The sequence below is a fragment of the Quisquiliibacterium sp. genome (assembly GCF_982640115.1).
On the sequence record NZ_CEXFHW010000010.1, the window covers coordinates 1 to 44427 of the forward strand.

Below are 44427 nucleotides of genomic sequence, written 5' to 3' on the forward strand. Positions count from 1 at the left end.
GGATGCGCTCGGGCGTGCGCGAGCGGCCGCGGCCCATGGCGAGCAGGTACAGCCCGTAATAGGCGTCGCCGATGGCTTGTGCGCCCGGCGTGCCCGACATGGGCTCGCTGACCAGCAGCACGCCCTCGGGCGGCAGGGCGGCGCGTGCGGCCCGCAGGATGGTCAGCACGCGCTCGTCGGGGTGATCGAAGAGCACCCGGACCAGGGTGATGATGTCGGCGCCGGTGGGCAGCGGGTCGGTGAAGAAGCTGCCGCCGTGGGTGCGTACCCGGGAGGCGAGGCCGCGCTCGCCGAGCCGCTCGCGGGCGCGCTCGGCCACCGCCGGGAGGTCGAAGAGCATGAGCTCCAGGTGCGGGGCGCGCTCGGCCACCGCGGCCAGGAAGGTGCCCTCGCCGCCGCCGACATCGAGCAGCCGGCGATGCCCGCGCAGCGGGTAGGCGTCGAGCACCTGCTCCGAGACCAGCGGCTGCGAGGCCGACATCAGGGTGGAGTACTCGGCCACCTTGTCGAGGGCCAGCGCCTCGGGGCGTGCGCCCGGGTCGGTGTCGGCATAGGGCCAGTAGCCCGAGAGCGCGGTGGCCGGGCGTTCGCCGCGCAGCAGCGCCACCGGGTCGGCGAGATCCTGGTAGAGCGCGGCATGGTGCTCGACCATGGCTGCCACGGCGGGCAGCGCGACCATCGGCGCGCCCAGTGGGCCAAGGCCCCAGCGGCCGTCATCGTGGCGCTCGAGCAGACGCAGCGAGGCCGCGGCATGCAGCAGGCGCAGGGCGTTGTCCTCGGGCATGGCCAGGCGGTGAGCCAGCGCCGTGGCGGTTTCGGGGCCCCGGGCGAGCAGCTCGAACAGCCGCAGCCGCACGCAGGCGAACAGCACCTGCGAGTAGGTGAAGCCGGCGACGATGTCGAACAGCGCCCGTGACTCGCGGCGGGCCATCGGCCGGGTGAGCGGGAAGGCCGCCGCCCAGCGATGGAAGCGCGGGCTGCTGAACAGGCGGTTGCGCAGGCCGCGCCAGCGATCGCGCAGGCTCAGCGGGCCGGGCGAGGGCAGGCCGGCGCCCATCGGGGCGTGGTCGAGCGGCGGTGAGCCGGACACGGCGTGTTCCGGGCGGGCCGCGGCGTCAGGCGGCGACCCGGCGGGCCACGTCCTCGCACCAGGCGCGGGGCACGAGGCGCTCGGACTCGGCGCGCACCATCGCGCGCAGCAGCGGCGCGCCCGGGCACTCCGGCACCGCGGCGATCGCCCCGGCGACCAGGCCGTCGAAGTGCCGGATGGCGCCGTCGAGCCCGAGCTGGTGGGCGGCGCTGGGCCGGCCGAGGGCGGCGTCCTGGCCGACCGGCTTGCCCAGCACATCGGGTTCGCTGAGCACATCGCGGATGTCGTCGGCCACCTGATAGGCCTCGCCCAGGCGCTCGCCGAGCGGGCGCCAGGCCTGGGCATCGGCCCCGGCGGCGAGCGCGCCTGCGGCGGTGGCGGCGGCGAAGAGCGCCCCGGTCTTGGCGCGCTGGTAATCGGCGAGCGCCACCCGCGGCTCGCACTCCCAGGCCTGGCCGGCCACGATGCCGGCCGGCATGCCGGTGGCCGAGGCGACCGTGGCCAGCAGGGGCGCCAGGCGCTGCGGCGAGCGGCCTGCGGCGTAGCCCAGCGCCTGGAAGGCCATGACGATCAGCGCATCGCCGGCCAGCACCGCCAGCGGCTCGCCGAAGGCGGCCTGCACCGAGGGCCGGCCGCGGCGCACGGCGGCGTCGTCGAAGCAGGGCAGGTCATCATGGACCAGCGAGGCGCAGTGCAGCAGCTCGAGGGCGCTGGCGGCGGCATCGGCCAGCGCCGGGTCATCGTCACCGCAGGCCATGGCCACGGCCAGGCAGAGCTGCGGCCGGATGCGCGCACCGCCCGGGAAGACCGCGTGGCGCACCGCGGCGGCCAGGCGAGGCGGGGCGCCGGGCACATCATGCTGGTTGATGATGGCCGACAGGGACTGCTCGATCCGGTTCAGGATGTCCATGGGTCGTCTCCTCCCCGGATGTCGGCCGGCGCGAGTGTCACGCCGATAGGACGGTCTGGAGTGTAAGGGACGATAGACAGTTCCGTACCGAGCGTCAACCGTCGGCCTGGCAGCCTTCGTGAATTCAGTCCGCCGGCGCGTGGTCGGTCAGTCGGCGGCGTCCAGGAAGGCCAGGATGCGATCGGCGATGGGCTGCGGCTGCTCCTCGTGGGCGAGATGGCCCAGTCCGGCGAGCCGTTCGAGCCGTGCGCCGGGCACCGCGCGGGCCGCCCGCTCGGACTGGGCGCAGGGCACCGTGAGGTCGGCGCTGCCGGCAAGCAGCAGCAGCCGCGGCCGCAGCGCGGGCAGCGCCTCGAGCAGGCCCTCCAGCTGCCAGCGGGCCATCATCGAGAGCGCGGCCGCCACATGGTCCGGACTGCGCAGCAGCCGCGCGTAGGCCTGCTCGCCCAGTTCATCGATGCGCGAGCCGGTGCCCGCGAGCAGCCGCCGGGCAAGCGCCGGATCGCGGGCCAGGCGCGCGAACAGCCAGGGCGCTGCGCCGCTGGACGCGAGCAGGCGCGCCGCTGGCGAGAACAGCCGGCTGGCCGGCCCGCCGAAAGGCAGCCACGCGCCGTTGATGCCGATCAGCGCCTGCGGGCTCACCAGGCCCGACAGGCACATCCGGGCGCCGATCGCCGCGCCGGCGGAGTGGCCGACCACGGCGGTGGGCCGCACCGCGAGGACGCGCAGCAGCGCGCCGATCGCCGCGGCCATGCCGGGCAGCGAGAAGGTCTGGGCCGCCGGCATGCCCGAGAAGCCGTGTCCGGGCAGATCGGGGGCGATCACTTCCGCGTGGCCGGCCAGCCGCGGCGCGAGTTCGCGCCAGGAATGGGTGCTGGCGCCAGTGCCATGCAGCAGCAGCACGCGGTGCCGCGCCGCGGGCGGACCGGGGAATCGCTGCACATGCCAGCGCAGGCCGCCGGCCTCGATGAAGACGCTGCGTTCGGCGTGCGGCCAGGCAGCGCCGTCGCGCGCCCAGCGCATCGGTCCGCTGTCAGGCCAGGCGTCGGCGGCCGGGGCTGCCGCGGGGGTCGCCGGGGAACCCGGTGGCATGGGCTCAGCCCCGGCGGGCGCCGCGGGCCGCGATCGCCTGCACCGCGCCCGAGACGCTGGCCGCGTCGGCCCGCGGCAGCGGCAGGTAGGCCGCGCCCATCTCGGCGGCGAGCTCGCGGGCCGCGGCCTGGGGCTGCGGCGAGGTGTCGATCAGCAGGCTGACCTGGCCGTCGGCGCGCAGGTGGCGGGCGGCGGTTCGGGCATCGGCTGCGGCGCGTTCGCGGCCACCGGCCCCGTCGCGGGCGACATTGGCGCGACCATCGGTGAGCACCACCAGCACCGGCGTGCCGCCACGGCGGCGTACCGCGCCGGCGAGCGCGGCGGCGGTCTCCAGGCCGGCGGCGAGCGGCGTGCCGCCGCCACCGGGCAGGCCGGCGAGCTGGCGGCGTGCCCGCACCAGCGAGCGGGTGGGCTCGAGCAGGACCTCGGCGCCGCGGCCGCGGAAAGCCACCACCGCCACCCGGTCGCGGCGCACATAACAGTCGGCGAGCAGCAGCTCGATCGCGCCCTTGGCCTCGGCCAGCCGGTGCAGCGCCGAGGAGCCGGAGGCATCGACCGCGAAGATGGTGGTGGTCTCGGTGCGCTGCTGCAGCCGGGCGACCCGGAAGTCGCTGGCCCGCACCGCGATCCGCTGCCTGCCCGCGGCGCCCGCGGTGCCGGCGGTCGCGGGCTGGCGCAGCCGCTGCCAGGGCGCGGCGGCACGCAGGGTGTCGATCAGCGCCAGCCGGGCGCCGTCGCGCGGCAGCCCGGGGCGGGCGCCGGTGGGACGACCGCGCAGGCGGTTCTCGCGCTGCGCCCCGGCTCGGCCACCCGCGCCGCCGCGCGCGGCCTGCGCCCGTTCCAGGGCGAGCGTGGCCAGCAGGCCGGCCGGCACTGCGGCGCGCGCGGCTTCGAGGATTCGCTCGGGCAGGCCGTCGTCGGGAACGGGCGGCGGCGGTGTTGCGGGCGTGTCTTCGGCTTGCCGGTCTGCCTGCGGTCCGTCGGCGGGCGGCGGCGACGCGTCGGAGGGTGTCGGGGGTTCCGGCGGCCTGGATGGGTCGGCGGGCGGCGCCGGGCCGTCATCGGCATCATCGGGTGCGGCGTCAGGCTCGGCCGGTGTCGGCAGCCGGGTGGCCCTGGGCGCCAGCACCAGCCGGGCGGCGAGTTCGAGGTCGTCGGTGTCGAGCGCGGTCCGTCCGGCCAGGGCGGCGGCGGCGCGTGCGGCGCGCAGGGCCAGCAGTTCGGCCCGTGGTGAGCCGGCACCGAGCGCGAGTGCGGTGGCCGAGAGCGCCGTCAGCGCCTCGTCGGTGGCCTCGGCGACGGCTTCGGCGGCAGCGGTGACGGCCGCAACGACGGGCGCATCGCCCTTGTCGCCCTCCCCCAGCCCCGGCAGCGCGGCGAGCTCGGCCAGCCCCACCGATCGCAGATCGAGGCGGAAGGCGAGCCGTTCCAGCAGGCGCGCCGGCGGCGGTGTCTCGTCGCCGGCGTGCTCGTCCAGGGCCACCACCGCAAGGCGGGCGGGGCGCCGGTCGCGCAGGCCCTCGCGCTCCAGATGCACCTCGCCGGTGTCCAGCGTGGCGCACAGCCGCGCCGCCCCGGCGTCGGAGAGCCGTTCGGCCATGGCCACCACCAGCACCCCGCCGTCGGTCTCGGCGAGCAGCCCGGGCTGGGCCACCGGGCGGCCGCTGGCCAGGGTGGCGGCCAGATCGAGCCCGCCGAGCAGCCGGTCATCGCCGGCATGCAGCGGCAGCTTGCGCATGGGTGCTGCGGCGGGCAGCGCCTGGCGCAGTGCCGCCAGCCAACGCTCGCGGGCCGGGCCGTGCCCGGCGGTGAGCACGGCCCCGCCCAGCCCGACCGGGTCGGCGGCCAGCAGGGCGGCGGCGCGCAAGGCGTCGGCCCAGACCGCCAGTGCGGCGGGCGAACCGCTCATGGCGGCGACCCCGACGGGCGCTGGCGCACCGGTTCAGGCCCCGAGGATCTCGACCACTGCCCGTGCCACCCGCGCGCCCGACCCGGTGTCGTCGAGCGGGTTGCGCCGCAGGCGATGGCGCAGTGCCGGCGGCGCCACCTGGCGCAGTTCGGCATCGGTCACGAGCTTGCGGCCCTCGAGTGCGGCCAGGGCACGGGCGGCGCGCATCAGGGTGAGCTCGCCGCGCAGCCCGTCGGTGCCCAGTGCAAGGCACAGGCGGGCGGCCTGCTCGAGCACGGCATCGGGCGTCTCGACCTCGGCCAGGCGCTGGCGGGCCCGCACGATGCGACGGCGCAGGCGTTCGTCTTCCTTGCGCCAGCGCTCGGTGAAGCCGGCCGGGTCGCGCTCGAAGGCGTCACGGCGCTTCACGACTTCCACGCGCTGCGGCAGCTCGGTGGGTGTGCTCACCTCCACCGACAGCCCGAAGCGGTCGAGCAGCTGGGGCCGCAGTTCGCCCTCCTCGGGGTTGCCGCTGCCGACCAGCACGAAGCGCGCCGGGTGACGCACGCTCAGGCCCTCGCGCTCGACCAGGTTCTCGCCCGAGGCGGCGACATCGATCAGCAGGTCGACCAGGTGGTCCTCCAGCAGGTTGACCTCGTCGACATAGAGAAAGCCGCGATGCGCCCGCGCGAGCAGGCCCGGCTCGAAGGCCTTGACGCCCTGGCTGAGCGCCTTCTCGAGGTCGAGCGCACCGACCACCCGGTCTTCGGTGGCGCCCAGCGGCAGATCGACCACCGGCACCGGCACCTCGCGCACCCGCGGCCGGCGTGCGGCGCGCAGCGCGGCGCAGTCTTCGCAGGCGCCGGGCGGCGCGGCCGGGTCGCAGCCATAGCGGCACTCGGCCACCGCGCGCATCGGCGGCAGCAGCGCCGCCAGCGCCCGCACCGCGGTGGACTTTCCGGTGCCCCGGTCGCCGAGCACCAGCACCCCGCCCACCGAGGGATCGACCGCGGCGATCAGGATCGCGAGCTTCATCTCGTCCTGGCCGACGATCGCGGAGAACGGAAACGGGATGGCCATGTCAGCTGCCTGTGACGGTTGGGGGTGTCAGACGGATTCTAAGCCGAGGGATGCACCGGCTGCGCGCCGATCGTCCCGCTGCCGCGCCATGCGCACGCGCCACGAGGCCGCCCGGGTGCCCGGCGCGCTGCCCTGCGCCGGCTCAAACGCCTGCGGCCCCGGACGGGTCAATCTGGGCCATGGCCGTTGTCGCGGCCACCCCATCCCACCCGAAAGGAACGCCCATGACCCCCATCCCGGCATCCGCCGATCGGGCCGCCGCCGGTGGCCGCACGCTCGCCCGCCTTGCCACCCGCGCCCCTGCCCGCCATGCCGCCCTCGCGCTGGGCGGCATACTCGCCGGCGCCGCCGCCCAGGCCGGGCCGATCCTGCCCCCGCCGGGCACGGCCTCCGAGCGCCTCGATGATTTCTACCTCTACGCCACCCGGGTGCTCGACCATCTCGAGCCGGCGGTGGGCTGGAGCGCCCAGGCCGGCACGGGGCAGCTGGATGTGATCATCACCACCCGGTCCTCGGGACAGACCAATGCCGGCGCGCCGCTGGCACCCTACGCCATGCCCGATCCGGTCACCAACAGGAATGCCGGCGCGATCGACGATCAGTGGGGCGAGTCGCCGGGCATGCGCGTGGCCGATCTCTATCGCTACCTGCGGCGGAACTTCAGTGCCAATGTGCCCACCTTCGCCTTCGACATGAACGAGACCGGCGGCAACCCCGACCTGCGCCTGGGCCTGAGGGTGGACATCATCGACGGGCCGGGCGGCGCGGTGCTGCGCACCTGGGCGATGGACGGGGTGGAGAACACCGCCTCGCTCAACGACGACGGCGTCTACGATCCCGACGCCCTGGTCCCCATGACCGGCATCGCCTGCGCGCCCGGCGGCAGTCCCTGCTTCGACAACAACGTCGGCTCCGGCAAGTTCGACTTCCTGCTGTTCGCCCCCGAGATGAACCTCGGGCCCTGGGCCGACAGCGACAACCTGCTGCGCGTGGCCTGGCGGCTGCGTGATGTGGACGACGGCGGCGAGGAGATCACCATCGCCGGCCGCTTCTCGCCCGACCCGCCGGGTGTGGACGAGACCCCGGTGCCGCTGCCCGCTACGCTTGCGCTGGGGGTGATGGGGGCGCTGGCGGGCGGCGCAGGCCGAAGAGCGCGAGCGCGCCGCCGATGAGCAGCTGCGGCAGCACCACCCAGCCGGTGTAGATCAGCGACGCGGCCAGCGCCGGCTCAGGCGCGGTGCCGACCAGCCCGAGGCCGATCTGGAAGGCGAGCTGGGTGGTGCCCAGCTGCGCCGGCGCCGAGGGCAGGGTGAGTCCCAGCACCATCAGCGCGAACACCGCCAGTGCCGCGCCCGGGGACACGGGCAGGCCCACTGCCGCGGCGCTGGTGGCCACCGCCACGGCGATCGCCAGCCATTGCAGCAGCGACAGCGCCAGGCTGGCAAGGGCGGTGCGCGGGCTGATCAGGCCGAGCAGTCCGTCGCGCCAGCCGCGGCTCTGGGCGGCCAGCCAGTCGGGCAGCCCGCGCCGCCGCGCAACCGGGCCCTCGCCGTTGCCCGCGCCTGCCCCTGCGCCCATGTCCGCACCCGCGACCGCGCCGCGCCTGCGGGCCAGCCGCCAGACCAGAGCCAGCCCGGTCAGCACCACCGCCAGTCCGACCGCGCCGATGCCGATCAGGCGTGAGGACACCCGCGGATCGAGTGCGATGGCCAGTGCGCTCAGCACGGCGAGCGCCGCGAAGTCGAACACCCGCTCCACCGCGATCGAGGCCAGCGCTGCCCCGCTGCTGGCCGCGCTGCCGCGGCCGACCAGACCGGCGCGCAGCAGCTCGCCGCTGTGGGCCACCACCAGATTGGCCGCGCCGCCCGCCCAGACCGCGCGGTGCACCAGCAGGGCCGGCACCGGCGCGACCGGCCGCAGCAGCAGCGCCCAGCGCCAGGCCTTCAGGGCCATGTAGACCCCGCCCGCTGCCGCGGTGGCCGCCACCCAGACCGGCTCGGCGCGGCCGGCGGCGGCCAGAATCGGTCCGGGCGCGGCATCGCGCAGCGCCAGCCACAGCCAGAGCGCGCCGAGCACCAGGCCGGCGGCCATCCATCTGTATTGCTGCTTCACCGAGGGGGTCCCGAGGGTCGGCCGGGCGGCCGGGCCGGCGGCGCCGGCGGACAGGGGGTTCGTGTCGAACCCTAGCACGCAGCGCAAGGGCGGCGGCTCAGTACTCGTTCATCGTCGAGCCGAGGACATTCACCCCGGCGGTGGCGAAGTCGCCCGACAGGCGTGCCAGCTCCGGCACCCGGGTGTGGTGCTTGCGCGCGAGCAGCAGCGCCGCGCCGGCGCGCACCGCCACCCCGTGGACATCGGAGGCGGTCTGCGCGGCTGGCGTGTCGATCAGGATCACGCCGAAGTGCTGGGAGAGCTCGGTGAGCAGCCGGCGGAAGGCGTTGCCGGCGAGCAGCTCCTGCGGGTTGGGCGGCGTTGCGCCCGCGGGCAGCACCGACAGGCCGGGCAGATCCTGGATCCGCCGCACCTGGCTCAGGCCGGCTCGACCGGCGAGCACGCCCGACAGGCCCATGCGCTCGCGCAACCGGAAGAAGTGATGCTGGCTCGGATCGCGCAGATTGGCGTCGATCAGCAGGGTGCGCTCGCCGAGCTGCGAGAACGCCACCGCGAGATTGGCGCAGACGAAGCTCTTGCCGTCACCGGGGTCGACGCTGGCCAGCGCCATCGCGCGTTCATGCGGCGATCCGGTGAACCAGCGCTGCGCGAGCTGGCCGCGCAGCGCCCGCATCGATTCGGCGAAGGGCGCGCCGGGCTCGCGGGCCGACACCAGCACCTCGGGCAGCCGCTCGCGCTGGTGCGCCAGGCCGGCGTGGTAGCTGAACTGACGGGCGAGCGCGGCATCGATCGCCTGCTGGGAGACGAACTTCAGCTTGACCGCGAGCTCGCCGAAGCGGCCGCGCCGCCGCTTCTGGGCGATCAGCACCTGTTCGAGCTGAGCCTGGGTGAGATGGCCCTCCTGCAGCAGCAGGGCGCCGATCGCCTCCGAGGCGCTTTCCACCTCGTCGACGATTTCCGGTTCGGGCTGGCGGGCGAGTGCGGCTCTCATGCCGTCCCCGCGGAGCGGCCGAGTGCGCGCAGCCCTCCGGGCGCCACCCGGGTGAGCACCGGCAGGTCGGGTGCGACCGGCGCCGCGGCTTCCACCAGCGAGCGGCTGCGCTGCGAGCCGGCCTCGCACAGCGCGCCCAGCACCGGCACGCCGGCCGCCCGGGCAAGATCGAGACTGTCGCGCACCGGCTGCTGGATGCGCTCGGCCAGCACCACCGCCATCAGGCCCACGCCCAGGCCGGCGCCCAGGCCGATCAGGGCCAGCAGCCAGGCTGCGGGCCGCGACGGGCCGTCGGGTGTCTGCGCCGGGCTGAGCAGGCTCAGCCGGGGACGGGCGGGCGCGCCGGCAGGGTTGCCGGCGAGGCGCCCCGGCAGGGTTTCGAGTGCCCGCTGTGCCTGCTCCAGGCTGCGCTGCAGTTCGGCAAGCTGTTCGCGATGGCGCACGGTCTGAGCCGAGGCCTCGGCGCGCTGGCCCTCGACGGCCGTCGTGCGGTTTGTGCCGGCTTCGTTGCCGGCCTCAGGCTCCCGGTGCAGACGGGCGAGCCGCTCCCGGACCTCGGCCAGCCGGCGTCGCGGCTCGGCGATCGCCTCGGCGCTGCCGGTGCCTGGCGCCGCGGCCAGGCTGGCGCCCAGGGCGTTCACCACGGCATTGGCCGCGCGCGCGGCAAGCTCGGGGTCGCCCGCCTCCACGCCCAGGCGCAGCACCGGCGCCTCGCTGATGTCCACCCGCAGGCCGTTGCGCAGCCAGCGCACCCGCGGCGAATCGGTCGCGCCGCGCTCGCCCGTGGCATCGAGCTCGGCGGCGGCTCGCGCCAGCACGGCATCGCTGCCAGCCAGACCGGCCACCAGTCCGGCCTGCGCAGCGGCATCGCCATGGCCGGCGTCGCGGACCGGCGGTTCGACCAGCAGGCTGGCGGTGGCGGTGTAGCGCGCCGGTGCGGCCAGCGGCAGGGCAATCGTGGCGGCGCAGACCAGGGCCGCGGTCAGACCGAGGAGGCGGATGCGGCTGCCCAGCACATTCAACAGGCGTCGAGCGATCATGGGACGGGGATCCAGGCAGCAATCCGGGAAGCGGAGGCCGAAGGGTGGCATGCCGCCCCGGCGCCCGGGAATGAAATAGTGCACGGCTGGCGCCAGTGCCGCGGCCGGTTCCGCCGCGGGACGCTGCGTTATCCTCGCGGCTCGCCAGCGAGGGGAAACATGTCGAGCGTTCAGGCAGTGATCTGGGATTTCGGTGGTGTCATCTCCTCCAGCCCTTTCGAGGCCTTCGCCCGCTTCGAGGCCGAGCGCGGCCTGCCGGCCAACTTCCTGCGCACGGTCAACGCCACCAACCCGCACGACAACGCCTGGGCCAGGCTCGAGCGCAGCGAGTTCGACCACCACGCCTTCGACGCCGCATTCGCGCAGGAGAGCCGCGCGCTCGGCCACGAGGTGCGCGGCCGGGATGTGCTGCCGCTGCTCTCCGGCCAGATCCGCCCCGAGATGGTCGAGGCCCTGCGTCGCATCGGCCAGCGCCTGAAGACCGGCTGCATCACCAACAACTTCACCGCGATGGGCGCCAGCCCCATGGGCAGTCTGTACAAGGGCGAGATCATGGCGCTGTTCCACCATGTCATCGAGAGCGCCAAGACCGGCCTGCGCAAGCCCGATCCGCGCATCTACCTGCTGATGACCGAGGCACTCGGCGTTGCGCCCTCGGACTGCGTGTTCCTCGATGATCTCGGCATCAACCTCAAGCCGGCGCGCGAACTCGGCATGCGCACCATCAAGGTCGGCGAGGCGCGCCCCGCCCTGCTCGAGCTGCAGGCTCTGGTCGGATTCCCCCTCCTGGACTGAGGATTCTGCGGCGGCTCGCGCAGGCCGTGCCACCGGGCCGGACGCCCGTGCGCGAACCGTGTCCTGCGCGAACGACACGCGCGACCTGGTTCGCCGATTGACGAATCCTGACATGACTGTCAGATTGGTTCGCACAACCACAACAGCATCCGCAGGAGACAGGCTTGGGCCCGCAGATCATCCGCCGGCTGATCATCTCGTTGCCCGCGCTCGTCGGCGTGCTGTTCCTGTGCTTCTGCCTGCTGCAGGTGGTGCCCACCGATCCGGCGCGCATCATCGCCGGGCCCGACGCCAAGCCCGAGGAGGTGGCGGCGGTGCGCGAGGAGCTCGGGCTCGATCGCCCGATCATCGTCCAGTTCGTCGAGTACATCACCCGCGTGGCGCGAGGTGATCTCGGCCGCTCGATCATCTCCAACAAGCAGGTGCTCGAGGAACTCGCCGAGACCATCGGGCCCACGGCCGAACTCATGATCGGCGCCATGGTGCTGGCGGTGCCCATCGGCCTGCTGCTGGGCACGCTGGCGGCGGTACGCCGCGGCAGCCTGCTCGACCGCTGCATCATGGCCATCTCGGTGGCGGGCGTGTCGATGCCGGTGTTCTTCATCGGCCTGCTGCTCATCCAGTATGTGGGCTTCCAGTGGGATCTGCTGCCCTTCACCGGTCGCATCGGGCCGGTGTGGGCCGGCGGTCTGCCGGCGCTGGTGCTGCCCGCGCTCACCCTGGGCAGCGTGCTCATCGGCCCCATCGCCCGCATCACCCGCACCGCGGTGCTCGAGGTGCTCGGCGCAGACTTCGTCCGTACCGCGCGTGCCAAGGGCCTGACCGAGCGCGTGGTCATCATCCACCACGCGCTGCGCAACGCCCTCATTCCGGTGGTCACGCTCATCGGTCTGCAGGCGGCCTTCCTGCTCGGCGGCGCAGTGGTCACCGAGACCATGTTCTCGTGGCCGGGGGTGGGCCGCCTGGCAGTGGGCGCGATCATCTCCAGCGATTTCCCCACCGCGCAGGGCGCGATCATGATCCTGGCCATGGCCTTCCTGCTCATCAACCTGCTGGTTGATGTGCTCTACGTGTACCTCGATCCGCGGGTGGCGCGGTCATGAGCGGCGCGATCGCCACGCCGGCCGCTGCCGGCCTGCAGGGCCGCGCTGGCGTGATCGCCCGGCTGGCCCGCGACCGGGTGGCGCTGGTGGCGGCGGTGGTCCTGGCCGCGCTGGTGCTGGCGGCCATTGCCGCGCCGCTGATCGCGCCCTACGACCCCTATTACACCGACCTGGCCAAGACCATGGCCCCGCCCGACGCCGAGCACTGGTTCGGCACCGACAACACCGGCCGCGACATCCTCAGCCGGGTGCTCTACGGCACCCGCAACACCCTGATGATGGGCCTGGCCGGCGTGCTGATCGGCGGCCTGATCGGCGCGGCACTGGGCATCGTCGCCGCGTTCTATCGCCGGCTCGATCCCTGGATCATGCGCCTGGTGGACATCATGCTCGCCTTCCCGGCCATCCTCATCGGCCTGGCGGTGGCCGCCATTTTCGGCGCCGGCCTCACCGCCGTGATCGTGGCGCTGGTCGTGTCCACCGTGCCCGATGTGGCCCGGGTCTCGCGCGGCTCGGCCATCGGCATCATGGGCCAGGAGTTCATGGAAGCCGGTCGCGCGGTGGGCGTGTCCAACCGCACCCTGATCCTGCGCTACCTCACGCTCAACTGCATCTCCACCATCTCGGTGTTCCTCACCCTGCGCTTTGGCCAGGTGATCCTGGTGGGCTCGGCGCTCGGCTTTCTCGGCATGGGGGCGCAGCCGCCCGAGGCCGAGCTCGGCATGATGGCCGCGCAGGGCCGCGATTTCCTGCTGATGGCGCCGCATATCGCGACCATCCCCAGCCTGTTCATCTTCGTCATCGTGCTGGCCGCCAATCTGCTGGGTGACGCGGTCCGCGATGTGCTCGATCCCCGGCTGCAGCAGTGAGCCGTCCAGGAAATTCCCCGACAAGAACCGACCCCGACAGGCAGGAGACCATGATGAAGCCCTTCCTACGCGCCGCCGCGCTCGCGCTGGCGGTGGTGGCCGCACCGGCCGCACAGGCGCAGACCCTGAACATGATGAAGTCGCTGGATGCGCCGCACTACGACGGCCACCGCACCACCTGGTCGCCCACCTCCGACATCGTCAACATGATCCAGGACACCCTTGTGGCGCTGGACTGGGACGGCAAGACCCCGCTGCCGCTGCTGGCGAAGTCCTGGACCGTCAGCCCCGACGGCAAGACCTATACCTTCAAGCTGCGCGACGATGTCCAGTTCTGCAGCGGCAAGAAGTTCACCGCCGCCGATGTCGTCTACAGCTTCAACCGGCAGCGCGAGGTGAAGGGTCCCTACGGCTGGCGCGCCGGCAAGATCAAGGAGCTGCGCGCCCCCGATCCCTACACCGTGGTCTATGAGCTGCAGGAGCCGTACTCCGACCTGCTGGTGCAGCTCACCATGTTCAACAACGCCATCCACAACAAGGAGAGCGTCGACGCGCTGGGCAAGGACTACGGCATCAAGGGCGTGGACGGCACCGGGCCGTGGTGCTTCGTGAGCTGGCAGCCGCGCACCGAGGTCGTGCTCAAGCGCCATGACGCCTACAGGTGGGGCCCCTCGATGTACAAGAACCCGGGGCCGGTGAAGTTCGAGCGGCTGTCCATCAAGACCGTGCCCGAAGACTCCAGCCGGCTGGCGGCCATGCTCGGCGGTCGCTTCGACATCACCACCCACTTCCCCACCCAGTTCATCGACCAGGCGAAGAAGTCGCCGATGCTCAATGTGGAGGAGGCCAAGCCCAACTTCCAGCTGATGTACTTCGGCTTCAAGGCCGACCGGCCGCTGGTCAATGACAAGCGGGTGCGCGAGGCGATGAACATCGCCATCAACCGCGCCGAACTCGCCAAGGCGGTCATGCTCGGCCAGGCCGATCCGGCCTTTACCTACATCGATCCCAGCGCCCTCGACTTCGCAGCCTCCACCAAGGGCATCATCAAGGAGGATGTGGCGCGCGCCAACAAGCTGCTCGACGAGGCCGGCTGGAGCAAGCGCGGCCCTGACGGCATCCGCGTGAAGGACGGCGTGCGGCTGGCGCCCATCGTCTACATCCCGCAGGTGTCGTACTTCCCGCGCATGACCGAGGCCATCCAGGGCTACATGCGCAAGATCGGCGTCGACTGGCGGATCACCGCCCTCGACTCGACCATCATGCCCGCCAAGCTGAGCGGCCAGGACTTCGACCTCTGGACCGTGACCGTGCCCTACCTGTCGGCCGGCGAGCTGATGAACTTCTACTTCGACTCGGCGCAGATCCCGGTGCCCAACCGCATGAACTACAAGGACGCGCAGGTCGACGAGTGGATGCGCCAGGGCCGCATCGCCACCACCGACGCCGATCGTGCCAAGGCCTACGCCCAGGTCCAGGAGAAGGTGATGAAGGAGCACCTCTGGATCCCGGTCATGAACGTCAAGATGTACCAGACCAGCAACAAGAAGCTGAAGGGCGCTCGCGCCCACATGCTGTTCCAGTACACCTTCTACAAGGGCCTGGACGTCTCGCCGTGACCGGCTCGCCCGCTCCCGCCGCAAGCCCTGCCGGCGATGCCGGCGGGCCGCTCCTCGAGGTACGCGGCCTGCGCACCTGGTTCCAGACCGACCGCGGCCTGTTCCGCGCCGTCGACGGCATCAGCTTCGATGTCGGCCGTGGCCGCACCGTGGGTCTGGTGGGCGAGTCGGGCTGCGGCAAGAGCGTCACCTCGCTCTCGCTGATGGGCCTGGTGGCCTCGCCCCCGGGCACGGTCAGTGCCGAGGCCATCCGCTTCGAGGGTGACGACCTGCTCGGCATGTCGCCGCAGGCCCGTCGGCTGCTGCGTGGCGGGCGCATGTCGATGATCTTCCAGGAGCCCATGACCTCGCTGAACCCGGTGCACAGCATCGGGCGGCAGATCGTCGAGGCCATCCGCGCCCACACCAGCCTGAGCCCGGAGCAGGCCCGCGCCCGTGCCATCGAGGTGCTCGAACTGGTGCGCATCCCGTCGGCCGCGCAGCGCTTCGATGACTTCCCCCACCATCTCTCGGGCGGCATGCGCCAGCGGGTGATGATCGCCATGGCGCTGGCCTGCGAGCCGGCGCTGCTGATCGCCGACGAACCCACCACGGCGCTCGATGTCACCATCCAGGCGCAGATCCTCGAGCTGCTGCGCGACCTGCAGCAGCGCCTGGGCATGGCCATCCTGATCATCACCCACGATCTCGGCGTGATCGCCGAGCTCGCCGACGAGGTGATCGTCATGTACGCGGGCAAGATCGTCGAGAGCGCATCGGTCGATGCGCTGTTCCGTGATCCCCAGCACCCCTACACCATCGGCCTGCTCGGCTCGATCCCGCGCCTCGATGTCGATCGCGAGCGGCTCTCCACCATCGAGGGCACCGTGCCCAGCCCGGCCAATCAGCCGGCCGGCTGCCGCTTCGCGCCGCGATGCCCCTTCGCCGACGCCCGATGCCACGCCGAGGAGCCGCCGCTGCGGGCCCTGGGCGAGGCCCATCAGGTGGCCTGCTGGAAGGCACCGGTCGAGGCGCTTGCCGATGCCGCCGTGGCCGGCGCGCGCGCCTAGAGAGCCCACCCCATGAGCGAACCCATCCTCTCAGTGCGCGGTCTGGTCAAGCACTTCCCGGTGCGCCGCGGCGTGGTGGTCAGCCGCACCGTGGGCCAGGTGCGGGCGGTGGATGATGTGAGCTTCGACATTGCCCGCGGCGAGACCCTCGCGCTGGTCGGCGAGTCGGGCTGCGGCAAGTCCACCACCGGCCGGCTGATCCTGCGGCTGATCGATCCCACCGGCGGCTCGGTGCGCTTCAAGGGCGAGGAGATCGCCGGCCTGCCCGCCGACCGCATGCGCCAGATGCGCCGGCACCTGCAGATCATCTTCCAGGACCCGTACGCCTCGCTCAATCCGCGCATGACCGTGGGCGACATCATTGCCGAGCCGATGCAGGTGCACGGCATCGGCACCGAGACCGAGCGGGTGGAGCGGGTGCGCGAGCTGCTCGCCACCGTGGGCCTGCTGCCCGAGCATGCGCGGCGCTATCCGCACCAGTTTTCGGGCGGTCAGCGCCAGCGGATCGGCATCGCGCGCGCGCTGGCGGTCAACCCCGATCTCATCGTCTGCGACGAGCCGGTGTCGGCGCTCGATGTCTCCATCCAGGCGCAGGTGGTCAACCTGCTGCAGAACCTGCAGAAGCGCCTCGGGCTGTCGTACCTGTTCATCGCGCATGACCTTGCGGTGGTCAAGCACATCAGCGACCGCGTGGCCGTGATGTACCTCGGCAAGCTGGTCGAGATCACCGACAAGCGCACCCTCTACCGCACCCCGCTGCATCCCTACACCCAGGCGCTGCTCTCGGCCATTCCGGTGCCCGATCCGGGTGCCCAGCGGCAGCGCATCATCCTCGCCGGTGATGTGCCCAGTGCCATGAAGCCGCCGCCTGGCTGCCGCTTCAACACCCGCTGTCCGCATGCCCAGCCGCGCTGTCGCGAGGAGGAGCCGGCGCTGCGCGAGGCCGCGCCCGGTCACCGCGTGGCCTGCCACTTTGCCGATACCCTGCCGCGCCCGGTGGTGGCCGGGGCAGGGCAGGCGCCCGATCTCGGCCGCTTCCCCGCCCGGCTCGCCGCGTTCGAGAAGGCGGCGGCCGCGAAGTCCGGCACCTGAGAAGGCGCTACCCCGCGCATCGCGGGGTATGCTCGCGCGATGACCGACATCCGCTACGACATGCACGGCCCGGTGTGTCTGATCACCATCGACCGGCCGCAGAAGATGAACTCGCTGGACTTCGAGGCCAACGACCGGCTGGTGGAGGCCTGGCGCCGCTTCGATGCCGATGAGAACGCCCGCGTGGCGGTGATCACCGGCGCCGGCGACAAGGCCTTCTGTGCCGGCGCCGACCTGAAGACCTACACCATGAACTTCGCGCGCCGGCCAGCGCCGGAGTTTCGCAGCCGCTTCACCAACGGTCCGGGCTTTGGCGGCATCACCCGCAACCTGGACATCTTCAAGCCGATCGTGGCCGCGATCAACGGCTTCGCGATCTCGGGCGGCTTCGAGCTGGCCCTGGCCTGCGACATCCGCTTCTGCTCGCCCAACGCCGAGTTCGCGCTGCAGGACGCGAAGTGGGGCTTCCATGCCTGCGATGGCGGGCTGATCCGCCTGCCGCAGATCGTCGGCATGGGCCACGCCATGGAGATCATTCTCTCGGGCGAGCGGGTCGATGCCGAGCACGCGTATCGCATCGGGCTGGTCAACCGGGTGATCCCGCAGGAGCGGCTGCTGCAGGCCACCCTCGATTACGCGCAGATGCTGGCCAGCCGTTCGCCGCTGTCGCAGCGCTTCGCCAAGGAGGTGGTCAAGCGCTCGGTGGGCATGCACATGGACGAGGCGCTGCGGCTCGAGTCGCGCTCCTTCCATGATGTCGGCATGAGCGAAGACCTCGCCGAGGGCACCACCGCCTTCCGCGAGCGCCGCGACGCCCGGTTCACCGGCCGCTGAGCGCGGCGGGCCGTCGGGCCGTGGCGCTGCCGGCCGGGCGTGCGGCCGGCGCCGCCACGGGCCCTGGAGCAGACTCATCCGCGCCCGGCCCGGCATCGGCTGCCCGCACTGCGCGTGCCCAGTGCCAGGACTCCTCCGCGCAGGTGCTCACCCAGTCGATGCCGCCATAGAGCTCGGCCAGTTCGGTGGCCGCCTGCATGTCGCGCTTCTCGAGGCGGCGAACCAGGTCGAGCATCGGATGCCACGGGCCGTCTCCGTTCACCAGCGCACGGGTGGCTGGCTGGGGCAGGTGCAGCGGTGCCAGCGCCTCGCCGATCGGCGTGCGCAGCATCACATCCAGTAGTGACAGCAGGCCGGTCGTGAAAAGCGGCGTAGCCGGGATCGACTGCGCCTCGCCGAGCAGCTCCATCAGCCGGGCGCGGGCGAGCGCCACCTCCTGCAGCGCGCGCGAGCTCGGCCGCTGCGCCGCCTGCGCCATGAGCAGCTGGGTGAGCCAGCGGAACAGCCCGTCGCGCCCGATCATCATCACCGCGTCGTCCACCGAGTGCGCGGTGCGCGGCAGCGCGTACCAGGCGCTGTTCACATGCCGCAGCAGCTGGTAGCTCAGCCCGATGTCGGCGCGCAGCTCGGCCGAGATCTCGGACAGCTCGGCATCGCGCAGCACCTGATTGATCAGCGCGCACACCCGTTGCACCTGGGGCGGCAGCGCCCGGCTGGGCTGCGGTCCGCGGCCGGCCTGCAGCGAGCCGGCAGCGAGATCGACCGTGCTGTTCAGCGCATCTTCCACCGAGTCGATGTCCGGCAGGCCCACCGCCACCAGCAGCAGCCCGGCGGTGTCACGGCGGCAGTCGGCGGCGGCCGCGGCCAGCCCGTCGGCATCCAGTCCGCTGCAGTCCAGCAGGGTGAAGGCGGTGCCGGTCAGCGCATGCCCGCAGCCGCCCAGCTGCGCGCCACGGCTGCGCAGGGCTGCCATGGCCGCGCTGGCCGACTTCAGGTCGCGCGGCAGCACGTCGTCGAGCGCGAGCAGGGCGCCCTCGGGCACCGCGGGCAGCACCGCGGGTTGGCCGAGCACCGACAGCGGCAGTGCGGCGAGCGCGAGCTGCCCCTGCGCGATCGTGGTGCGCATGCCCTCCAGCACGGCCAGGGCGTCGGCCACCGGGCTGGCCGCGGCGCGCTGAGCGGCCTCCCGGCCGCGGCGCGGCGGGGTCAGGCTGAATTCGAAGCCGGCCACCTCTCCCTGGCGATTGAGCAGCGGACGGCGGGCCACACCCGGGGGCTTCGCGGGCACGCCCCCGGCGGGGGCCGAGGAGCCGGCTGGCCGGGCGGAGGGATCGGCGGGACGGGGCTGCGATGGCGTGCCGGCATCGGTCGCGACGGCGGCGCGACCGACCAGGCGACGCCACCACGACAGCACGGAGCCCATGGGGCCGGGTCGGTTCATGGCAGTGTCCTGGTTCGGTGCGGCATGGAAGCTGGGGAGTGTCATGGTCCCCGGTGCCCCTCGGGATGGGGATCTCCATCCGCTGTCTGGCCGATTGTCGACGCCCCAGCGGCCGCCCGCCATGCGAAATGCCCGGTACGGCCGCTCATGGTTCGTCCCCCCGGCGAGATCGATTCCGGCTAACCTGCCGGTTTTGCCGGAGGGACCGATGCCCAACGACGCCGTTTCGCCGCGGCACATCCGCCTCACCTCCCACCCGGTCAGCGGCGCCGCGGGCGCGCCGCCCCTGCGCTGGGGGGCGGCCACGGCGGCCGAGCGCGGCCCGGTCATCGGCTCCACCACCGACCGCCTGCGGCGCAACGTGATCGGCACCCACTCCGGCTCCTACGGCGTGTATCGCGCGCTCGCGGTGGCCGCCGGCGCGCTGCAGCGCGACCACCGCCCGGATCTCTCCAACACCGCGCCCACCGACGCGATCGGCCCCCATCCGCAATGGGCCGACGCCGAGCGCATCGTCTCCATCGATCCCGGGGGCGCGGTGGTGGCGCAGGCCTTCGCCGCCGAGATCGCCGCCGGCTGCGATGTCCGGCCCACCATCGCGGTCACCAAGGCCCACATCGACCTGCCCGAGATCCGCACCGCCATGGCCTTCCAGCGCCTGCGGCCCGACGGCCGGGTGCTGCTCGAGAACGGCTCGGCGGTGGTCACCAAGGCCGCCATCGAGCCGGTCTGGTGGCTGCCCGGGGTGGCCCGCCGCTTCGGCGTGGCCGAGACCGAGCTGCGCCGCGCGCTCTTCGAGGAGACCGGCGGCATGTACCCCGAGCTGGTCACCCGCTCCGACCTGCAGGTGTTCCTGCCGCCCATCGGCGGCCAGACCCTCTACATCTTCGGCGATCCCCGCCATCTTTCCGACCCCTCGGTGCCGCTCACCGCGCGGGTGCACGACGAGTGCAACGGCTCCGATGTCTTCGGTTCCGACATCTGCACCTGCCGGCCCTACCTCACCCATGCCATCGAGGAGTGCATCCGCGGCGCGCAACAGGGCGGGGTGGGTCTGGTGGCCTACAGCCGCAAGGAGGGCAGGGCCCTGGGCGAGGTCACCAAGTTCCTGGTCTACAACGCCCGCAAGCGCCAGCCCGGGGGCGACACCGCCGACCAGTACTTCGCCCGCACCGAGTGCGTGGCCGGCGTGCAGGACATGCGCTTCCAGGAGCTGATGCCCGATGTGCTCCACTGGCTGGGCATCCGCCGCATCCACCGCCTGGTCTCGATGAGCAACCTCAAGTACGACGCCATTACCGGCTCGGGCATCGAGATCGGCGAGCGGGTGAACATTCCCGACGAGCTCATCCCGCAGGACGCCCGGGTGGAGATGGACGCCAAGGTGGCCGCGGGCTACTTCACGCCCGCCGCCGTGCCCGACGCGCAGGCGCTGCGCGAGACCCGGGGACGCGGCCTGGGCGAATGAGCGTCACGGTTTCCACCGCGGGCGGGCCCGCGGCGCCCGAGGCCATTGCCGCGGCCGCGCTGCTGCGCCGGACGACCACCGTGCGCCAGCGTGCGGGTGCGCTGCTGGCGCGCGCCCGCGAGGGCCGCAGCGAGGGCTTCCGGGTGGATGACGCCGCGCTCGAGGCCGCCGCCGCGCAGGTCGCCGAGGTCACCTGCCGCCGCTACCCCGATCTGCGCATCCCCTACCACAGCCGCTGGCGGCACTTCGAGTCAGGCGGGGTCTCGCGTCTGGCCTGGCTCGACGAGGTCCTGGCGGCCAGCGGTGCCGCGCCCGACGCCGCCGAGCGCGCCCGCGCGCAGATCGATCTGGTGGTGGTGAGCGTGCTGCTCGATGCCGGTGCGGGGCCGCGCTGGATCTGGCGCGAGGCGCGCACCGGTCTGGCGCTTGGCCGCTCCGAGGGGCTGGGCCTGGCCAGCCTGCAGGCCTTCCTCGACGGCCTGTTCTCCAGCGACCCGGCGTGCCCGGCGCGCTGCGACGCCGCCGGCCTGGCGGCGCTCCAGCCCGGCGCGCTGGCCGCGGCCTTTCAGGCCGGCCCCGACAACCCGCTGGTGGGCCTGGAAGGCCGTGCCGCGCTGCTGCATCGGCTCGGGCAGGCCCTGCGGGCGCGCCCCGATGTCTTCGGCCCGCTCGGCCGCCCGGGCGCACTCTTCGATCATCTCTGCCCCGCCGGCCATGGCCGCGTGGCCGCCCACGACATCCTCTCGCTGCTGCTCGACACCCTCTCGGGGATCTGGCCGGCGGGTAACCGGGTGGGCGATGTCCCGCTCGGCGACTGCTGGCCGCATCCCGAGGCGCGCGGTCCCGGCGCCTCCGATGGCTGGATGCCCTTCCACAAGCTGTCGCAGTGGCTCAGCTACTCGCTGCTCGAGCCCTTCGAGTGGGCCGGTGTCCCGGTCACCGGCCTGGCTGAGCTCACCGGCCTGCCCGAGTACCGCAACGGCGGCCTGCTGCTCGACCACGGCGTGCTGCGCCTGCGTGACCCCGCGCAGGCGGCGCACCGCCACCCCGCCGGCTCGCCGCTGATCGTCGAGTGGCGGGCGCTCACCGTGGCGCTGCTCGACGAGCTCGCCCCGCGCGTGCTGGCCCGTCTGGGCCCGGCCGCCGCCGGCCTGCCGCTGGCCTGCGTGCTGGAGGGCGGCACCTGGGCCGCCGGCCGCGAAATGGCACGCGACTTGCGTGACGGAAGCCCGCCGCTGGACATCGACAGCGACGGCACCGTCTTCTAGACCTGCCCCGATACCCCTCCGGAATCCACCGATGACCTCCGTTCCCCCCAATGTCCACCTGATCGACCATCCGCTGGTGCAGCACAAGCTCACCCTGATGCGCAAGAAGGAGGCCAGCACCAACAGCTTCCGCCGGCTGCTCAACGAGCTCGCCATGCTGATGACCTACGAGGTCACCCGCGATGTGCCGATGCAGGCCGTGACCATCGAGACCCCCCTCGAGACCACCACCGCCCGCGTGATCGACGGCAAGAAGCTGGTGTTCGTGTCGATCCTTCGGGCAGGCACCGGCATCCTCGACGGCATGCTCTCGGTGGTGCCCGGCGCGCGCGTCGGCCACATCGGCCTGTACCGCGACCCGGCCACGCTGGTGGCCGTCGAGTACTACTTCAAGATGCCGCAGGACATGCACGAGCGCGATGTCATCGTGGTCGATCCCATGCTTGCCACCGGCAACTCGGCCATCGCCGCGGTCGACCGCATCAAGGAGCTCTCGCCGCGCTCGGTCAAGTTCGTGTGCCTGCTCACCTGCCCCGAGGGCATCGCCGCCATGACCGCCGCCCACCCCGATGTGCCGATCTTCACCGCGGCCATCGACCGGCAGCTCAACGACCACGGCTACATCCTGCCCGGGCTGGGCGATGCCGGCGACCGCATCTTCGGCACCAAGTGATTCCGTCACCCCGTCCGCGGGCGCTCGCGTGCGCGACGGGCCCTTCTTCGTTCCTCATCGCCAACCCGCAACCCGTCAGGGAGATTCCATGAGCAAGTCCACCCGTGTCCATCCCCTCAGCCGCCGCCAGCTGCTCGGCGGCGCCGCCGCCGTTGCCGTGGCCGCCGCCGCGCTCGGGCCCCTGCCCGCCGCCGCCCAGGCGAAGATCAAGGTCGCCGCGATCTACACCGTGCCCTTCGAGCAGCAGTGGGTGAGCCGCATCCACAAGGCCCTGAAGGCCGCCGAGGCCCGCGGCGAGATCGAGTACAAGGCCTCCGAGAATGTCGCCAATGCCGACTACGAGCGGGTGATGCGCGAGTACGCCAACGGCGGCAACCAGCTGATCGTGGGCGAGGCCTTCGCGGTCGAGGCCGCGGCCCGCAAGGTGGCCAAGGACTTCCCGAACATCTCCTTCCTGCTCGGCTCCTCGGGCAAGCCGCAGGCGCCCAACTTCAGCGTCTTCGACAACTACATCCAGGAACCGGCCTACCTCACCGGCATGGTCGCCGGCGGCATGACCAAGTCGAACAAGATCGGCATGGTCGGCGGCTTCCCGATCCCCGAGGTCAACCGGCTGATGCATGCCTTCATGGCCGGCGCCAGGGAGACCAACCCCAAGGTCGAGTTCACCGTCACCTTCATCAACAGCTGGTTCGATCCGCCCAAGGCCAAGGAGGCGGCGTTCGCGATGATCGACAAGGGTGCCGACGTGATGTATGCCGAGCGCTTCGGCGTGAGCGATGCCGCCAAGGAGCGCAAGGTCCTGGCCATCGGCAATGTGATCGACACCCAGCCGCAGTATCCCGAGACCGTGGTGGTGTCGGCGCTCTGGCACATGGAGCCGAGCATCGACCGCGCGCTCAAGCTGGTGAAGGAGGGCAAGTTCACCCCCGAGGACTACGGCCCCTTCTCGATGATGAAGCACAAGGGGTCCGAGATGTCCAAGCTCGGCACCTTCGAGGGCAAGGTGCCGGCGGCGATCATGACCCGGGTCAAGGCCCGCGAGGCCGACATCCTGTCGGGCAAGTTCGTCGTGAAGGTCGATGACACCCAGCCCAAGTCCACTGCCCGCTGAGGGCGGCGGGGTCGGGGACACGGTCCTCGAACTGATCGACATCAGCAAGCGCTTCGGCGAGCTTCAGGCCAACGACGGCATCAGCCTGACGCTGGCCCGCGGCGAGGTGCTGGCGCTGCTCGGCGAGAACGGCGCGGGCAAGTCCACGCTGATGTCGATCCTGTTCGGGCACTACACCGCCGACAGCGGCCGCATCCGGGTCTTCGGGCGGCCGCTGCCGCCGGGCGATCCGCGCGCGGCGCTGGCCGCGGGCGTGGGCATGGTCCACCAGCATTTCACGCTGGCCGACAACCTCGATGTTCTCGACAACATCATGCTCGGCAGCGAGCCGCTGTGGCGCCCGTTCACCCGGCGCGCCCCGGCGCGCGCGCGCCTGCTCGCGCTGTCGCGCCAGTTCGGCCTGCCGGTCGATCCCGATGCGCCGGTGCGCAACCTCTCGGTGGGCGAGCGCCAGCGGGTGGAGATCCTCAAGGCGCTCTACCGCGGCGCGCGCATCCTGATCCTCGACGAGCCCACCGCGGTGCTCACGCCCCAGGAGAGCGAGGCGCTGTTCGCGGTGCTCGGGCAGATGGTCGCGCAGGGCCTGTCGATCATCTTCATCAGCCACAAGCTCGGCGAGGTGCTGCGGGTGTCGCACCGGATCGCGGTGCTGCGCGGCGGCCGCCTGGTGGCGCAGGCGCCCGCCGCCGACTGCACCCAGGAAAGCCTCGCGCGCTCGATGGTCGGCCACGACATCGCGGTGCGCGAGCGCCGACCCGCGCCCGCGCCCGGGCCGGTGGTGTGCGAGCTCGATCAGGTGGTCACGCGGCCGCAGGCCGGCGCCGCGCGCGAGCGGCTGGCCGGCCTGTCGCTGCGCCTGCGCGCCGGCGAGCTGCTCGCGGTGGCAGGCGTCTCGGGCAACGGCCAGCTGCATCTGGCCGAGCTGCTGTGCGGCGTGCGCTCGCCGGTCTCGGGCACGGTGCGCCTGCAGGGCGCGCTGCTGCGCGCCGACCCGGCCTGGCTGGTCGCCCAGGGCGTGGCCCGGGTGCCTGAAGACCGGCACGCCGTGGGCGTGGTCGGCGACCTGCCGGTCTGGGAGAACGCGGTCTCCGAGCGCCTGCGCTCGCCGGCCTTCTCGCGGCTGGGCTGGGTGCGCCGCGCCGCGGCCCGCGCCCAGGCGACGCGGGTGCTGCAGGCCTTCGATGTGCGCGGCGCGGGCGCGGGCGCGCCGGCCCGCGCCCTCTCCGGCGGCAACATGCAGAAGCTCATCCTCGGTCGCGCGCTGCTGCCGCCGGCCGGTGCGGCCGCGCCGCGGCTGATCGTTGCCCATCAGCCCACCTGGGGCCTGGACATCGGCGCGGTCGACTATGTGCAGCAGCAGCTGCTGCAGGCGCGCGATGCCGGCGCGGCGGTGCTGCTGGTGTCCGATGACCTCGACGAGGTGCTCGCCCTGGGCGATCAGGTGGCGGTGATGCACGACGGCCGGCTGGTCGCGCAGCGCGCCGCCGCCGACTGGACCCGCGAGGCGATCGGTCTGGCCATGGCCGGAGCGCACCATGCGGCTTGAGAAGCGCGACGGCACTTCGCTGGCAGCGCTGCTCGCCGCGCCGCTGGGCGCGGTGGCCTTCACCCTGCTGGCGGCCACCGGGCTGGTGCTGTGGGCCGGCGCGCCGGTGGGCCGCACCTGGCTGCTGATGCTCCAGGGCGGCTTCGGCTCGGCCTTCGCGCTCACCGAGACCCTCACCCGCGCCACGCCGCTGATGCTCACCGGCCTGGCCGCCACCGTGGCCTTTCGCGCCCGGCTCTACAACATCGGCGCCGAGGGCCAGCTCTACGCCGGCGCGATCGCCGCGGTGGCGGTGGGCGGCCTGCATGGCGGCAGCGGCTTCGATGCGCCGCCGGCGCTGCTGCTGGCGGGCGCGATGCTCGCGGCGGCGCTGGCCGGCGCGCTGCTGCTGCTCGGCCCGGCGCTGCTCAAGTCGCGGCTGGGGGTCGACGAGGTGGTCACCACCCTGCTGCTGAACTTCATCGTGCTGCTCGGGGTGTCGGCCCTGCTCGACGGCCCGATGAAGGACCCGCTCGCGATGGGCTGGCCGCAGAGCGTCGGCCTGAACCCCGCGATCGAGCTCTCGCGGCTGGTCGAGCGCACCCGGCTGCACAGCGGGCTGCTGGCGGCGCTCGCCGCCGCGGTGGCGCTCTGGGGCCTGCTGCGCTTCACGGTCTGGGGCTTCGACATCCGGGCCACCGGCGCCAATGCCCGCGGCGCGGCCTTCGCCGGCGTACCGGTGGGCCGCACGGTGGTGCTGGTGGCGCTGCTCTCGGGCGCGCTGGCCGGCCTGGCCGGGGCCATCGAGGTGGCCGGCCGCACCGGCTATGTCACCCTCGACATGTCGCCCGGCTACGGCTACAGCGGCATCGTGGTGGCCATGCTCGCCGGCCTGCATCCGCTGGGCGTGGTCGGCGCCAGCGTCTTCGTGGCCGGCATCCTGGTCGGCGCTGACTCGATGAGCCGCGCGGTGGGCGTGCCCACCTACCTCGCCGACGCCATGGTCGCCATCGCGCTGATCGCGGTCCTGGTCGCCGGCCTGCTCACGCGCTACCGGGTGCGCTGGCGATGAGCGAACTCGCCGACCTGCTGGGCAATGCCGCCTTCTGGGTGGCGGTGCTGCGCATTGCCACGCCGCTGGTGCTCGGCACCCTGGGCGTGCTGCTGTGCGAGCGCGCCGGGGTGCTCAACCTGGGCATCGAGGGCATCATGGTCGCCGGCGCCTTCACGGGCTGGCTGGCGGTGCATGCCGGGCTGCCGCTGTGGGGCGGGGTGGCGGTGGCTGCGGGGGTGGGTGCGCTGCTCGGCCTGCTGCATGCCGGGCTCACCGTGGGGCTGGCGCTCTCCCAGCATGTGGCCGGGCTGGGCATCACGCTGCTGGCCACCGCGCTCAGCCACTTCGGCTACCGGGTGAGCTTTCCCAAGGTGAACACCCCGCCAACCATCACGCCCTTTGCCGAGATGAGCTGGCTGCCGGTGCCGGTGCTTTCGGCCCAGACCCCGCTCACCCTGCTCGCGCTGCTGCTGGTGCCGGCGATCGCCTGGCTGCTCTACCGCACGCCGGCCGGGCTGGCGCTGCGCATGGTGGGCGAGAACCCGCAGGCCGCCGAGGCCCAGGGCATCGGCGTGCTGGCCACCCGCACCACGGCGGTGGTCGCCGGCTCGGCCCTCATGGGCGTGGCCGGGGCCTTCCTGACCCTGGCCGCGTTCAACTCGTTCTACTTCAACATGGTCAACGGCCGCGGCTGGATCTGCGTGGCCCTGGTGGTGTTCGCGTCGTGGCGGCCGGGCAAGGCGCTGGTCGGCGCGCTGCTGTTCGCGTTCTTCGACGCCCTGCAGCTGCGGCTGCAGCAGGCCGGCGGCGCCGCGCTGCCCTTCCAGCTCTACCTGATGCTGCCCTACCTGCTGTCGATCCTCGCGCTGGTGCTGGTCGCCCGCCGCGCCGCCTACCCGCAGGCGCTGATGAAGCCCTATCGCAAGGGCGAGCGCTGAGTCGCGCCACGCCTCACCCGAGTCCCGGAGATTGCCCATGAGCCAGCCCGACCTGATGCTGCGTCACGTCAACCTGCCCGATGGCCGTGTCGATGTCGATGTCGCGGTGCGCGACGGGCGCATCGTCGGCATCGGCCCGGCGCTGCCCGGCGAGGCGCGAGAGACCGTCGATGGCGGCGGCATGCTGCTCAGTCCGCCCTTCGTCGATGTCCACTTCCACATGGACGCCACGCGCTCCTACGGCCTGCCGCGGGTGAATGCCTCGGGCACGCTGCTGGAGGGCATCGCGCTGTGGGGCGAACTCAAGCCGCTGCTCACGCAGGAGGCGCTGATCGAGCGGGCCATGGCCTACTGCGACTGGGCGGCGGCCCGCGGCCTGCTCGCGATCCGAACCCATGTCGACACCTGCGATCCGCGGCTGCTCGCGGTCGAGGCCCTGCTCGAGGTCAAGCGGCGGGTCGCGCCCTGGATCGACCTGCAGCTGGTGGCCTTCCCGCAGGATGGCGTGCTGCGCTACGACCCCGCGCGCGATCACCCCGGCTGTCGCGACAGCGCGTTCGACCTGCTGCGCAAGGCCCTCGACCTGGGCGTCGATGTGGTCGGCGGCATTCCGCACTTCGAGCGCACCATGGACGCCGGGCGCGAGTCGGTGCGCCTGCTGGCCGAGGAGGCGGCACGCCGCGGCCTGCGCATCGACATGCACTGCGACGAGACCGACGACCCGATGTCGCGGCACATCGAGACCCTCGCCTTCGAGACCCGCCGGCTGGGCCTGCAGGGCCGGGTCAACGGCTCGCACCTCACCTCGATGCACTCGATGGACAACTACTATGTGTCCAAGCTGATCCCGCTGATCGCCGAGTCGGGGGTGTCGGCCACCGCCAATCCGCTGATCAACATCACCATCCAGGGCCGGCACGACACCTACCCGAAGCGCCGCGGCATGACCCGCGTGCCCGAACTGCTGGCCGCCGGCGTGACCGTGGCCTTCGGCCACGACTGCGTGATGGATCCCTGGTACAGCCTGGGCAGCGGCGACATGCTCGAGGTGGCCCACATGGGCCTGCATGTGGCGCAGATGACCGGCCAGCAGGCCATGCGCCAGTGCTTTGCCGCGGTCACCGAGGCGCCGGCGGCGATCATGGGCCTGGAAGGCTACGGCCTCGCCGAGGGCTGCCACGCCGACTTCGTGCTGCTGCAGGCCCGCGACCCGATCGAGGCCATTCGTCTGCGTGCTGCCCGTCTGGGGGTGTGGCGCCGTGGCCGGCTGATCAGCAGCACCGCGCCGGCCACCGCGCAGCTGCATCTGCCCGGCCGGCCCTCTCAGGTGGACTGGCTGGCCGCGTGGCGCGGCTGACCTGGCGCGACGCGTCGTCCGCGGCTCGGCCGCGTGTTTATCCGCCGGCCGGGATCGCGGGGTTGCTGCGGCCGGTCAGTCGGCGCGGATGCCGGCTTCGGCGATCAGCCGCCGCCAGCGTTCGGTCTCCTCGCGCAGGAAGCGGCCGAAGGCCTCGGGGCCGGTGGGCTTCGGGTCGATGCCCAGGGTCTCCAGGCGCCCCCGCAGCTCGGGCTCGGCCAGCGTCGCGGCCAGCTCGCGGCTGAGCCGGGCCAGCGCCGGCGCGGGCGTGCCGGCCGGCGCCAGCACGCCATACCAGCTCACCGACTCGAACTCCGGCAGCGCCGACTCGGCCAGGGTGGGCACCTCGGGCAGCAGCCGGTTGCGCTCGATCGAGGTCACCGCCAGCGCGCGCACCTTGCCGGCGCGGATCATCGGCAGCGCCACCGTCACGCTGGTGAGGGCCACCGGCACGGCGCCGCCCACCAGATCGGCCAGCGCCGGCGCCTCGCCCTTGTAGGGCACATGCACCAGGTCCAGTCGGGCCCGTCGCTTGAGCAGTTCGGTGCTCAGGTGCGAGCCGGTGGCATTGCCGGCCGAGGCATAGGCGAGCGGCGGCGAGGCCGCGCGTGCGGCCTCCAGGAACTCGGTCGCGGTGCGCGCCCGAACCGACGGGTTGACCAGCATCACGAAGGGAAAGCTCCCCACGCCGCCCACCGGTACGAAGTCGCGCCCGATGTCATAGGGCAGGTTGGGCAGCAGCGAGGGGTTGACCGCGGCCACGCCCTGGTAGACCAGCACCAGGCTGTGGCCGTCGGCGGGCGCGCGCGCGGCGGCCTGCATGCCGATGACGCCACCGGCGCCCGGGCGGTTCTCCACCACCATCGGCTGGCCGAGCCTTTCGCCGAGCCGGCTGGCGAGAGCGCGCGCCAGCGAGTCGGTCAGGCCGCCCGCGGCGATCGGCACCAGCAGGCGCATCGGTCTGGTCGGGAAGTCCTGGGCCTGCGCGGCGCGGCTCAGGCCGAGGGCGAGCGGCGCGGCGAGCGCGCGGGTGAGCCGGCGGCGGGTCGGATCGGCCGGATCCGGACCGGTCAGGGTCGGGCGGGTCACCAGCGGATCGGTCAGGGTCGGGCGCATGGGGCGACCTCGTGGAGGCGGTCGCAGCCGACCGATGCCGAATCATGCCGCAGGCGCCACGCCCGGGCCGGTCGATTCGGGTACATTTCGACGCCCCCTCCGGAGATCGCCGTGCCCTCCCATTCCCCCCTCGATGTCTCCCGCCGTCAGGCCTGCGCAGCGCTGTCCGTGCTCGGCATGGCCGGTCTCACCGGTGCTGGCGCGCAGGCCCAGGGCTTCCCCACGCGCACCGTCACGCTGATGGTGCCCTTCCCCCCGGGCAGCGCCACCGACGCGGTCGCCCGCGCGCTCGCGCCGCAGGCCTCCAAGGCGCTCGGGCAACCGGTGGTGGTCGAGAACCGCCCGGGCGCAGCCGGCACCATGGCCGCCAGCATCGTGGCGCAGTCCAACTCGCCCGATGGCCACACCATCGCGATCGCCCCGGCCTCCATCTTCCGGGTGCCGCATGTGCAGAAGGTCAACTACGACCCCCTGCGCGACCTGACCTACATCATGGGCTTCTCGGCCTATACCTTCTCGCTGGTGGTGCCCGAGAGCTCGCCCTGGAAGACCATGGCCGACTTCATCGCCTTCGCCAAGGCGAATCCCGGCCGCATCCAGATCGGCGCGAGCGGCACCGGCAGCACCGGCCATGTGGTCACCCATTTCCTGAGCCTGAAGACCGGCGCCGAGCTCACCTTCGTGCCCTTCAAGGGCGGCTCCGAGGTGCTGCAGGCCTTCATCGGCGGCCATATCAACGCGGTCATCGATGGCGGCTGGGCCCAGATCGAGAAGCAGGGCAAGGGCCGGGTGCTGGTCACCTTCCAGGACAAGCGCGTGCCGCGCCTGCCTGATGTGCCCACCGCGCGCGAGGCGGGCTTCGATCTGGTCGCCAGCAGCCCGATCGGCCTGGTCGGCCCCAAGGGCATGGACCCGCGGGTGGTCAAGGTGCTGCACGACGCCTTCAGAGGCGCGCTCGCCGATCCCACCTACCGCAAGTTCCTCGAGACCTACGATCTGGTTGACGCCTACCTGCCGGGCGACGAATACCAGAAGCTGGGGGCGAGACTGTGGGTCGAGGAAAAGCGCAACTTCGACGCGCTGGGCTTCAAGGCCCAGTGAGCCGCCGGCGCCGCGCCCGCGCGGCCCGCCGGTGGCCCGCGCCATGAGCGGCTCGCGGCCGGTGCCGGCCGAGATCGCGCGCGAGGTCTTCCGCCAGCTGGCGCGCATGCGTCGGCCGCCCACGCCCGAGAACTACACCCGGGTCTACGCCCAGCAGGCCGGGCTCACGATGGCCCAGGTGCAGCCCGCCGCTGCCGCCATGGAGGCACTGGCCCGTGGCCTGCTCGCTGACGCGCCGCGGGCCGAGTTCAGCCGCGAACTGCGGCAGGCCCTCGAGGCCGGCCAGTGGGCGCAGGCGCAGCGCGCCATCCGCAGCGCGCTGTTGCGGGCAGGGCCGGCCGATTCGGCCGCTCACGCGGGCGGCGTGGTCCAGGCCGCGGGTGCTGCTGCCGCGGGCGGCGAGCCTGCCGGTGCTGTGGACGGGGCCGGCGCCGCCGCCGGAGCGCCCGCCTCGCCATCCCCGATCCATCGCCCCGAGGTCCTGCTCGAGCTGCTTGCCCAGGCGCTGTCGGCGCTCATCGACCAGCGCACCGGCTATCCCCCCGAGGTGGCGGTCGAGGCCTCGCTGCTGGCCGACGCGCTTCGTCTGGCGCAGACACCCGAGGCGTTCGATGAGGCCGCCTCACGCCTGGCCGAGTTCTGGCCTGCGCTGGCCGGGCGGGCGGACGGCCCCGCGCCCACGCTGCGCGCCCTGCATGATCTCGCCCGGCTGATGGTGCGCAACATGGGCGATCTGGTGGTCGATGACGACTGGGTGCGCGAGCAGACCGTGGCGCTGCAGGCGCTGCTCGAGCGGCCGCTCGGTCCCGAGGTGCTGGCCCAGGCCGCGCAGAGCTATCGGGAATTCGTGTTCCGTCAGGGCACCGTCAAGCACGCGGTCGATGGCGCGACCCGCTCGGTGCGCGAGCAGACCGCCTCGCTGGTCGACCGGGTGGGCGCCTTGTCGGCACGCACCGGCGAGTATCCCGGGCGCATCGCCGGCTATGCGCGGCAGATCCGCGAGGCCGACGGGCTGCCGCAGCTCAGCGGCCTGCTCGATGCGCTGCTGGCCGAGCTCGAGGCCATGCAGGCTGGCTTCGCGCAGGCGCAGCGCGAACTGCTCGAGACCGGCGAGCAGATGCTGCGCCAGGAGCAGCAGGTGCGCGCGCTGCAGGCCGAGCTCTCGCGCGGCGAACTGCTGCCTGCCGACCCGGTCACCGGCTCGCTCAATCGCCAGGGTTTCGAGCGGCAGGCGGCGCTCGAACTGGCGCGTGCCGATCGTCACGAGGCCCCGATGTGCCTGGCGGTGCTCGATGTCGATTCCCTGCGCGAGCTCGATGCGCGGGTCGGCCCCGGCGCCAGCGACGAGGCGCTGCGCGAACTCGCCGTGGGCGCGCGCGAGACCCTGCGTCCCACCGACACCCTGGCCCGCTGGAGCGATCAGGAGTTCCTGATCCTCATGCCCGACACCGCTCCCGACGAGGGCGAGCGGCAGATGGTGCGCGTGCAGCGCGAGCTCACCAAGCGCCTGTTCCTGCGCCATCGCGAGCGGGTGCTGATCACCTTCTCGGCGGGCGTTGCTGCGCGAGGCCCTGGCGAGAGCCGCGAGTCGCTGGTGACCCGTGCCGAGCAGGCGATGGCCGCGGCCCGCCAGTCGGGCCGCAACCGCGTGCAGCGGGCGCCCGATCGGGAGCCGCCCGCCGATGCGGGCGCGTCAGCCTCCAACGCACCAAGCCCCGACGCACCGCCGCCCGGCTGAGCCGTCGTCGCGCCGAGCCTCCAGCACTGCTCAGGGCCGGCGCGCCTCGGGCAGAAACCGCACGCCCGCGCGGGCCAGCCCGCCGCCCACGCCCACCGGCGTCCCATCGGCACGCCAGCAGGCTGCGCCCTGCAGGCTGCCATCGGGCAGGAAGGCGATGGCATTCAGGCCGCCGCCCACATTGGGCACCCGCTGCACCGAGTGGCCGCGGCCGGCCAGCGCCTGGCCCAGCGCCTCGGAGATCTGCGGCTCGAGCTCCAGCGCATAGCCCTGGGTCCAGATGCGCGGCGCCTCCACCGCCTCCTGCAGGCTCATCTCGTGGTCGATCAGGTTGATCACGGCCTGCAGCGCCGAGGGGAAGATGCGCAGGCCGCCCGGCAGGCCGAGCGCGAAGCGTGGCTGGCCGTCGCGCAGCACGATCAGCGGCGACATCGACGAGGTCACCCGCTTGCCCGGCGCCATCGAGTTGGCACGGCCGGGGTGCGGGTCGAACACATAGAGGTAGTTGTTCGGGATGGCGCCGGTGCCCGGCACCATGTAGCGGGCGCCGAACAGCGAATTGATGGTCTGGGTGGCGCTGACGATCCGGCCATCGCGATCGGCCACGGTGAGGTGGGTGGTGTTGGCGCCCTCGGCCGGCACCACACCCGGCGACCAGTCGCGGCTGCGCAGCGGGTCGATCTGCGCGCGCCGTTGCGCCGCGTACTCGGCCGACAGCAGCCGGGCCACCGGCACCGGCACGAAGTCGGGGTCAGCGGTGGCCGCGGCCCGGTCGGCGAAGGCGATGCGCATCACCTCCGCGATCAGGTGCAGGGTCTGCTCGCTGCCGAAGCCGCTGGCGCGCAGGTCGAAGCCCTCGAGGATGTTGAGCATCTGGCCGATGTGCAGCGGCCCGGCGCAGGGCGGCGGCGGCCCCGTGATCTCGAAGCCCCGATAGGCGGTGCGCAACACCGGCAGCCGGTGGGTGCGGTAGGCAATCAGGTCGGACTCGGCCAGGAAGGCCTCGTGGCGGCGCATGTCGTCGGCCAGGCGGACACCCAGGGCGCCGCCGTAGAGCAGCGCCGGCCCCTCGCGCACCACCGCGCGCAGCGTGTCGGCGTAGGCGCCGTTGCGCACCCGCTCGCCGGCCTTCACCGGCGTGCCGGCCGGCAGGAACACCCGTGAGATCTCCGGGTCGGCGAGCATGTCGGCCGCGCAGTCGGTGACGCAGTCCGACAGGAAGGGCGTGGCCGCGAAGCCGCGCTCGGCATGGCGGATCGCCGGCTCGACCACATCGGCCAGCGACAGCGTGCCGTGCTCGCGCAGCATCTCGCACCAGGCCATCAGGTTGCCCGGCGTGCCCACCGCGCTGCGGCCCACCGCGTTGCGCCGGCCCACGGTGTCGAGCACGCCTGGCGGCGCCTCGGGGTCGGGCGTGAAGCTGTCGGGGCGGATCGCCGCCGGGCAGCGGGCCTGGCCCTCCAGGATGGTCTGGCTGCCGTCGGCCAGGCGGATGTTGGCGAAGCCCCCGCCCAGGATGCCGACCATCATCGGCTCGACCACCGTCAGCGTGAACAGCGCCGACACCGCCGCATCCACCGCGTTGCCGCCCGCGGCGAGCATCTCGGCGCCGGCCGCGCTGGCCAGTGGATGGTTGGTGACCACCATGCCGCGCGACCCGGTGGCCGGCTGTTTCTCGTTGCTGAAGGGCGTTCCCGCCCGCGCTCGCCAGTGGCTCATGCCGTTCTCCCTGGGGATGGTCCGACGCTGTATGGGGTGCCCGCGCTTCAGCGCTGGCGGGTGAACTTCAGCACGCCTTCGGGGGTGTCGATCAGCAGCCAGGGCTCTTCGAGCCGGATGCCGCTGGCCTGACCGAGCAGCCCCAGGAAGCGCTGCTCCTGGGTCATGGCCGCCGGCGCGCAGGCCATGCGGGTGGTGACCAGCGGGCCGATCGTCAGCCGCCCCTCGCTCACGCGCACCGGACCCATGAACCGGTTGCAGCCGCCCGAGCCGCCGAGCTGTCCGGCCTGCGGGAAGCCCAGGGTGGACTGCAGGCGATCGATCACGCCGCGGCCGGTGATGTCCTCGAGCAGCCACTGCGAGCCCTGCAGCGACGCGAGCAGGGCGGTGGTATCGGGCCGCGCCGCGGGGGCCGCGGGCGCGCCCGCACCCGTGCCCGCACCCGTGCCCGCACCCGTGCCCGGCGAGGCGGCCCGCTCCAGCGGCGTGCAGGCGGCCGGCAGGGCCGCCGCGAGGAGAAGAAGCGCGAACATCCGGGTGAGGCGCAGGGGCATGGGGATTCTCCGGGTATCGGGCCAGTCTAGAGCAAAGCCCTCACCCGGCCCGGCGCGCCGGGCTTAACTTGACACCCGCAGGCCCCCTCCTTAGGCTGGCGGCCTGCGCCGATTTGACGATCAGCTTGCGGGCGCATAACAAATACGGCTAAAGCGGCGTGGGAAGTCAGTCTTCCCACCAGCCCGACCCGGCCGGATCAGCAAGCGGGTCGGGTTTTTTTTCGTGCAGTCGCGCCGCGTGTCCCAAGCCCCAGCCCCTTCCCCTGCTGCACAGACCGACGCTGCGTCGGTCGGCGTGGTCATGCCCCGGCGCATGCGCTTTGCGCAGCCGCTGGCGCTGGCCAGCGGGGCCAGTCTGGCCGACTACGAACTGGTCTACGAGACCTACGGCGAGCTCAACGCCAGCCGCTCCAATGCGGTGCTGGTGTGCCACGCGCTCAATGCCTCGCACCATGTGGCGGGTGTGCATGCCGACACCCCCGGCAACGAGGGCTGGTGGGACAACATGGTCGGGCCGGGCAAGCCGCTCGACACCCGCCGCTTCTTCGTGGTGGGCATCAACAATCCCGGCAGCTGCTTCGGCTCCACCGGGCCGATGTCGATCAACCCGGCCACCGGCCGGCGCTATGGCCCGGACTTCCCGGTGGTCACCGTGGAAGACTGGGTCCATGCCCAGGCCCGACTGGCCGATGCGCTGGGCATCGAGCGCTTTGCTGCGGTCATGGGCGGCAGCCTCGGCGGCATGCAGGCGCTGGCCTGGGCCACCCTGTACCCGCAGCGGGTGGCCCACTGCATCGCGATCGCCTCCACCCCGCGGTTGTCCGCGCAGAACATCGCCTTCAACGAGGTGGCACGGCGCGCGATCATCACCGATCCCGAGTTCCACGGCGGTCGCTTCTACGACCATGGCGTGGTGCCGCGGCGTGGCCTGCAGGTGGCGCGCATGATCGGCCACATCACCTACCTGTCCGACGACACCATGGCCGAGCGCTTCGGCCGCGCCCGTCGTGGCCGCGCCGAGGGCGACGGCTACGACTTCGGCTTCGAGGTCGAGTTCGAGATCGAGTCCTACCTGCGCTATCAGGGCGAGAAGTTCTCGGCCTACTTCGACGCCAACACCTATCTGCTGATCACCCGGGCGCTCGACTACTTCGACCCGGCCGCGGCCCATGGTGGCGATCTCGCGGCGGCGCTGGCGCCGGCCACCGCTGACTTCCTGATCGCCTCGTTCACCACCGACTGGCGTTTCTCGCCCGCGCGCAGCCGCGAGATCGTGCACGCGCTGCTCGCCAACCGCCGCGCGGTCACCTACGCCGAGATCGACGCGCCGCATGGCCACGATGCCTTCCTGCTCGACGACCCGCAGTACCACTCGGTGGTGCGGGCCTACTTCGAGCGCATCGCGCAGGGGCTGACATGAGCGCGCTGCGCCCTGACCTCGCCCTGATCGCCGGCTGGATCGCGCCCGGCTCGCGGGTGCTCGACCTGGGCTGCGGTGATGGCGCCCTGCTCGACCATCTTCGGCGCGACAAGGGCTGCCAGGGCTATGGCGTGGAGATCGACGATGCCGCGGTGCTTGCCTGCGTGCGGCGCGGCGTCGATGTCATCCAGCGCGACATCGAGGCCGGGCTCGACATGTTCGCCGCCGCGCAGTTCGACCTCGTGGTGTCCTCGATGGCCATCCAGGCCACCCACCGCACCGCCGATGTCCTGCGCGACATGAGCCGCGTGGCCCGCGAGTGCGTGGTCTCGTTCCCCAACTTCGGCCACTGGCGTCATGCCTGGTCGCTGCTGCGCGGCCGCATGCCGATGTCGAGCGAGATGCCCTACCAGTGGTACGACACCCCCAACCTGCATCTGGCCACGCCCCGCGACTTCGAGGACCTGCTCGGCAGTCTCGGGCTGGTGGTGCGGGCCCGTGCCTTCCTGGCCGATGGCCAGCCGGTCAGCGGTCTCGCCGGCTGGCGCGCCACCCAGGCGATCTACCGCTTCTCGTGCGCGCCGGAGGCGGCATGACCCTGCAGCGCTGGCGCGCCGTGCTCGGCTATGGCGGTCTGGTGCCGTTCGTGAGCCTGGCGCTGCTGGTCTGGCTCACCCCGCAGCCGGTGGCCCGCTTCCTGGTCGCCATGCAGCTTGCCTACGGCGCCATGATCCTGTGCTTCGTCGGCGCGGTGCACTGGGGCCGCAGCCTCGGGCCCGACACCGGCCGGGTTGGTGGCGCCACCCTGGTCTGGAGCGTGCTGCCCTCCCTGTGGGCCTGCCTGGCGCTGCTGCTCTCGTACTCGAACCGGCTCGGGCTGATCATGATCGCCGCGGGTCTGGTCCTGGCCTGGCTGCTCGACCGTTTCGTGCTTTTCAAGGCCGAGCGCGAGGCCGACTGGCTTGCCGATTTCATGCGGCTGCGCGCCCGCCTGAGCGCAGTGGCCGTGCTCTGCCTGCTGACCACGCTGGCCTCGCCGGCCTCGGCCTGAGTCGAGCATCCGCGTCGGCGTCACCGGGACGGGGCGGATTACCCCTCAAGATGCACCGAAAGCGGGTTTCGTGCACCATCGCGGGCCTGCCAGGTCCCGTTCTGGTGCGTGCGGCCGTCCCGCACCGGGTTGGCGGGGTCGGCCGATGGATGTCCGCAGCAAAATCCCCGCCGTCTCTCCGTGGCATGCCACTTGCATCGGGGTCGTGTCTTCACTACCGCCGGCCTTGCCGGGAAGGAGTCTGAGTTCATGAATCGTTCCGTCGTTTCGCGCCCGATGGCGGCGCTCGGTGCCGCGTTCGCGCTGGGCGCTTCGCTGCTGGCCGCGCCGGCCCTCGCCCAGGAGAAGGTCCTGCGCATCGCCATGACCGCCGCCGACATTCCGCGCACCCTCGGCCAGCCAGACCAGGGCTTCGAGGGCAACCGGTTCACCGGCATCCCGATGTACGACGCGCTCACGCAGTGGGACCTCAGCAAGACCGATGCGCCCAGCGTGGTGATTCCGGGCCTGGCCCTCTCCTGGGCGGTCGATGCCAAGGAAAAGACCAAGTGGGTGTTCAAGCTGCGCCCCGGCGTGAAGTTCCATGACGGCTCGGCAGTGAACGCCGATGCCATCGTCTGGAATGTCCGCAAGGTGCTCGACAAGGAGGCGCCGCACTTCGACGCCAGCCAGGTGGGCGTCACCGCATCGCGCATGCCCACCCTGCGCAGCGCCCGCAAGATCGATGACCTCACGGTCGAGCTCACCACCAGCGAGCCCGACTCCTTCCTGCCGCTGAACCTCACCAACCTGTTCATCGCGTCGCCGACGCACTGGCAGAAGAAGTTCGACGCCGCCGCCGGCGCCACCCCGGCCGACAAGGCCAAGACCGCCTGGACCGCGTTTGCCGCCGATGCCTCGGGCAGCGGCCCGTTCCGCATGGCCCGCTTCGTGCCGCGCGAGCGTCTCGAGGTGGTGGCCAACAAGGCCTACTGGGATCCCAAGCGCGTGCCGAAGATCGACCGCGTGGTGATGGTGCCCATGCCCGAGGCCAACGCCCGCACTGCGGCCCTGCTCTCGGGTCAGGTCGACTGGATCGAGGCGCCGGCGCCCGACGCCATGCCCACCATCCAGCAGCGCGGCTTCAAGATGTACTTCAACCCGCAGCCGCATGTGTGGCCGTGGCAGCTGTCCTTCGCCGACGGCTCGCCCTGGCTCGACAAGCGGGTGCGCCACGCCGCCAACCTGTGCGTCGACCGCACCGGCCTGCTCAAGCTGCTCGGCGGCATGATGGGCGTGCCCAAGGGCACGGTGCCTCCCGGCCACCCCTGGTGGGGCGACCCGAAGTTCGATATCCGCTATGACCCCGAAGCCGCCCGCAAGCTGATGACCGAAGCGGGTCACAGCGCCGCCAAGCCGCTCAAGGTCAAGGTGCAGATCTCGGCCTCGGGTTCGGGCCAGATGCAGCCGCTGCCGATGAACGAGTTCGTGCAGCAGTCGCTGAAGGCCTGCCACTTCGATGTCCAGTTCGATGTCATCGAGTGGAACACGCTGTTCACCAACTGGCGCAAGGGCGCGAAGGATCCGTCGGCCAACGGCGCCAACGCGATCAATGTCAGCTTCGCCACCATGGACCCGTTCTTCGCGATGGTGCGCTTCACCAGCACCAAGGCCTTCCCGCCGGTCTCGAACAACTGGGGCTATTTCGGCAACGCCGAGATCGACAAGATGATCGCCGACGCCCGCACCAGCTTCGACGAGAAGGCGCGCAACGCGGCCCTGGCCAAGCTGCATGCCCGCATCGTCGAGGAAGCGCCCTTCGTCTGGATCGCCCATGACGTGGGTCCGCGCGCGATGTCGGCCAAGGTCAAGGGCGTGGTCCAGCCCAAGAGCTGGTTCATCGACATCGCCACCATGTCGCTGGACTGACGCAGGCCCTGCCGCCCGCCTGTCGCCACGCCGATGCTTGCCTATCTCGGTCGCCGCGCGTTCTACGCGCTGCCCATCATGCTCGGCGTGGCGCTCTTCTGCTTCCTGCTGGTCCATCTCGCGCCCGGCGATCCGCTGGTGTCGGTGCTGCCGCCCGATGCCTCGGTGGAGCTGCAGCGCCAGCTGATGACCCTCTACGGCTTCGATCGTTCCCTGCCCGAGCAGTTCGTGCGCTGGCTGTGGCGGGCGCTGCAGGGCGATCTCGGCACCTCGATCGCCAGCGGCCGTCCGGTGACCTCCGAGGTCACCAAGGCGGTGGGCAACACCCTCATGCTGGCGGTCTTCGCCACCGCCATCGGCTTCCTGCTCGGATCGCTGTTCGGTTTCGTGGCCGGCTACTTCCGCGACTCCTGGGTCGATCGCGCCGCCTCGGCGCTGTCGGTGCTCGGGGTCAGCGTGCCGCACTACTGGCTGGGCATGGTCCTGGTCATCATCTTCTCGGCCCAGCTCAACTGGCTGCCGGCCACCGGCGCCGGACCTGGCGGCTCGGATGCCTGGGTCTGGAACTGGGAGCACATGCGTCATCTCGTGCTGCCCGCCATCACCATGTCGGTGATCCCCATGGGCATCATCGCGCGCACCGTGCGCGCGCTGGTTGCCGAGATGCTGGCCCAGGAGTTCGTGGTCGGCCTGCGCGCCAAGGGCCTCACCGACCTCGGCGTGTTCCTGCATGTGGTCAAGAACTGCGCGCCCACCGCGCTGGCGGTCATGGGCCTGCAGCTCGGCTACCTGCTCGGTGGCTCCATCCTCATCGAGACCGTGTTCTCCTGGCCGGGCACCGGCTTCCTGCTGAACTCGGCCATCTTCCAGCGCGACCTGCCGCTGCTGCAGGGAACCATCCTGGTGCTGGCGATGTTCTTCGTGCTGCTCAATCTGCTGGTCGATGCGCTGCAGTCGTCGCTCGACCCGAGGATGGCCCGTGGCTGAGTCGGTGGTGAGCGTGCCTGGCGCCGCGGGCGCAACGGCGGCGCCCATGCCCGCGGGCGGCGCGGGCTACTGGACCGGCGTGCTGCGCCGGCTGCTGCGCGACCCGGTCGCGATGGGCGCGCTGCTGGTGATCGCCGCACTGGTGATCATGGCGGTGTTCGCACCCTGGCTCTCGCCGGCCGATCCCTTCGCCTCGGCGATGCTCAAGCGCCTCAAGCCGATCGGCAGCGAGGGCTTCCTCCTCGGCTCCGACGAGCTCGGCCGCGACATGCTCTCGCGCCTCATGCTCGGCGCGCGCCTGTCGCTCTTCATGGGCATCACGCCGGTGATCGCGGCCTTCGTGATCGGCTCGACCATCGGCATCGTGGCCGGCTACGCAGGTGGCGCCGTGAACAGCGTGATCATGCGCACCATCGATGTCTTCTACGCCTTCCCGTCGGTGCTGCTGGCGATTGCCCTGTCGGGTGCGCTCGGCGCGGGCATCGGCAACGCGCTGCTCTCGCTCACCGTGGTGTTCGTGCCGCAGATCGCGCGGGTGGCCGAAAGCGTCACCACCCAGGTGCGCAACCGCGACTTCGTCGAGGCCGCGCGCGCCTCGGGCGCCGGTGCGCTCACCATCGTGCGGGTGCATGTGCTGGGCAATGTGCTCGGGCCGATCTTCGTGTACTCCACCAGCCTCATCTCGGTGTCGATGATCCTCGCCTCGGGCCTGTCCTTCCTGGGCCTGGGCGTGAAGCCGCCGGAGCCGGAGTGGGGCCTGATGCTCAACACCCTGCGCACCGCGATCTACACCCAGCCCTGGGTGGCGGCGCTGCCCGGCGCGATGATCTTCATCACCTCCATCTCCTTCAACCTGCTCTCCGACGGCCTGCGCTCGGCCATGGATGTGAAGCGATGAGCGCGCCGGCGTCCGCATCGATGCCGGCCGGCGAGCGCACGGCGCAACCGCTGCTCACCGTGCGCGGTCTGCTCAAGCACTTCCCGGTGCGCCATCGGGGTGGCGGCGCCGTGGTGCGTGCGGTCGACGGGGTCGACTTCGAGGTGCTGGCGGGCGAGACCCTCGGCGTGGTCGGCGAGTCGGGCTGCGGCAAGTCCACCACGGCGCGGCTGCTGATGTCCCTCATCGAGCCCGGCGCCGGCGAGGTGATCTTCGATGGCCGTCAGGTGGGCTCGCGCGATCTGCCGCTGCGCGAGTATCGACGCCAGGTGCAGATGGTCTTCCAGGACAGCTACTCGTCGCTGAATCCGCGCATGCCCATCGAGCAGTCGATTGCCTTCGGGCCGCAGGTGCACGGCCTGCCGGCGCGTGCTGCGCTCGCCCGCGCCCGCGACCTGCTCGCCCGGGTGGGTCTCGAGCCCTCGCGCTTTGCGGCCCGCTATCCGCACGAGCTCTCGGGCGGGCAGCGCCAGCGGGTGAACATCGCCCGTGCGCTTGCGCTCGAGCCGCGGCTGGTGATCCTCGACGAGGCGGTGTCGGCGCTCGACAAGTCGGTGGAGGCGCAGGTGCTCAACCTGCTGCTCGACCTGAAGCAGGAGTTCGGCCTCACCTACCTCTTCATCAGCCACGACCTGCATGTGGTGCGCTTCCTGTGCCACCGCGTCATGGTGATGTACCTCGGCCGCGTCGCCGAGATCGGGCCCTCGCGCGCGCTCTATGAGGAGCCTGCCCATCCGTACACCCGGGCGCTGCTCTCGTCCATGCCCTCCATGGACCCCGATCACCGCACCGAGGAGCCGCCGCTCTCGGGTGATCCGCCCAATCCCATCGATCCGCCCTCGGGCTGCCGCTTCCACACCCGCTGCGCGCAGGCGCGCGCGGTCTGCCGCGAGCGCACCCCGGCGCTGAGCGCGCCCGACGGTCTGCGCCGGGTTGCCTGCCTGATCCACGAACCCGACAGCGGCTATGCCGCCTCGCCGGCACTGAGCATCGATGCCTGAGTCCACCGATATTCCCGCGGTCGAGATCAGCGGCCTTACCGTGCGCTTCCTCACCGGAGGCGCGCCGATCGATGCGGTCAACGGCGTGGACCTCTCGGTGCGCCGTGGCGAGGTGGTCGCCCTGATCGGCGAGTCGGGCTCGGGCAAGTCGGTCACGCTGCGCTCGGTGATGGCGCTGCACGCTGCAGCCCGCACCCGCATCGGCGGTTCGGTGAAGGTGGCCGGCCGCGAGGTGCTGACCATGGCTCGACGCGAGCTCGCCGATCTGCGCGGCGCCACGGTGTCCATGATCTTCCAGGAGCCGCTGCTGGCCTTCGACCCGGTCTACACCGTGGGCGAGCAGATCATCGAGACCATCCTGCGCCACGAGAAGGTCGGCCGCGAGGCGGCGCGCGCGCGGGCGCTCGCGCTGTTCGAGCGGGTGCGCATCCCGAGCCCCGAGCGGCGGCTGCAGAACTATCCGCACGAGATGTCGGGTGGCATGCGTCAGCGGGCCATGATCGCGCTCGCGCTGGCCTGCAATCCGCAGGTGCTGCTGGCCGACGAGCCCACCACCGCGCTCGATGCCACGGTGCAGATCCAGATCCTGCTGCTGCTGCGCGAACTGCAGCGCGACCTCGGCCTGGCGATCGTTTTCGTCACCCACGATATCGGCGCGGCGGTGGAGGTGGCCGACCGGGTGGCGGTGATGTATGCCGGCCGTATCGTCGAGACCGGCCCGGTGCGCGAGGTGCTGCGCGCGCCGCGCCATCCCTACACGGTGGCGCTGCTCGGCAGCCGCGTGCACGGCGGCTTCGATCCCGATGCCCGCCTGCCGGTCATCCCGGGCTCCCCGCCCGATTGCTCGGCGCTGCCGCCGGGTTGCGCCTTCGCCGAGCGCTGCTCGCAGGCCCAGGCCGAGTGCCGCACGCGCCAGCCCGAGCCGGTGAGCGTGGGGCCTCAGCATCAGGCCCGCTGCCTGCGGATCAGTGCCGTGGCCTGAGCGCGGCGGGCTGCGGCCCTAGCGCTGGCGCGTGTCGGCCGGGCACGGCATGCTGGGGTCGACCCCAGCAAGGGTTTGCCCGCACTAGGGCACGCCCCATCTCGTGGCCGCCCGCTCAGGCGGTGATATTTCACACATCCTGCGCCGCCTGCGGCCTTGCCCGTCGCGCGCTGCGTCGTTGCAGGCTTCCCCTGACGAGGTCTTCGCCATGTCTCTTGCCGCACTCGATCGCAGCGCGATCGACCTGCAACGCTTCCAGCCCGCCTGGCTCGACACCCCGGCCGCGAACCCTGCCGGCGAAGCCCAGGAGCCGCCGCTGCAGCCGTTGATGTCCGGGCGCAGCTTCGAGGAGATCTTCGGTCCGCCCTCGCCGCTGCTGCTGGCCAAGGCGGTGCCGCCGTCCGGGGGCAAGGCCCCGCCTGCGCCGCCGCCTGGGGTCAAGGCCGGCACGGTCCCTGATCCGGCAGCGGGTAACTGGTTCGTCGGCGTCAAGCTGGGCGCTCAGGACCAGAAGTTCATGATCCCCTGGATCAATCGCAAGCTGGATCTGAACGGATTCGGGCCGGCGCTTGCGGTCTACTTCCCCGAGGCCAAGACCGCCTTCATCACCTCGACCGGCAGCGTCGCGGCTCCCCTCGTCGGCAATGGCATCAGCAAGGGCGCGAGCGCCCTGGGCCTGGACCCGGCACTGGGTCGGCTGAAGTATGTCGCCACCTACAACCATGAGATGAACACCTGGCAGCTCGGTGTCGGCAACAGCGTCATGCACCAGGGTTACGGCTACTTCTACAACGCCAGGGTCAGCCCTGACGGGCTTGCTGCGGCGACTGCCAAGTCCCTGAAGTCGCAGGGCAAGGACATCCCGGTTGGCACCCTCAATTTCGGCGTCATCCAGAGCCCTCGCTGCGACGAGAAGACCACATCGCCCATCCTGAACAGCCGCGGCCAGCGGACCGGGACCACCATGGAGCCCGGCGTCTTTTCGCGCGCCGCCACCGGCGTGGGTTTGCAGGCCCAGCTTGTCGCGCGCGACGGCCAGCTCGGTGTCAAGTTCGGGCGGTTCGACAACGTCATGCCATTGGCGATTTTCGAGGGGGCCACGGCAGCGGCTTCCTCGCTGCTCAGCAACAGCGACAACATTGCCTGCAAGGCCAAGCAGACCGTCAGCGAGTCGGCGACCGCCATCCATCAGGCACTCGCTTCACGGCTCAAGCCTGACCAGATCGTCACCTTCGGCGCTGGGGCGGCGGGCCTGGTCTGGGCCATCATGCAGGCAGTGGGCAGCGGCGAGCTGCGGCATGGACTCTGAGTGATCCAGGCAGTGCGCTCCCCGGGCCTCCTGCCGCCCGCGCGCAGATGGTCAGATCTCTGTCTAACGACCCCCTCGCCCCTTCAACTGCCGCGCCAGCCGCTCCCGGATCACCGGTGAGGCCAGGCTGGTCTGCGTGGCGCGGCGCAGGGTGAGCTCATCGTAGCGGCCGGCGGCCACCTGCGCGAGATGACGCTTCATC

39 protein-coding genes and 1 riboswitch are annotated in these 44427 nt (G+C 72.1%); of the genes, 27 read left to right on the forward strand and 12 right to left on the reverse strand.

What is annotated here, in order from left to right; all coding sequences use genetic code 11:
- The 5 genes from AC2H6A_RS02265 to bchI form a co-directional block, all read right to left on the reverse strand.
- The coding region (locus AC2H6A_RS02265; RefSeq protein WP_484271506.1) for a methyltransferase at positions 1–1090 on the reverse strand (1090 nt) is incomplete at its 3' end.
- A 25-nt stretch (positions 1091–1115) separates the two neighbouring features.
- Positions 1116–2000, reverse strand: a complete 885-nt coding sequence (locus AC2H6A_RS02270; RefSeq protein WP_484271507.1) for a polyprenyl synthetase family protein — start codon at positions 1998–2000, stop codon at positions 1116–1118.
- A gap of 147 nt (positions 2001–2147) precedes the next feature.
- Positions 2148–3023, reverse strand: a complete 876-nt coding sequence (bchO, locus tag AC2H6A_RS02275) for an alpha/beta fold hydrolase BchO (RefSeq protein ID WP_484271508.1) — start codon at positions 3021–3023, stop codon at positions 2148–2150.
- Positions 3024–3096: 73 nt separating this feature from the next.
- Complete coding sequence (locus tag AC2H6A_RS02280) at positions 3097–5001, reverse strand: magnesium chelatase subunit D (RefSeq protein ID WP_484271509.1); 1905 nt, start codon at positions 4999–5001, stop codon at positions 3097–3099.
- A 33-nt stretch (positions 5002–5034) separates the two neighbouring features.
- Positions 5035–6060 (reverse strand): magnesium chelatase ATPase subunit I, encoded by a 1026-nt coding sequence (gene bchI, locus AC2H6A_RS02285; protein ID WP_484271510.1) that lies wholly within the window; start codon positions 6058–6060, stop codon positions 5035–5037.
- Positions 6061–6284: 224 nt separating this feature from the next.
- Between bchI and AC2H6A_RS02290 the strand changes: the two genes are divergently transcribed.
- A complete protein-coding gene (locus AC2H6A_RS02290; RefSeq protein ID WP_484271511.1) occupies positions 6285–7232 on the forward strand; it encodes a hypothetical protein in 948 nt (315 codons plus the stop codon).
- On the opposite strand, the gene AC2H6A_RS02295 is transcribed toward AC2H6A_RS02290, so the two are convergent.
- The 3 genes from AC2H6A_RS02295 to AC2H6A_RS02305 form a co-directional block, all read right to left on the reverse strand.
- Positions 7159–8172, reverse strand: coding sequence for a lysylphosphatidylglycerol synthase transmembrane domain-containing protein (locus tag AC2H6A_RS02295; RefSeq protein WP_484271512.1), 1014 nt, complete (start codon positions 8170–8172; stop codon positions 7159–7161). The genes AC2H6A_RS02290 and AC2H6A_RS02295 overlap by 74 nt on opposite strands.
- A 97-nt stretch (positions 8173–8269) precedes the next feature.
- A complete protein-coding gene (locus AC2H6A_RS02300; RefSeq protein ID WP_484271513.1) occupies positions 8270–9163 on the reverse strand; it encodes a polysaccharide biosynthesis tyrosine autokinase in 894 nt (297 codons plus the stop codon).
- Positions 9160–10203 (reverse strand): hypothetical protein, encoded by a 1044-nt coding sequence (locus AC2H6A_RS02305; RefSeq protein ID WP_484271514.1) that lies wholly within the window; start codon positions 10201–10203, stop codon positions 9160–9162. The genes AC2H6A_RS02300 and AC2H6A_RS02305 overlap by 4 nt, the downstream gene beginning before the upstream one ends.
- Positions 10204–10362: 159 nt before the next feature.
- On the opposite strand from AC2H6A_RS02305, the gene AC2H6A_RS02310 reads away from it, so the two are divergent.
- The 7 genes from AC2H6A_RS02310 to AC2H6A_RS02340 all read left to right on the forward strand — a co-directional run bounded on the left by AC2H6A_RS02310 (position 10363) and on the right by AC2H6A_RS02340 (position 17564).
- Positions 10363–10998, forward strand: coding sequence for an HAD-IA family hydrolase (locus AC2H6A_RS02310; protein WP_484271515.1), 636 nt, complete (start codon positions 10363–10365; stop codon positions 10996–10998).
- 164 nt (positions 10999–11162) lie between these two features.
- Positions 11163–12101 (forward strand): ABC transporter permease, encoded by a 939-nt coding sequence (locus tag AC2H6A_RS02315; RefSeq protein WP_484271516.1) that lies wholly within the window; start codon positions 11163–11165, stop codon positions 12099–12101.
- Positions 12098–12970, forward strand: a complete 873-nt coding sequence (locus tag AC2H6A_RS02320; RefSeq protein ID WP_484271517.1) for an ABC transporter permease — start codon at positions 12098–12100, stop codon at positions 12968–12970. Before AC2H6A_RS02315 ends, AC2H6A_RS02320 begins: the two co-directional genes overlap by 4 nt.
- Positions 12971–13023: 53 nt before the next feature.
- Positions 13024–14589 (forward strand): ABC transporter substrate-binding protein, encoded by a 1566-nt coding sequence (locus tag AC2H6A_RS02325; protein ID WP_484271518.1) that lies wholly within the window; start codon positions 13024–13026, stop codon positions 14587–14589.
- Positions 14586–15638: an ABC transporter ATP-binding protein gene (locus AC2H6A_RS02330; protein ID WP_484271519.1), complete on the forward strand. Its 1053-nt coding sequence runs from the start codon at positions 14586–14588 to the stop codon at positions 15636–15638. Before AC2H6A_RS02325 ends, AC2H6A_RS02330 begins: the two co-directional genes overlap by 4 nt.
- Positions 15639–15650: 12 nt before the next feature.
- Positions 15651–16730 (forward strand): ABC transporter ATP-binding protein, encoded by a 1080-nt coding sequence (locus AC2H6A_RS02335; protein WP_484271520.1) that lies wholly within the window; start codon positions 15651–15653, stop codon positions 16728–16730.
- A 39-nt stretch (positions 16731–16769) separates the two neighbouring features.
- Positions 16770–17564, forward strand: coding sequence for an enoyl-CoA hydratase/isomerase family protein (locus tag AC2H6A_RS02340; protein ID WP_484271521.1), 795 nt, complete (start codon positions 16770–16772; stop codon positions 17562–17564).
- Here the strand turns inward: AC2H6A_RS02340 and AC2H6A_RS02345 are convergent.
- Entirely contained in the window at positions 17551–19005 is a 1455-nt protein-coding gene (locus AC2H6A_RS02345; RefSeq protein WP_484271522.1) for an EAL and HDOD domain-containing protein, read from the reverse strand. The genes AC2H6A_RS02340 and AC2H6A_RS02345 overlap by 14 nt on opposite strands.
- Positions 19006–19213: 208 nt before the next feature.
- On the opposite strand from AC2H6A_RS02345, the gene AC2H6A_RS02350 reads away from it, so the two are divergent.
- From AC2H6A_RS02350 to AC2H6A_RS02385, 8 genes are all read left to right on the forward strand, one after another.
- On the forward strand, positions 19214–20473 hold the full coding sequence (locus AC2H6A_RS02350; protein WP_484271523.1) for a GTP cyclohydrolase II: 1260 nt from the start codon (positions 19214–19216) through the stop codon (positions 20471–20473).
- The gene (locus tag AC2H6A_RS02355) at positions 20470–21741 is read left to right on the forward strand and encodes a URC4/urg3 family protein (RefSeq protein ID WP_484271524.1); all 1272 of its coding nucleotides are present in this window, start codon (positions 20470–20472) and stop codon (positions 21739–21741) included. Before AC2H6A_RS02350 ends, AC2H6A_RS02355 begins: the two co-directional genes overlap by 4 nt.
- A gap of 31 nt (positions 21742–21772) precedes the next feature.
- Complete coding sequence (upp, locus tag AC2H6A_RS02360) at positions 21773–22414, forward strand: uracil phosphoribosyltransferase (protein WP_484271525.1); 642 nt, start codon at positions 21773–21775, stop codon at positions 22412–22414.
- An 88-nt stretch (positions 22415–22502) separates the two neighbouring features.
- Positions 22503–23528, forward strand: coding sequence for a BMP family protein (locus AC2H6A_RS02365; protein ID WP_484271526.1), 1026 nt, complete (start codon positions 22503–22505; stop codon positions 23526–23528).
- Positions 23497–25074, forward strand: coding sequence for an ABC transporter ATP-binding protein (locus tag AC2H6A_RS02370; protein ID WP_484271527.1), 1578 nt, complete (start codon positions 23497–23499; stop codon positions 25072–25074). The genes AC2H6A_RS02365 and AC2H6A_RS02370 overlap by 32 nt, the downstream gene beginning before the upstream one ends.
- Complete coding sequence (locus AC2H6A_RS02375; RefSeq protein ID WP_484271528.1) at positions 25064–26125, forward strand: ABC transporter permease; 1062 nt, start codon at positions 25064–25066, stop codon at positions 26123–26125. Before AC2H6A_RS02370 ends, AC2H6A_RS02375 begins: the two co-directional genes overlap by 11 nt.
- Positions 26122–27045, forward strand: a complete 924-nt coding sequence (locus AC2H6A_RS02380) for an ABC transporter permease (protein ID WP_484271529.1) — start codon at positions 26122–26124, stop codon at positions 27043–27045. The genes AC2H6A_RS02375 and AC2H6A_RS02380 overlap by 4 nt, the downstream gene beginning before the upstream one ends.
- Before the next feature lie 37 nt (positions 27046–27082).
- Positions 27083–28402, forward strand: a complete 1320-nt coding sequence (locus tag AC2H6A_RS02385) for an amidohydrolase family protein (RefSeq protein ID WP_484271530.1) — start codon at positions 27083–27085, stop codon at positions 28400–28402.
- 75 nt (positions 28403–28477) lie between these two features.
- Here AC2H6A_RS02385 and AC2H6A_RS02390 read toward each other — a convergent pair whose 3' ends face one another.
- Positions 28478–29518 carry a Bug family tripartite tricarboxylate transporter substrate binding protein gene (locus AC2H6A_RS02390; protein ID WP_484271531.1) on the reverse strand — a complete coding sequence of 347 codons (1041 nt, stop codon included), beginning with the start codon at positions 29516–29518 and terminating at the stop codon, positions 28478–28480.
- A gap of 111 nt (positions 29519–29629) precedes the next feature.
- Between AC2H6A_RS02390 and AC2H6A_RS02395 the strand changes: the two genes are divergently transcribed.
- Both AC2H6A_RS02395 and AC2H6A_RS02400 read left to right on the forward strand, forming a co-directional pair.
- Positions 29630–30619: a Bug family tripartite tricarboxylate transporter substrate binding protein gene (locus AC2H6A_RS02395; protein ID WP_484271532.1), complete on the forward strand. Its 990-nt coding sequence runs from the start codon at positions 29630–29632 to the stop codon at positions 30617–30619.
- Positions 30620–30662: 43 nt separating this feature from the next.
- Positions 30663–32357: a GGDEF domain-containing protein gene (locus AC2H6A_RS02400; RefSeq protein ID WP_484271533.1), complete on the forward strand. Its 1695-nt coding sequence runs from the start codon at positions 30663–30665 to the stop codon at positions 32355–32357.
- A 30-nt stretch (positions 32358–32387) separates the two neighbouring features.
- Here the strand turns inward: AC2H6A_RS02400 and ggt are convergent, their stop codons facing one another.
- Entirely contained in the window at positions 32388–34076 is a 1689-nt protein-coding gene (gene ggt / locus AC2H6A_RS02405; RefSeq protein ID WP_484271534.1) for a gamma-glutamyltransferase, read from the reverse strand.
- Between the two features lie 47 nt (positions 34077–34123).
- Positions 34124–34630: an META domain-containing protein gene (locus tag AC2H6A_RS02410; RefSeq protein WP_484271535.1), complete on the reverse strand. Its 507-nt coding sequence runs from the start codon at positions 34628–34630 to the stop codon at positions 34124–34126.
- A 95-nt stretch (positions 34631–34725) separates the two neighbouring features.
- Positions 34726–34803, forward strand: a riboswitch (SAM riboswitch).
- A gap of 128 nt (positions 34804–34931) precedes the next feature.
- Here AC2H6A_RS02410 and metX point away from each other — a divergent pair.
- From metX to AC2H6A_RS02455, 9 genes are all read left to right on the forward strand, one after another.
- Entirely contained in the window at positions 34932–36050 is a 1119-nt protein-coding gene (gene metX / locus AC2H6A_RS02415; protein ID WP_484271536.1) for a homoserine O-succinyltransferase MetX, read from the forward strand.
- Positions 36047–36646 (forward strand): methionine biosynthesis protein MetW, encoded by a 600-nt coding sequence (gene metW, locus AC2H6A_RS02420; RefSeq protein ID WP_484271537.1) that lies wholly within the window; start codon positions 36047–36049, stop codon positions 36644–36646. The genes metX and metW overlap by 4 nt, the downstream gene beginning before the upstream one ends.
- The gene (locus tag AC2H6A_RS02425) at positions 36643–37101 is read left to right on the forward strand and encodes a DUF3429 domain-containing protein (protein WP_484271538.1); all 459 of its coding nucleotides are present in this window, start codon (positions 36643–36645) and stop codon (positions 37099–37101) included. Before metW ends, AC2H6A_RS02425 begins: the two co-directional genes overlap by 4 nt.
- Before the next feature lie 276 nt (positions 37102–37377).
- Complete coding sequence (locus AC2H6A_RS02430; protein ID WP_484271543.1) at positions 37378–39009, forward strand: ABC transporter substrate-binding protein; 1632 nt, start codon at positions 37378–37380, stop codon at positions 39007–39009.
- 33 nt (positions 39010–39042) lie between these two features.
- Positions 39043–39996, forward strand: coding sequence for an ABC transporter permease (locus AC2H6A_RS02435; protein WP_484271539.1), 954 nt, complete (start codon positions 39043–39045; stop codon positions 39994–39996).
- A gap of 46 nt (positions 39997–40042) precedes the next feature.
- Positions 40043–40894 (forward strand): ABC transporter permease, encoded by an 852-nt coding sequence (locus AC2H6A_RS02440; protein ID WP_484271544.1) that lies wholly within the window; start codon positions 40043–40045, stop codon positions 40892–40894.
- Positions 40891–41934, forward strand: coding sequence for an ABC transporter ATP-binding protein (locus AC2H6A_RS02445; RefSeq protein ID WP_484271540.1), 1044 nt, complete (start codon positions 40891–40893; stop codon positions 41932–41934). Before AC2H6A_RS02440 ends, AC2H6A_RS02445 begins: the two co-directional genes overlap by 4 nt.
- Positions 41927–42916: an ABC transporter ATP-binding protein gene (locus tag AC2H6A_RS02450; protein ID WP_484271541.1), complete on the forward strand. Its 990-nt coding sequence runs from the start codon at positions 41927–41929 to the stop codon at positions 42914–42916. Before AC2H6A_RS02445 ends, AC2H6A_RS02450 begins: the two co-directional genes overlap by 8 nt.
- A 103-nt stretch (positions 42917–43019) precedes the next feature.
- Complete coding sequence (locus tag AC2H6A_RS02455; protein WP_484271542.1) at positions 43020–44225, forward strand: hypothetical protein; 1206 nt, start codon at positions 43020–43022, stop codon at positions 44223–44225.
- Positions 44226–44427 lie beyond the last annotated feature (202 nt).

Coding starts and splice junctions, on each gene's coding strand:
- AC2H6A_RS02270 (WP_484271507.1), bottom strand. CDS start 2,000: ATGGACATCCTGAACCGGATCGAGCAGTCCCTGTCGGCCATCATCAAC.
- bchO (WP_484271508.1), bottom strand. CDS start 3,023: ATGCGCTGGGCGCGCGACGGCGCTGCCTGGCCGCACGCCGAACGCAGC.
- AC2H6A_RS02280 (WP_484271509.1), bottom strand. CDS start 5,001: ATGAGCGGTTCGCCCGCCGCACTGGCGGTCTGGGCCGACGCCTTGCGC.
- bchI (WP_484271510.1), bottom strand. CDS start 6,060: ATGGCCATCCCGTTTCCGTTCTCCGCGATCGTCGGCCAGGACGAGATG.
- AC2H6A_RS02290 (WP_484271511.1), top strand. CDS start 6,285: ATGACCCCCATCCCGGCATCCGCCGATCGGGCCGCCGCCGGTGGCCGC.
- AC2H6A_RS02300 (WP_484271513.1), bottom strand. CDS start 9,163: ATGAGAGCCGCACTCGCCCGCCAGCCCGAACCGGAAATCGTCGACGAG.
- AC2H6A_RS02305 (WP_484271514.1), bottom strand. CDS start 10,203: ATGATCGCTCGACGCCTGTTGAATGTGCTGGGCAGCCGCATCCGCCTC.
- AC2H6A_RS02310 (WP_484271515.1), top strand. CDS start 10,363: ATGTCGAGCGTTCAGGCAGTGATCTGGGATTTCGGTGGTGTCATCTCC.
- AC2H6A_RS02320 (WP_484271517.1), top strand. CDS start 12,098: ATGAGCGGCGCGATCGCCACGCCGGCCGCTGCCGGCCTGCAGGGCCGC.
- AC2H6A_RS02325 (WP_484271518.1), top strand. CDS start 13,024: ATGAAGCCCTTCCTACGCGCCGCCGCGCTCGCGCTGGCGGTGGTGGCC.
- AC2H6A_RS02335 (WP_484271520.1), top strand. CDS start 15,651: ATGAGCGAACCCATCCTCTCAGTGCGCGGTCTGGTCAAGCACTTCCCG.
- AC2H6A_RS02340 (WP_484271521.1), top strand. CDS start 16,770: ATGACCGACATCCGCTACGACATGCACGGCCCGGTGTGTCTGATCACC.
- AC2H6A_RS02345 (WP_484271522.1), bottom strand. CDS start 19,005: ATGAACCGACCCGGCCCCATGGGCTCCGTGCTGTCGTGGTGGCGTCGC.
- AC2H6A_RS02350 (WP_484271523.1), top strand. CDS start 19,214: ATGCCCAACGACGCCGTTTCGCCGCGGCACATCCGCCTCACCTCCCAC.
- AC2H6A_RS02355 (WP_484271524.1), top strand. CDS start 20,470: ATGAGCGTCACGGTTTCCACCGCGGGCGGGCCCGCGGCGCCCGAGGCC.
- upp (WP_484271525.1), top strand. CDS start 21,773: ATGACCTCCGTTCCCCCCAATGTCCACCTGATCGACCATCCGCTGGTG.
- AC2H6A_RS02365 (WP_484271526.1), top strand. CDS start 22,503: ATGAGCAAGTCCACCCGTGTCCATCCCCTCAGCCGCCGCCAGCTGCTC.
- AC2H6A_RS02370 (WP_484271527.1), top strand. CDS start 23,497: ATGACACCCAGCCCAAGTCCACTGCCCGCTGAGGGCGGCGGGGTCGGG.
- AC2H6A_RS02375 (WP_484271528.1), top strand. CDS start 25,064: ATGCGGCTTGAGAAGCGCGACGGCACTTCGCTGGCAGCGCTGCTCGCC.
- AC2H6A_RS02380 (WP_484271529.1), top strand. CDS start 26,122: ATGAGCGAACTCGCCGACCTGCTGGGCAATGCCGCCTTCTGGGTGGCG.
- AC2H6A_RS02385 (WP_484271530.1), top strand. CDS start 27,083: ATGAGCCAGCCCGACCTGATGCTGCGTCACGTCAACCTGCCCGATGGC.
- AC2H6A_RS02390 (WP_484271531.1), bottom strand. CDS start 29,518: ATGCGCCCGACCCTGACCGATCCGCTGGTGACCCGCCCGACCCTGACC.
- AC2H6A_RS02400 (WP_484271533.1), top strand. CDS start 30,663: ATGAGCGGCTCGCGGCCGGTGCCGGCCGAGATCGCGCGCGAGGTCTTC.
- ggt (WP_484271534.1), bottom strand. CDS start 34,076: ATGAGCCACTGGCGAGCGCGGGCGGGAACGCCCTTCAGCAACGAGAAA.
- AC2H6A_RS02410 (WP_484271535.1), bottom strand. CDS start 34,630: ATGCCCCTGCGCCTCACCCGGATGTTCGCGCTTCTTCTCCTCGCGGCG.
- metX (WP_484271536.1), top strand. CDS start 34,932: ATGCCCCGGCGCATGCGCTTTGCGCAGCCGCTGGCGCTGGCCAGCGGG.
- metW (WP_484271537.1), top strand. CDS start 36,047: ATGAGCGCGCTGCGCCCTGACCTCGCCCTGATCGCCGGCTGGATCGCG.
- AC2H6A_RS02425 (WP_484271538.1), top strand. CDS start 36,643: ATGACCCTGCAGCGCTGGCGCGCCGTGCTCGGCTATGGCGGTCTGGTG.
- AC2H6A_RS02430 (WP_484271543.1), top strand. CDS start 37,378: ATGGCGGCGCTCGGTGCCGCGTTCGCGCTGGGCGCTTCGCTGCTGGCC.
- AC2H6A_RS02435 (WP_484271539.1), top strand. CDS start 39,043: ATGCTTGCCTATCTCGGTCGCCGCGCGTTCTACGCGCTGCCCATCATG.
- AC2H6A_RS02440 (WP_484271544.1), top strand. CDS start 40,043: ATGCCCGCGGGCGGCGCGGGCTACTGGACCGGCGTGCTGCGCCGGCTG.
- AC2H6A_RS02445 (WP_484271540.1), top strand. CDS start 40,891: ATGAGCGCGCCGGCGTCCGCATCGATGCCGGCCGGCGAGCGCACGGCG.
- AC2H6A_RS02450 (WP_484271541.1), top strand. CDS start 41,927: ATGCCTGAGTCCACCGATATTCCCGCGGTCGAGATCAGCGGCCTTACC.